50 protein-coding genes and 3 pseudogenes (2 of these 53 cut by a window edge) are annotated in these 56627 nt (G+C 71.7%); 22 read left to right on the plus strand and 31 right to left on the minus strand.

The genetic code is table 11. The annotated features are described in order from the left end of the window. The 3 genes in view from egtC to egtA are tightly spaced (each overlapping or abutting the next) and all read right to left on the minus strand, a layout consistent with a single transcriptional unit that may run on beyond the window. On the minus strand, positions 1 to 336 hold the beginning of the coding sequence (gene egtC, locus E6U81_RS18095) for an ergothioneine biosynthesis protein EgtC (RefSeq protein WP_136231118.1). 423 nt of this gene lie to the left of the window's left edge; the window shows 336 of its 759 coding nt (coding positions 1-336); it begins with the start codon at positions 334 to 336; its stop codon lies beyond the left edge, outside the window. Next, positions 336 to 1640 carry an ergothioneine biosynthesis protein EgtB gene (gene egtB, locus E6U81_RS18100; RefSeq protein WP_136231119.1) on the minus strand — a complete coding sequence of 435 codons (1305 nt, stop codon included), beginning with the start codon at positions 1638 to 1640 and terminating at the stop codon, positions 336 to 338. Before egtB ends, egtC begins: the two co-directional genes overlap by 1 nt. Continuing rightward, a complete protein-coding gene (gene egtA, locus E6U81_RS18105; protein ID WP_136231120.1) occupies positions 1637 to 2950 on the minus strand; it encodes an ergothioneine biosynthesis glutamate--cysteine ligase EgtA in 1314 nt (437 codons plus the stop codon). Before egtA ends, egtB begins: the two co-directional genes overlap by 4 nt. 108 nt (positions 2951 to 3058) lie before the next feature. Here egtA and E6U81_RS18110 point away from each other — a divergent pair, with 108 nt between their 5' ends. After that, complete coding sequence (locus E6U81_RS18110; RefSeq protein ID WP_136231121.1) at positions 3059 to 3916, plus strand: TIGR02452 family protein; 858 nt, start codon at positions 3059 to 3061, stop codon at positions 3914 to 3916. Positions 3917 to 3961: 45 nt separating this feature from the next. Here E6U81_RS18110 and E6U81_RS18115 read toward each other — a convergent pair whose 3' ends face one another. The 8 genes from E6U81_RS18115 to E6U81_RS18150 form a co-directional block, all read right to left on the minus strand. Then, on the minus strand, positions 3962 to 4426 hold the full coding sequence (locus E6U81_RS18115; RefSeq protein WP_136231122.1) for a type II toxin-antitoxin system PemK/MazF family toxin: 465 nt from the start codon (positions 4424 to 4426) through the stop codon (positions 3962 to 3964). 91 nt (positions 4427 to 4517) lie between these two features. Then, positions 4518 to 4958 (minus strand): hypothetical protein, encoded by a 441-nt coding sequence (locus tag E6U81_RS18120; RefSeq protein WP_136231123.1) that lies wholly within the window; start codon positions 4956 to 4958, stop codon positions 4518 to 4520. 123 nt (positions 4959 to 5081) lie between these two features. Then, positions 5082 to 6539: an amidase gene (locus tag E6U81_RS18125; protein WP_136231124.1), complete on the minus strand. Its 1458-nt coding sequence runs from the start codon at positions 6537 to 6539 to the stop codon at positions 5082 to 5084. 68 nt (positions 6540 to 6607) lie between these two features. After that, positions 6608 to 6760: a hypothetical protein gene (locus E6U81_RS18130; protein WP_206309957.1), complete on the minus strand. Its 153-nt coding sequence runs from the start codon at positions 6758 to 6760 to the stop codon at positions 6608 to 6610. Between the two features lie 103 nt (positions 6761 to 6863). After that, on the minus strand, positions 6864 to 7283 hold the full coding sequence (locus E6U81_RS18135; RefSeq protein WP_136231126.1) for a hypothetical protein: 420 nt from the start codon (positions 7281 to 7283) through the stop codon (positions 6864 to 6866). 183 nt (positions 7284 to 7466) lie between these two features. After that, the gene (locus E6U81_RS18140) at positions 7467 to 8249 is read right to left on the minus strand and encodes a DUF4190 domain-containing protein (RefSeq protein ID WP_136231127.1); all 783 of its coding nucleotides are present in this window, start codon (positions 8247 to 8249) and stop codon (positions 7467 to 7469) included. A gap of 141 nt (positions 8250 to 8390) precedes the next feature. After that, a complete protein-coding gene (locus E6U81_RS18145) occupies positions 8391 to 9104 on the minus strand; it encodes an alpha/beta hydrolase family protein (RefSeq protein ID WP_136231128.1) in 714 nt (237 codons plus the stop codon). Between the two features lie 90 nt (positions 9105 to 9194). Further along, a complete protein-coding gene (locus E6U81_RS18150) occupies positions 9195 to 10469 on the minus strand; it encodes an MFS transporter (RefSeq protein ID WP_240803884.1) in 1275 nt (424 codons plus the stop codon). A gap of 345 nt (positions 10470 to 10814) precedes the next feature. Between E6U81_RS18150 and E6U81_RS18155 the strand changes: the two genes are divergently transcribed. The 7 genes from E6U81_RS18155 to E6U81_RS18190 all read left to right on the plus strand — a co-directional run bounded on the left by E6U81_RS18155 (position 10815) and on the right by E6U81_RS18190 (position 19465). Then, a complete protein-coding gene (locus tag E6U81_RS18155) occupies positions 10815 to 11831 on the plus strand; it encodes a LacI family DNA-binding transcriptional regulator (protein ID WP_136231129.1) in 1017 nt (338 codons plus the stop codon). Positions 11832 to 12005: 174 nt separating this feature from the next. After that, positions 12006 to 13205, plus strand: coding sequence for a thiolase family protein (locus E6U81_RS18160; protein ID WP_136231130.1), 1200 nt, complete (start codon positions 12006 to 12008; stop codon positions 13203 to 13205). A gap of 155 nt (positions 13206 to 13360) precedes the next feature. Continuing rightward, entirely contained in the window at positions 13361 to 14800 is a 1440-nt protein-coding gene (locus tag E6U81_RS18165; RefSeq protein WP_136231131.1) for an aldehyde dehydrogenase family protein, read from the plus strand. A gap of 135 nt (positions 14801 to 14935) precedes the next feature. Continuing rightward, positions 14936 to 15343: a thioredoxin family protein gene (locus tag E6U81_RS18170; RefSeq protein ID WP_136231132.1), complete on the plus strand. Its 408-nt coding sequence runs from the start codon at positions 14936 to 14938 to the stop codon at positions 15341 to 15343. A gap of 41 nt (positions 15344 to 15384) precedes the next feature. After that, positions 15385 to 16812 carry an NAD(P)/FAD-dependent oxidoreductase gene (locus E6U81_RS18175; protein WP_136231133.1) on the plus strand — a complete coding sequence of 476 codons (1428 nt, stop codon included), beginning with the start codon at positions 15385 to 15387 and terminating at the stop codon, positions 16810 to 16812. 339 nt (positions 16813 to 17151) lie between these two features. After that, complete coding sequence (locus E6U81_RS39870) at positions 17152 to 17700, plus strand: hypothetical protein (protein ID WP_168714655.1); 549 nt, start codon at positions 17152 to 17154, stop codon at positions 17698 to 17700. A gap of 55 nt (positions 17701 to 17755) precedes the next feature. Then, positions 17756 to 19465 (plus strand): hypothetical protein, encoded by a 1710-nt coding sequence (locus E6U81_RS18190; protein WP_136231135.1) that lies wholly within the window; start codon positions 17756 to 17758, stop codon positions 19463 to 19465. Positions 19466 to 19472: 7 nt separating this feature from the next. Here E6U81_RS18190 and E6U81_RS18195 read toward each other — a convergent pair whose 3' ends face one another. From E6U81_RS18195 to E6U81_RS18225, 7 genes are all read right to left on the minus strand, one after another. After that, the gene (locus E6U81_RS18195; RefSeq protein ID WP_136231136.1) at positions 19473 to 19781 is read right to left on the minus strand and encodes a DUF2087 domain-containing protein; all 309 of its coding nucleotides are present in this window, start codon (positions 19779 to 19781) and stop codon (positions 19473 to 19475) included. A gap of 136 nt (positions 19782 to 19917) precedes the next feature. Then, the gene (locus E6U81_RS18200) at positions 19918 to 20568 is read right to left on the minus strand and encodes a hypothetical protein (protein WP_136231137.1); all 651 of its coding nucleotides are present in this window, start codon (positions 20566 to 20568) and stop codon (positions 19918 to 19920) included. Next, positions 20565 to 21026 carry a DUF6114 domain-containing protein gene (locus E6U81_RS18205; protein WP_240803885.1) on the minus strand — a complete coding sequence of 154 codons (462 nt, stop codon included), beginning with the start codon at positions 21024 to 21026 and terminating at the stop codon, positions 20565 to 20567. Before E6U81_RS18205 ends, E6U81_RS18200 begins: the two co-directional genes overlap by 4 nt. Next, entirely contained in the window at positions 21017 to 21646 is a 630-nt protein-coding gene (locus E6U81_RS18210; RefSeq protein WP_136231139.1) for a DUF6230 family protein, read from the minus strand. Before E6U81_RS18210 ends, E6U81_RS18205 begins: the two co-directional genes overlap by 10 nt. A gap of 107 nt (positions 21647 to 21753) precedes the next feature. After that, on the minus strand, positions 21754 to 22506 hold the full coding sequence (locus tag E6U81_RS18215) for a MerR family transcriptional regulator (RefSeq protein ID WP_240803886.1): 753 nt from the start codon (positions 22504 to 22506) through the stop codon (positions 21754 to 21756). Between the two features lie 28 nt (positions 22507 to 22534). Continuing rightward, a complete protein-coding gene (locus E6U81_RS18220) occupies positions 22535 to 23737 on the minus strand; it encodes a methyltransferase (RefSeq protein WP_168714656.1) in 1203 nt (400 codons plus the stop codon). A 71-nt stretch (positions 23738 to 23808) separates the two neighbouring features. Next, on the minus strand, positions 23809 to 24159 hold the full coding sequence (locus E6U81_RS18225; protein ID WP_136231140.1) for a tetratricopeptide repeat protein: 351 nt from the start codon (positions 24157 to 24159) through the stop codon (positions 23809 to 23811). A gap of 105 nt (positions 24160 to 24264) precedes the next feature. On the opposite strand from E6U81_RS18225, the gene E6U81_RS18230 reads away from it, so the two are divergent. From E6U81_RS18230 to E6U81_RS18245, 4 genes and pseudogenes are all read left to right on the plus strand, one after another. Beyond that, positions 24265 to 25230 (plus strand): pirin family protein, encoded by a 966-nt coding sequence (locus E6U81_RS18230; protein ID WP_136231141.1) that lies wholly within the window; start codon positions 24265 to 24267, stop codon positions 25228 to 25230. Between the two features lie 946 nt (positions 25231 to 26176). Then, positions 26177 to 27793 carry a right-handed parallel beta-helix repeat-containing protein gene (locus E6U81_RS18235; RefSeq protein ID WP_168714657.1) on the plus strand — a complete coding sequence of 539 codons (1617 nt, stop codon included), beginning with the start codon at positions 26177 to 26179 and terminating at the stop codon, positions 27791 to 27793. A gap of 140 nt (positions 27794 to 27933) precedes the next feature. Then, positions 27934 to 28569, plus strand: coding sequence for a TetR family transcriptional regulator (locus E6U81_RS18240; protein ID WP_136231143.1), 636 nt, complete (start codon positions 27934 to 27936; stop codon positions 28567 to 28569). Between the two features lie 91 nt (positions 28570 to 28660). Next, a pseudogene (locus tag E6U81_RS18245) lies at positions 28661 to 29706 on the plus strand (MFS transporter). 84 nt (positions 29707 to 29790) lie between these two features. Here the strand turns inward: E6U81_RS18245 and E6U81_RS18250 are convergent. From E6U81_RS18250 to E6U81_RS18260, 3 genes are all read right to left on the minus strand, one after another. Continuing rightward, the gene (locus E6U81_RS18250) at positions 29791 to 31020 is read right to left on the minus strand and encodes an HTTM domain-containing protein (RefSeq protein ID WP_136231144.1); all 1230 of its coding nucleotides are present in this window, start codon (positions 31018 to 31020) and stop codon (positions 29791 to 29793) included. After that, positions 31010 to 31750, minus strand: a complete 741-nt coding sequence (locus E6U81_RS18255; RefSeq protein WP_136231145.1) for a DUF5819 family protein — start codon at positions 31748 to 31750, stop codon at positions 31010 to 31012. The genes E6U81_RS18250 and E6U81_RS18255 overlap by 11 nt, the downstream gene beginning before the upstream one ends. Positions 31751 to 31859: 109 nt before the next feature. Then, entirely contained in the window at positions 31860 to 33119 is a 1260-nt protein-coding gene (locus tag E6U81_RS18260; protein WP_136231146.1) for an ice-binding family protein, read from the minus strand. 751 nt (positions 33120 to 33870) lie between these two features. Here E6U81_RS18260 and E6U81_RS18265 point away from each other — a divergent pair. Further along, a complete protein-coding gene (locus E6U81_RS18265; RefSeq protein ID WP_136231147.1) occupies positions 33871 to 34749 on the plus strand; it encodes a helix-turn-helix transcriptional regulator in 879 nt (292 codons plus the stop codon). Between the two features lie 164 nt (positions 34750 to 34913). On the opposite strand, the gene E6U81_RS18270 is transcribed toward E6U81_RS18265, so the two are convergent. The 8 genes and pseudogenes from E6U81_RS18270 to E6U81_RS18300 form a co-directional block, all read right to left on the minus strand. Next, positions 34914 to 35102, minus strand: coding sequence for a DUF4236 domain-containing protein (locus E6U81_RS18270; protein WP_030821624.1), 189 nt, complete (start codon positions 35100 to 35102; stop codon positions 34914 to 34916). A gap of 286 nt (positions 35103 to 35388) precedes the next feature. Further along, positions 35389 to 36171, minus strand: coding sequence for a calcium-binding protein (locus E6U81_RS41735; RefSeq protein WP_276615812.1), 783 nt, complete (start codon positions 36169 to 36171; stop codon positions 35389 to 35391). Between the two features lie 95 nt (positions 36172 to 36266). Next, the gene (locus tag E6U81_RS18280; RefSeq protein WP_136231148.1) at positions 36267 to 37049 is read right to left on the minus strand and encodes a calcium-binding protein; all 783 of its coding nucleotides are present in this window, start codon (positions 37047 to 37049) and stop codon (positions 36267 to 36269) included. Positions 37050 to 37259: 210 nt separating this feature from the next. After that, positions 37260 to 38207, minus strand: a complete 948-nt coding sequence (locus E6U81_RS18285; RefSeq protein WP_136231149.1) for a DUF916 domain-containing protein — start codon at positions 38205 to 38207, stop codon at positions 37260 to 37262. 59 nt (positions 38208 to 38266) lie between these two features. After that, a pseudogene (locus tag E6U81_RS41935) lies at positions 38267 to 38713 on the minus strand (beta-xylosidase); the annotation flags it as partial. 45 nt (positions 38714 to 38758) lie between these two features. After that, positions 38759 to 40213: pseudogene (locus tag E6U81_RS18290) on the minus strand (RICIN domain-containing protein); the annotation flags it as partial. A gap of 214 nt (positions 40214 to 40427) precedes the next feature. Beyond that, on the minus strand, positions 40428 to 41444 hold the full coding sequence (locus E6U81_RS18295; protein ID WP_136231151.1) for a DUF4073 domain-containing protein: 1017 nt from the start codon (positions 41442 to 41444) through the stop codon (positions 40428 to 40430). A gap of 165 nt (positions 41445 to 41609) precedes the next feature. Continuing rightward, a complete protein-coding gene (locus E6U81_RS18300; RefSeq protein WP_240803887.1) occupies positions 41610 to 43628 on the minus strand; it encodes a glycoside hydrolase in 2019 nt (672 codons plus the stop codon). Between the two features lie 312 nt (positions 43629 to 43940). Here E6U81_RS18300 and E6U81_RS18305 point away from each other — a divergent pair, with 312 nt between their 5' ends. After that, entirely contained in the window at positions 43941 to 44924 is a 984-nt protein-coding gene (locus E6U81_RS18305; RefSeq protein ID WP_136231153.1) for a LacI family DNA-binding transcriptional regulator, read from the plus strand. Positions 44925 to 44934: 10 nt separating this feature from the next. On the opposite strand, the gene E6U81_RS18310 is transcribed toward E6U81_RS18305, so the two are convergent. Next, positions 44935 to 46185 (minus strand): ROK family transcriptional regulator, encoded by a 1251-nt coding sequence (locus tag E6U81_RS18310; RefSeq protein WP_136231154.1) that lies wholly within the window; start codon positions 46183 to 46185, stop codon positions 44935 to 44937. A gap of 129 nt (positions 46186 to 46314) precedes the next feature. Between E6U81_RS18310 and E6U81_RS18315 the strand changes: the two genes are divergently transcribed. From E6U81_RS18315 to dgoD, 5 genes are read left to right on the plus strand one after another with little or no spacing between them, the layout of a single operon-like run. Next, entirely contained in the window at positions 46315 to 47277 is a 963-nt protein-coding gene (locus E6U81_RS18315; protein WP_136231155.1) for an SMP-30/gluconolactonase/LRE family protein, read from the plus strand. After that, positions 47274 to 47903 (plus strand): bifunctional 4-hydroxy-2-oxoglutarate aldolase/2-dehydro-3-deoxy-phosphogluconate aldolase, encoded by a 630-nt coding sequence (locus E6U81_RS18320; protein WP_136231156.1) that lies wholly within the window; start codon positions 47274 to 47276, stop codon positions 47901 to 47903. Before E6U81_RS18315 ends, E6U81_RS18320 begins: the two co-directional genes overlap by 4 nt. After that, positions 47900 to 48841: a sugar kinase gene (locus tag E6U81_RS18325; protein ID WP_136231157.1), complete on the plus strand. Its 942-nt coding sequence runs from the start codon at positions 47900 to 47902 to the stop codon at positions 48839 to 48841. Before E6U81_RS18320 ends, E6U81_RS18325 begins: the two co-directional genes overlap by 4 nt. A gap of 53 nt (positions 48842 to 48894) precedes the next feature. Further along, entirely contained in the window at positions 48895 to 49647 is a 753-nt protein-coding gene (locus E6U81_RS18330) for an SDR family oxidoreductase (protein ID WP_136231158.1), read from the plus strand. Further along, a complete protein-coding gene (dgoD, locus tag E6U81_RS18335; RefSeq protein WP_136231159.1) occupies positions 49644 to 50789 on the plus strand; it encodes a galactonate dehydratase in 1146 nt (381 codons plus the stop codon). Before E6U81_RS18330 ends, dgoD begins: the two co-directional genes overlap by 4 nt. 45 nt (positions 50790 to 50834) lie before the next feature. Here dgoD and E6U81_RS18340 read toward each other — a convergent pair whose 3' ends face one another. Next, positions 50835 to 51572 (minus strand): peptidoglycan-binding domain-containing protein, encoded by a 738-nt coding sequence (locus E6U81_RS18340; protein ID WP_136231160.1) that lies wholly within the window; start codon positions 51570 to 51572, stop codon positions 50835 to 50837. An 879-nt stretch (positions 51573 to 52451) separates the two neighbouring features. Here E6U81_RS18340 and E6U81_RS18345 point away from each other — a divergent pair. From E6U81_RS18345 to E6U81_RS18355, 3 genes are all read left to right on the plus strand, one after another. Beyond that, positions 52452 to 54011, plus strand: coding sequence for a ricin-type beta-trefoil lectin domain protein (locus E6U81_RS18345; RefSeq protein WP_136231161.1), 1560 nt, complete (start codon positions 52452 to 52454; stop codon positions 54009 to 54011). A 452-nt stretch (positions 54012 to 54463) separates the two neighbouring features. Beyond that, the gene (locus E6U81_RS18350) at positions 54464 to 55513 is read left to right on the plus strand and encodes a substrate-binding domain-containing protein (RefSeq protein WP_136231162.1); all 1050 of its coding nucleotides are present in this window, start codon (positions 54464 to 54466) and stop codon (positions 55511 to 55513) included. 132 nt (positions 55514 to 55645) lie between these two features. Beyond that, on the plus strand, positions 55646 to 56627 hold the 5' portion of the coding sequence (locus E6U81_RS18355) for a sugar ABC transporter ATP-binding protein (protein WP_136231163.1). It continues 608 nt past the right edge of the window; only the first 982 of its 1590 coding nucleotides appear in the window; the start codon lies at positions 55646 to 55648; its stop codon lies off the right edge, out of view.

Here is a 56627-nt window from a genome sequence, read left to right on the forward strand (position 1 = left end):
GAACAGCCACGGCCCGTCCGTGAACGGCGCGGCCGCGGCCTCCCCGTCGGCCCCCGGCGCAGTGGCGTCCCGTACGGCGGCCAGTACGGCCCCGCTGTGCACCACCCGGGCGAGGTCCGTGAAGGTCAGGTCGCCCCAGATCGGCCCGGCGCGGCGGTAGCGGGCCGGGACGGGGTCGCCCTCCGCGTACCAGCCGACCCCGAAGCCGTCGGCGTTGACCGTGCCGTTCTTCTGGCGGCGCGGCTCCCAGGACTGGCGCACCAGGGAGTGCTCGGGCTCGCTCAGCAGCCTCCCGAGCGCGGTCACCGGTCCCACGTAGGCGATATGGCGGCACATCAGACGTCCCTCGCGGTGCGGAAACCGGAGAAGATCTGCCGTCGCACCGGGAGGTCCCAGTTGCGGAAGGTGCCCCTGCAGGCCACCGGGTCCACGGCGAAGGAACCGCCCCGCAGCACCTTGTGCTCCGGGCCGAAGAACACCTCCGAGTACTCCCGGTAGGGGAAGGCGCGGAAGCCCGGGTACGGCAGGAAATCGGACGCCGTCCACTCCCACACGTCGCCGATCAGCTGGCGCACCCCGAGCGGTGACGCCCCGGCCGGATAGCTGCCCGCGCGGGACGGGCGCAGGTGCCGCTGTCCCAGATTGGCGTGCGCGGGGGTCGGGTCCGCGTCGCCCCACGGGTAGCGGGCCGAGCGGCCGGTCGCGGGATCGAAGCGGGCGGCCTTCTCCCACTCCGTCTCCGTGGGCAGCCGCCGCCCAGCCCAGCGGGCGTAGGCGTCCGCCTCGTACCAGCTGACGTGCAGAACCGGTTCTTCATCGGGGACGGGCTCGGTCACCCCGAAGCGGCGGCGCAGCCATTCGCCGCCCTCCCGGTGCCAGAACAGCGGCGCTCCGATGGAGTGCCGGCGGATCTGGTCCCAGCCGGCCGCCGCCCACCAGCGGGGCTCGTCGTATCCGCCGTCCGCGATGAAGGCCCGGTACGCGGCGTTCGTCACCGGCAGCGTGTCCATCCAGAACGCCGCGGTCTCCCGCTCGTGCGCCGGCCGTTCGTTGTCCAGCGACCACGGCTCGGCGGAGGTGCCCATCGTGAACGGGCCGGCCGGTATGAGGACTTCGGCCGCGCCCGGCGGGTCGTAGGGGGCGTCCGGATCCGGGGCGGTCAGCACGGGGGCGCCCTGCCGGAGCTGATGGGTGATCAGCATGGTCTCGTCGTGCTGCTGTTCGTGCTGGGCGATCATCCCGAAGGCGAAGCCGTCGTCGAGGAGCACGCTGCCCTCCAGCGGGGTGCTCTCCAGCAGGTCGAAGACCCGGCCCCGGACCTCGGCCGCGTACCGGCGGGCTTCCGCGGGCCCCAGAAGCGGCAGCTTCGGACGCTCGGCGCGCGGATGCTCGAAGGCGTCGTAGAGGGGGTCGATCTCCGGGTGCATCGAATCGCGTCCGGCGACCCGGCGGAGCAGCCAGAGCTCCTCCTGGTTCCCGATGTGCGCCAGGTCCCAGACCAGCGGCGACATCAGGGGGGAATGCTGGGCGGTGAGGTCGGCGTCGGTCACCGGGTCGGTGAGCGCCGCAGTCCGGGCCCGCGCGGCCGTCAGCGAGGCGGCCGCCCGTTCCCGCAGCCCGGGGTGGGATTCGGTGGTCATCGCAGGGCCTCCTTCCCTTCGGGCCGCAGCTGTGGCGGTTCGTCACCCGGACATCGGCCACGCAGCACGAAGCGCTCGTTGAACGCGCCGACGGTGTCCCGGACACGGGTGTTGGCACCCAGCCGGGGCAGCGCCTCCGCGGCCGCGCGGAAGCAGGTCTTGGCGGCCGCCCGCAGCTCGGGATCGGTCAGACCGTGGCGGGCGGCGGACCGCCAGAGCGGATTGCGGGGGGCGGGCTGCGAACCGTAGGAGTCGGCCAGGGCCTTGGTCACCCGGTAGGCGGTCTCGGCGGCCTCCGGGTCGTCGAACAGCGCGTGCACGACGGCCACCGGGACCAGCCAGCCGTCGTCGCCGGGCTGCGCGTCGATCATGCGCAACTCCATGTGGCCGCGCGGCCGCACGGGCGGGAACAGCGTGGTGAGGTGGTAGTCCAGGTCCTCGGCGGTGGGCGCCCGCAGGGCCTGCCCCTCGTCGCCCGCGCGCAGCCAGTCGCGGAAGGTCGTGCCGCGCGGGACGTCCCACGCCTCGCCCTCGTACGACCGTACGCACATCACCTCGGTGTCCAGCGCCTGGCGCACCCAGCCGTCCCGCGGTCCCGCCTCCAGGGGCGGTGCGAGGGTGCGCCGGGAGTCCAGGTCGTTCCAGATCCCCTGGCGGGAGCAGCGCCAGCCCGCATACGGGCCCTCGTCGGCGGGGGAGTTGGCGAAGGCGGCCACCAGGACCGCGCCCAGCAGGTGAGCGAGCCGCCAGCGCCGGCCGTGGCCGAGCACGCCCGGCTCCTCGTACCCGGCGTCCACACAGACCTGCACGGAGGCGGAGGCGCACATCATGGCGCGCCCGGCCGGGCCGGTGCGGTCGAAGTAGGCCTCCATCGCGTCGTAGCGCGGGCTGTTCAGCAGCCGGTGGTACGGCAGGCGCGGATCGCGGCCGAGGCCGTGCAGGACGAGTCCCTGCTCCCGCAGGGCGGCGCGGACGGCGGTGAGGTCGTCCTGCAGCCGGTCCACGCAGCCCATGAGCGAGGTGGCGGGGTCCGAACTGAGCTCGAGCTGGCCGCCCGGCTCGACGGTCACCCGGGAGTTCAGCGGCAGTGCGCGGGCCGCGGCGTGCGCCGCCCGGAGCCGCTCGGGGGTCACGCGCAGGGCGGGCCGCTCGGCGTCCAGGACCAGCCACTCGAGTTCGGCACCGATCAGGCGGGGCGGGCCGGTCTTGAAGCAGATCCCGTGGATCAGGTGCTCCGCCTGCGTCTCGCTGATCGCGGGTGGCGGGGGAATGTCCGGCGTGGGTGGGGGAACGGGTGGGTCGAAGGGCATGACCGGGTCCTCTTCTCCTGTCGGCGGCCTTGGCATCACCCGTGCCTACCCCTCCGTCGGGAACAAAATCCTTTGCCGCCGGGTAAAGGGGGTGCGCAGGATGGCGGCGTGAGCAGCAGATTGCGCGAGATCGCGCGGGAGAACGCGGAAATCCTTGCGGCCGGCGGGTACCGGACGCGGTCGGGGCGGCAGGTTCCGCTCGCCGCCGCCCTGGCGGACGCCAAGGCAGGAACCAGGATATATGGACCAAACCAGGTCATTCCAGGCGAACAACTCGTCGGCGGGGGGCGGGCGACGGCCGTGGAGGTCACGGGGGAGAGCAGCACGGTCGCTGCCCGTAGGCTCGCCGAGGGCGCTCCGGCGGGCCCGGGGGACGGACCGGCGGGGGCGTCGGTGGCGGTCCTGAACTTCGCCTCGGCCCGTAATCCCGGGGGCGGCTACGTCCGCGGGGCCAAGGCGCAGGAGGAGGCGCTGTGCCGCGCGTCCGCGCTGTACGAGACGCTGCTGGAGGCGCCGGAGTACTACGAGGTGCACCGCGCGGAAGCCAGCACCTTCTACACCGACCGGGTGATTCACTCGCCGGGGGTGCCGGTCTTCCGTGACGACCGGGGCGACCTGATGGAGTCGCCGTTCCTGGCCGGATTCCTGACCTCTCCCGCACCCAACGCGGGCACCATCCTGCGGCAGGAGCCGGACCGGGCCGCAGAGATCCCCGGGGCGCTGGTCCGGCGGGCGCAGCTCGTCCTGGAGGTGGCGGCGTCGCACGGGTACCGGCGGCTGGTGCTGGGTGCCTGGGGCTGCGGGGTGTTCCGCAACAACCCGGCGGACGTGGCCGAGGCCTTCCGGGGACTGCTGGCGGGGCGGTTCGCGGGGACCTTCGAGCGGGTGGTGTTCGCCGTACTGGACCGCAAGCCGGACACCCGGGAGGCCTTCGAGCGGGCGTTCGCGGACTTCACGGCGGCCTGAGCCCCGGGCGGCCCGCCGCCGCCGGGCCTCGGGCCGCTGCTGCCGCTACCGCCAGCCGTAGCGCTCGCGCAGCCGGTCGACCACCAGCCCGAAGCGTCCCCGGTCCAGCGCGCAGGCCTCCCGCCGCATCCCCGACTCGTGCACCCGCAGCACCCGGTCGACGTCCACCCACGACTCCCGGCCCGCACTGTCCCAGGGGCCCGTTCCGATCGGCACCCACTCGCGGTCGTGGTCGTGCCGCTTGCTGGACAGCTGCACGGCGAGCAGCGTCGGGCCGCCGGGCTCGCGGGCCACGACCAGCACGGGACGGTCCTTGCCGCGCCCGTCGTTCTCCTCGAAGGGGACCCAGGTCCACACGATCTCGCCGGGGTCGGGGTCGCCGTCGGGATCCGGGGCGTACTCGGTGCGCACCGGCCCGATGGTGTGCGGATCGGCCTCGGTGGTGGCCGTGGAACCGTCGCGGCCCGGCTGGTCGGCGCGGCCGCTGCTGTGGTGTGAAAGTGCCGTCATCCGGGCGAGGGTAGTGCCTGCCCGCCCCGGATCCGGTCCGGGACGGGCGGCAACGTGCCGGCTCTGGTCAGGCGCGACCCCGGTCGGTAGGTCAGGTCGGGTCCGCCTCGTGGTGAGCGCCCGTGCACAGCGCCCAGACGACCAGGATGTTGACGGCGATGAGCACCAGGGCCCACAACGGGTAGTACGGCAGCCACAGGAAGTTGGCGAACGCGCCCAGGCCGGCGACCGTGATCCCGAAGTAGCGGGCCCACAGGGCGCCGCTGAACAGGACGGCGCAGCCGGCCGCGATGAGGGCGGCGCCCAGGATGAGGTGGACCCATCCCCAGCCGGTCAGGCTGAACTCGAACAGGTAGTGGCGGGTCACGACGAACAGGTCGTCGCTGGCGACGGCGGCGATCCCCTCGAAGAACGCCATCGCGCCACCGAAGATCATCAGGACCGCCGCCAGGACGGTCCTGCCCGACGTGGCTGCGTTCCACGGACCCGGATGCGTGCGGGCCGCCTGCTGCCTGCCGGCGTCAGTGGCCATTTCGTACTCCTCGGGTGGCAGGGCCGACCGGACGGGGCCGGGCCGGCGAGATCCCCCCTTCAGCGTGTCACGGGGGCTCACCCCCGGCATTCCGGCCCGCCCGCCACCCCGGCACGCGGCCCCTCAGCCCGGTCGCCGCGCCGCCCAGTTCTCCGCCGCCTCCACCTGCGCCGCCAGCCCCAGCAGCAGCGGCTCCGAGTCCGCGGGGCCGAGCAACTGGGCACCCACCGGCAGCCCGTCCTCCGTCAGCCCGGCCGGGATGTTCACCCCGGGCCAGCCCAGGACGTTCCACGTCCAGGCGTACGGGCAGGCCGCGATCATCGCCCGGTCCGTGGCCATGGCCCCCATCCCGGCCAGCGCTCCGACCCGCAGCGGGGGAGTGGCCGTCGTCGGGGTCAGGACCACGTCGAAGCGCCCGAAGATCTCGCCGACCCGCCGGCGCAGCAGGGTCTCGGCCCGGCGGGAGACCCGCAGCGGCAGGCCGCCCAGCAGCCGGCCCGTCCGTACGGCCTCGTGCGTACGCGGGTCCAGCAGCGCCGGATCCGGCGTCCGCGCCGCCCAGTCCCGTACGCCGCTGGTCGCGCGGGGTACGAAGGTCAGGCCGATCGGGCCGTAGCGGGGGTCCTCCGGGACCACCTCGTGGCCCAGCGACTCCAGCCGCGCGGCCAGCCGCTCCACCGCTGAGCGCACCTCCGGATCCAGCGACTTGGGCGTGGCCGTGAAGGCCATCCCGAAGGACAGGGCGATCCGCAGCCGGCGCGGGGTGCGCCGGGCCGCCTCGACCGCGCAGATGCGTGCCGGGCGGTGCAGGTCCTCGGGGTGCGGTCCGCTCGCGGCGTCCAGCAGCAGTGCCGCGTCCGCGACCGTACGGGCCAGCACCCCGTTGACCGTGAGCCCGTTGAAGGCCTCCCGCTCCGGCCAGGTGGAGATGCGCCCGCGCTGCGGTTTCACTCCGACCAGGTGGGTCCAGGCGGCGGGGATCCGCACCGACCCGGCCCCGTCCGAACCGAGCGCGGCCGGGACCAGACCCGCCGCCACGGCAGCCGCCGAGCCACCCGAGGAACCACCGGGCGTGTACGACCGGTTCCACGGATTGCGGGTCGCCCCGAAGGCCCCGCCCTCGGTGAAGGGCCACTGGCCCAGCTCCGGCGTCTGGGTCTTGCCGACGATGACCGCACCCGCAGCCCGCAGCCGGCGAACCGCCTCGCTGTCGGCGGCCTTCGGGGCGAAGGAGCCGGCGCAGCCGAAGGCCGTCGGCTCGCCGGCCACGTCCATGTCGTCCTTCACCGCGAGCGGCACGCCCAGCAGCGGCAGCCGCTCACCCGCGGCGAGCCTGCGGTCCGCCGCGTCCGCCTCGGCGAGCGCCGCTTCGGCGCGCACGGTCCGGAAGGCGTTGAGCTCGGGCTGCGCCGCCGCGATCCGCTGCAGTGCCCGCGCGGTCAACTCCCGTGCGGAAACGCTGCCTTCGGCGAGCGCTGCGGCCATCCAGACCAGCCCGCGATCCGCCGCGGGCTCCGCCGCGGACCGTACCGCCGACCGTGTCGAGGCCGCTGCCGTGGCAGGACCCGAGGACTCCGACATCGTGAACCACTCCCCCCATTACCGATCGGTAGGAAGACGGTAACGGGGAGGCGCGGCCGCGTCATCCGTCAGAGCAGGTGCGATACCTCCTCGCCCCAGGACGAGAGCGTGTCGACGGCGCGGAGGCGGTGGGGGCCGTCGCCGAGGGCCGTCGCGCGGACGAGGTCGCGGTGGCCGGGTATCCGGTCGGCGAGGGCGGGCAGCCGGAGTACGGCCAGCACGACTCCCAGGGCCGCCTCGCGGACCGCGGGCGACCCGGCGGCAGAGGGATCCAGCAAGGGCCGCGCGGCCGCGTGGAACTCCGGGGCGAGGTCGAGGAACGCCTCAAGGCTCTGCCTCGCCGTAGGGCCGCTCCCGCTGGGCGAGAGCCTCCACGACCGAGTCGCCCAGCCAGGCCAGCAGTCCGGCCCGCAGCGGGAACGGGGTCTGCGGACCGAGGCCGACCTCCTCCTGCGCGCAGCGGTCGGTGACCGGCCTCAGCGTCCGGGGATCCCCCAGGACGGCCGCCACGAACCGGGCCGCGGGGGCCGTGGCGGTGTAGAAGACCTGCTGGCGGGTGTGGGCCTCGACCAAGGCCCGGAAGGCCCAGCCCTGGACGCCGGGATCGTCGTCCAGCAGCTCCAGCAGCAGCACGGGCGTCGCCGGCGCCACGTCGGGGCAGCAGTGCTCCACCGCGTTCCAGTCGGTGCGCAGGAGGAGGTCCCGCGGGTCCACGTGACCGTCGTACTCGCTGTTGTCGCTCATCGGGCCAGTGTCACAGCCGCCTCTGACACACACCGGGCCGACGAGCCGCGGCCGGCCCGGCGCAGTGCGGGCCGCGTGGTACTGCACGCTCCCCGCGCGGTGAGGCGTTCGCAAAGGGCGCGGGGCCGCCACCGGAATCGGTGGCGGCCCCGCGGACGTGCGGTTCTGAGAGGCGACGGCGGCTCAGGAGCCGGCGGTGCGGGCCGATCCGGTGCTCGCCCCGCTGGTGTCGCCCAGGAAGCAGGTGACCTCGCGGTCGCCGAGGGCCCAAGTGGCGGCCTGCGGGAAGTAGTAGTAGACCTCCAGCTTCTCCGCGAGCTTGGGGTCCTTGCCCACGTAGTCGGTCAGCAGCGTGCCGGCGCACTTCTCCTCGGCGAGCGCGGTGACCTTCTCCGTACCCGGGTACGTCCCGTTGTCCAGGTTGAAGACGGCGTACGCCTCGCCCTCGTGCGGCTGGTCGCAGGGCACCACGCGCACCGAGAAGGAGGCCTCGCCGCCGTCCTCGTCCTGGTACTCCGCCAGATCGCCGTTGGTGTTGAAGCAGTCCCCCTTGCGGATGTCACTCACCTTGACGGAGCCCGAGCCGGTGACCTGGCCGCCGGTGTCGCGCTTCGGCGAGGCGCCGTCGTCCAGCGCTCCGGAGAGGCCGAGGACCAGCAGGATCCCGTAGAAGGCGATGGTCACGCCGTGGATGACGATCGCCGCCACGGCGAAGCCCTTGCCCTTCTCGCCGCGCTTGCGGATCTGGGACAGGGCCACGATGCCGAGGATCAGGGGGACCAGCGGGATGGCGCACACGAGCGACATGACGAACGCGACGATGGCCAGCGCGTTGTTCTTCTGCGGTGCCTGCGGCGCATACCAGCCCTGCGGGCCGCCGTACGGCGCGGGCTGCCCCGGCTGCCCGTACGGTCCCTGCTGCGGGTACGGCTCGGGGTACGGCGGGGGACCCGGGGGTATGGACATGCGCGTGGAGCTCCTTGCTCAGAGGGTGGGACGCAGCCGACGGTGGGGCGGCGACGGTCGGCCGCCCGGTGAGGGCAGGCTCGATGGTCGCACGCGCCTCGGACATCCCGAGCCCCGGTGTCCCCGTCGGCCGGCAGCTCCTCAGTGCGCCGGCGCGTCCTGGACCCATCCCTCCAGGGATGCCATGAACCCGTCGAAGTCGTCGCGGTGGATGGTGTGGCCGGCGCCGGACACCGAACGGACCTCGAATCCGCGGGAGGTGAGCGTCCGCGCCCGCTCCGGTGTGATCAGGGTGCTCGGGTCGGCCGGCTGTACCAGGGAGGGGACCACCGGTGCGGCCGGCATCAGGTCGGCCCCGAGCAGCGGGGCGAGACTCAGCGCCGTCCCCGCGTCCCACAACGCCAGGGTCTCCAGCTCGATGGCGACGTCGACCTCCTCCCAGCGCGGGTTCATCGCCCGGATCTCCGCCCCGGTCGCCGTCTTGAACTGCGCCAGCAGCTCCGGGCCGAAGCCCTCGGCGGGGGCCGCCAGGTGCCAGGCCGGGTCGGAGAACACCGCCCGCCGCGGCTTCAGCCGGTCCACCGCCAGCGACAGCGCCAGGCCGCCGAGGGAGTGGCCGATGGCGAGCTCGGCGCCGGCGGGCAGTGTTTCGACCACGTCGTCCGCGTAGTGCCGAGGGCTGTACTCCCCGCGCCCGCTCGCCCCGTGGCCGCGCAGGTCCACGGCGATGACGTGGTAGCCGCGGTCGGCGAGGGCGGGCCCGACCCGGCGCCAGGTCCGGTGGTCGGCCATGATGCCGTGGATCAGGAGGGCGAAGCGGTCGCCCTCGCCCCAGGTCTGCGTGTGCAGCTGCACGGTGGTGCCCTTCTCGGCGGCGTTCGGTGAACGGTGAATTCAGGTCGAAGGAGCGGACTGATGCGCGGAGGCTGGCGGCGGGAGCCGGGCTCAGCGCACGCCGCGGATCGGCTTGACGGCCAGCGCTCCGGCCACCGCCAGGACGGCCGCGACGACGAACAGCGCGGTGTAGCCGCCGCTGACCGAGACGACCAGCGAGGCGACGAAGGGCGCGATGATCTGCGGGCCCGCGTTGGCGATGTTGAGCACGCCCATGTCGCGGGCCGCGTCCTCGGCGTTGGGGAGCACCATCGTCACGAGCGCGGTGTCCACCGCCATGTAGCAGCCGAACGCCAGCCCGTTGACCGCGGCGAAGACCAGCATCGCGGCCCAGCTCGTGGAGACCGCCGGGATGACGAGGGCGACGGCCGACAGGAGGGCGGAGGCGCCGACGAACAGCTTGCGGCGGTCGAAACGGTCCGAGAGGTATCCGCCGAGGACGGTGGAGACCACCATCGCCACGCTGGTCAGCGGCATCAGTACCGCCGCCGCCGCCTCGGGCTTCATGCCCCCGGGGAGCGCGGTGTGGTCCTGCAGGATGTAGAGCTGGCAGCCGCTCACCGCGAAGTAGCCGAGGACGAGCAGGGCCCGGCCGATGAAGGCCCACCGGAAGTCGTGGTCCCGCAGCGCGCTCGCGAAGGCGGCGAGCTGCTCCCTGACGGGCAGCGGGGCGCGGGCCGGCAGCCGTTCCTCGCGGCCGCAGGCGGTGAACAGGACGGCGGCGCCCGCCACGAGCGCGCCGAAGACGAGGTAACCGGTGCGGTAGTCCTCCGAGAAGGCCGCCCCGATCAGTGCGCCGAGGGTCGAGCCGAAGGGCAGGCCGAGGCCGACCGCCGCCGACGCCTTGCCGCGGGCGCTCACGGGCACCCGGTCGGGCACCACGGAGGTGATGGCCGCCTGGTACACGTTCATGACGGCCTGTCCGAGGCACCAGGCGATGGTGATCAGCAGGATCGTGTCGGCGAAGCCGAGCAGGAACATCGCCGGTACGGCGGCCAGCCCGCCGCCGAGGATCCAGGGGTTGCGCCGCCCGCTGCGGTCGGACAGGGCGCCGGCGAGGGGGTTGAAGACCGTGGCGAAGATCGCCGAGACGCCCGCTATCAGGCCGAAGTTCGCCACCTTGTCCGCCGGGTCGACATCCTCGACCTGAAGCGCGAGCAGGACCCCGGCCACGCCGATGTACAGCGCGTACATGGCGCTGTTGCCGACGAGAAGCAGGGCGAGGAGGCCCCGCGGCGCGGGACCGGCGGGACCGGCGGACGCGGGGGTGTCGGTGGTGCGGCCGGTTGCGGCGTCGGAGCCGGTGCCGGAGGAGGAAAGGGCCACGGTGCCCTCCTGGGCAGGTGCGAACGGACAGGGGGACGCGAGGAGTTGAGAGGGGCAAGCGGAGCGGGAGGTGGCGCTGCGACGCAAGGGTGTTGTGGCGGGAAGCGGCGCAGGCGGGGTGAGGGGTGCGCGCCGCCCTGTCGCGACGGCGGGGGTGCGACGGAGCGCGACAGGGCGGCGGCACGACGGGGCATGCGCCTCGTGCGGTGACGCATGGGTCGGGGTGCGAGGAGGATGCAACGCGATGGTTACACGTGTCAATGACTCGTGTAATCGCCGTGCTCCACTTGTTTCCGGCCATCCGGCGGACCCGGGGTCCATCCGTTCTGGAAAGATGCCACGGCAATGTCTCAGTCATCGAAGTCGCCGGAGCCGCCGGCCCCCGTTCCCACCAGCGCCGACGTGGCCCGACGCGCGGGCGTGTCGCGCGCGACGGTCTCGTACGTGCTGAACAACGCCCAGGCCGTCCGGATCAGCGAGCCCACCCGGCGCAGGGTCCGCGAGGCGGCCGAGGAGCTCGGGTACGTCCCGCACGCCGCCGCCCGCAGCCTGCGCGCCGGGCACACCCGGATCGTGCTCCTGCCCACCCCGCACGTGCCGATCGGGCCGCTCTACAGCACCTTCCTCAACGAGCTCCAGTGGGCACTGCGCCGGCTCGACTACACCGTCGTGCAGTACGGGAGCCTCGGCCTCGGCGGGGACGAGGCCGTCCGGGCCTGGGCGGAACTGCGTCCGGTGGCGGTCATATCCCTCGGCGAGACCATGCTCTCCGCCCGCAACGTCGCCGCGCTCAAGCGGGCCGGCGCCCGCGCCGTGATCACGATGGGCCCGGTCGGCGTGCCCGGGGCGCACGCGCTGGTCATGGACCAGCAGGAGGTCGGCGCCCGGGCCGCCGCGCACCTGGTCGAGCGGGGCCGCCCGCGGATCGGCGTGATCGTCCCGCGGGAGGAGGGGCTGGAGCTGTTCTCCGCGCCCCGGCTGGCGGGGGCCCGCAGTGTGGCGGGCGCGGAGGTCGAGGCCCTGCCGATGGCGTACACGGAGGAGTCCGCCGCGGAGCTCGCCGCCCGGTGGCGCGGGCTGCGGCTGGACGCGGTGTTCGCCTACAACGACGAGTACGCGATGCTGCTGATGCGGGCCCTGCAGGACGAGGGGCTGCGCGTCCCCGAGGAGGTGGCCGTGATCGGCGCCGACGACCTGCTCATCGGACGGCTGCTGCGGCCCCGGCTGAGCACGGTGCGGATCGAGATGCCGACCGGCGACCACTCGGCGTCGCTCGTGGACCAGGCCGTGCGCGAGCCGTCGGAGGCCACGGAGCGGCACGACCTCATGGCCGCCGAGGCCGTCCACCGGGAGTCGACCTGACGCGGCCGGGCCGGCGGCGCCGGGCGGGCCCGACCGGGGGTGGCCGTTGACAGGCGGTGACCTGCGGACGGAGACTGCGGGCGCGCCCCACCGGGCGTGCCCGGCGGCGTGCCCCGGTGCCGACACCGGCACCGATGCGCCGGCGCCCGTACGGATCCGCCCAGGAGAGACCCCATGAGCATCCGCACCGTCCGCGACGTCTACGTCGTCGACGCCGTCCGCACCCCGATCGGCAAGTTCGGCGGCGCCCTCGCCGGGGTCCGCCCGGACGACCTGGCCGCGCACGTGGTGCGCGCGCTGGTGGACCGTACGCCCGATCTCGATCCGGCCCGTATCGACGACGTCGTCTTCGGCGACGCCAACGGCGCGGGCGAAGACAACCGCGACGTGGCCCGCATGGCGGTCCTGCTGGCCGGCCTGCCCGTCACCGTCCCCGGTGTCACCGTCAACCGGCTGTGCGGATCCGGCCTGGAGGCCGTGATCCAGGCCGCCCGCGCCATCGCGCTCGGCGACGCCTCCGTGGCCATCGCGGGCGGCGTCGAATCGATGAGCCGCGCCCCCTGGGTGGTCCAGAAGCCCGAACGGGCCTTCCCCGCCGGACACCAGCAGATGTGGTCCACCACGCTGGGCTGGCGGATGACGAACCCGCGGATGCCCGCCGAGTGGACCGGCTCGCTCGGCGAGGGCGCCGAGCTGATCGCCGACAAGTACGCCGTCACCCGCGAGGCGCAGGACGCCTTCGCGCTGGAGAGCCACCGCAAGGCCGCGGCCGCCTGGGCCGCCGGCCTGTACGACGGCGAGGTCGTGCCCTACGAGGGCGTGGACCTGGCGCGGGACGAGTGCATCCGCGAGGGCTCCACGCCCGAAGCGCTGGCCAAGCTCAAGCCCGCCTTCCGGACGGACGGCCGGGGCACGGTCACGGCCGGCAACGCCTCCCCGCTCAACGACGGTGCGGCCGCCCTGCTGCTGACCGACGAGGCGGGCCTGGCCGCCACCGGCCGGGAGCCCCTCGCCCGGATCAGCGTCTCCGCCGTCACCGGAATCGAGCCCCAGCTGTTCGGCCTCGGCCCGGTCGACGCCGTGCAGCGCGCCCTCGGCAAGGCAGGCCGCGGCTTCGGCGACCTCTCCGTCCTCGAACTCAACGAGGCCTTCGCGGCGCAGGCGCTGGGCTGCCTGGCCGCCTGGCCGGAGCTGGACCCGGCTGTGGTCAACCCGCGCGGGGGCGCCATCGCGATCGGCCACCCGCTGGGCGCCTCGGGTGCCCGGCTGGCCGGCTCGGTCGCGCACCAGCTGGCCGCGGTGGGCTCCGGCACGGGCATGGCGGCGCTGTGCATCGGCGTCGGCCAGGGCATCGCGCTCGTCCTGGAGCGCTGACCCCCACCACCAGGGCGTCGATCGTTTCCGGTCAGCTCTCGTTCTCAACTGCCCAATAACTGAACAGAAGTGGCGCCTCCGGTCTGGCACGATGGCGCGTGCTGCCGCCCCCCTCGTCCGGCATCCCGCCCATCCCCACCCGGAGGCCCCGCGCCATGCCGCTCCTCGACCCGACGCTCTGGCAGGACGGACCCACACTCACGGGCGGTGGCGCCCCGGTCGTCGAACCCGCGACCGGACGCACCCTCGCCACCCTCGACCTCGCCGCACCCGCCGACGTGGCGGAGGCCGCCGTACGCGCCCGGGCGGCGCAGCGCGACTGGGCGCACACCACCCACCCGCAGCGGGCGGCCGTGCTGCGCCGCGCCGGGGACCTCTTCACCGCCCACGCCGACGAGCTGCGGCAGTGGCTGGTGCGCGAGTCCGGGTCGATCCCCGGCAAGGCCGACTTCGAGCTCCACGTCGCCGCGCAGGAGTGCTACGAGGCCGCGGCACTGGCCTCGCGCCCGACCGGCCAGGTGCTGCCCAGCGAGGCCCCCCGGCTGTCCTTCACCCGCCGGGTCCCGGCCGGCGTGGTCGGGGTCGTGGCCCCCTTCAACGCCCCGCTGATCCTGGCTATCCGCTCGGTTGCGCCGGCGCTGGCCCTCGGCAACGCGGTGCTCCTCAAGCCGGACCGGCGCACGGCCGTCTGCGGCGGGCTCGCGCTCGCCGCGGTCCTTGCCGCCGCGGGACTCCCGGACGGGCTGCTGCACGTCCTGCCCGGCGGCGCCGGGACGGGCGCCGCGGTGGTCGCCGACCCGCGGGTGCGGGTGGTGTCCTTCACCGGTTCCACCGCTGTCGGCCGGACCGTCGGCGAGCTGGCGGGGCGTCATCTCAAGCGCACGCACCTTGAGTTGGGCGGAAACTCCGCTCTCGTCGTGCTCCGCGACGCCGATGTCGAGGCCGCCGTCGCCCAGGCCACCTGGGGGTCCTTCTTCCACCAGGGCCAGATCTGCATGACGGCCGGCCGCCACCTCGTGCACGCCTCGCTGTACGACGAGTACGTCGAGCGGCTCGCCGCGCGCGCCGAGGAACTGGCCGTGGGGGACCCGTACCGCGAGCCGGTCCACCTGGGCCCGCTGATCGACCGCGCCCAGCTGGAGCGTGTGCACGCCCTGGTCGAGGCCAGCGCCGCGGCGGGGGCCAAGCTCGTCGCGGGCGGCACGTACCGGGGCCTCTTCTACCGCCCGACCGTCCTGGCGGGCGTGGCCGACGACACCCCCGCCTACGCCGAGGAGGTCTTCGGGCCGGTCGCGCCCGTACGGTCCTTCGCGACGGAGGACGAGGCGGTGGAACTGGCCTCCGCCGGACCGTACGGGCTGTCCCTCGGGATCGTGACCCGCGACGCGGGGCGCGGCCTCGACCTGGCCGAGCGGATCCCGACCGGGATCGCGCACGTCAACGACCAGACGGTGGGCGACGAGGCCGTCGCGCCGTTCGGCGGTGTCGGCGCCTCCGGCACCGGCGCCCGCTTCGGCGGCGAGGCGAACCTGGACGCCTTCACGGAACTGCGCTGGACCACGGCCCGCACCACCCCCGCGGGCCACCCCTTCTAGGCCGTCTCTTTCGGGAACGCCCGCGGCGGGGGTCGGGCCGGTCCGCGGTTTCGGCACGTTCGGCCGATGCGAGGAATGCCGGAGGCGGGTCGTTCGTTCAACCTGCAGACGGCTCTATCAGGAGGTCTGGGCACCGTGGCTACAGTCGAGCTCACCAAGGAAAACTTCGACCAGACGGTCAGCGAGAACCCGTTCGTGCTGATCGACTTCTGGGCGGGCTGGTGCCGGCCGTGCCTGCAGTTCGCACCGGTCTACGAGAGGGCCTCGGAGGCCCACCCCGACCTGGTCTTCGCCAAGGTGGACACCGAGGCACAGCAGGAGCTGGCCGGGGCCTTCCAGATCACCTCGATCCCGACCCTGATGATCGTCCGGGACCAGGTGGCCATCTTCGCCCAGCCCGGCGCCCTGCCCGAGGCGGCGCTGACCGACCTCATCGGGCAGGCCCGCGCCCTCGACATGGACGAGGTGCGCGCGAAGATCGCCGCCTCCCAGCCGGGCGCGCAGGACTCCGGCGCCGAGGGGTCCGCCGCGCCGGAGGCATGAGTGCGTGACGCGGCCACCGATCAGCGGTGAGACTGGCCCGCATGACTGAAGCCGTGGAGTACGACGTCGTGGTGCTCGGCGGGGGCCCGGTCGGCGAGAACATCGTCGACCGGACCCGCGCCGCCGGGCTGAGCACTGCCCTCGTGGAGAGCGAACTGGTCGGCGGGGAGTGCTCGTACTGGGCCTGCGTCCCGAGCAAGGCGCTGCTGCGCCCGGTACTGGCGCGGGCCGACGCCCGTCGGGTACCGGGCTTGGCGGGGGCCGTCGAGGGCCCCCTGGACACCGCGGCGGTCTACGCGCACCGCGACTACTGGACCGGCGACTGGAAGGACCAGGGCCAGATCGACTGGCTCGAATCGATCGGCGCCGACGTCCACCGCGGCCACGGCCGCCTCGTCGGGGTCCGCAAGGTGTCCGTCACCGGCCCGGACGGCGAGCAGCACGTGCTGTCGGCCCGGCACGCGGTGGTCGTCGCGACCGGGACCCGGGCACTGGTCCCCGACCTCCCGGGAATCGCCGGAGCCCGCCCCTGGACCAGCCGGGAGGCGACGTCCGCGCGGCAGGCCCCCGGCCGGCTGGTCATCGTGGGCGGCTCCGTGGTGGCGTCCGAGATGGCCACCGCCTGGCAGGGGCTCGGATCGCAGGTGACGGTCCTCGTACGCGGCTCCCGCCTGCTGCCCCGGATGGAGCCCTTCGCGGGGGAGCTCGTCGCCGACGCCCTGCGCGAGGCCGGGGCGGTGGTCCGCACGGACGTGGCCGTCGAGGCGGTCGAACGGGACGGCTCCACCGGGCCCGTCCGCGTGGTGCTGGAGGGCGGGGAGGTCGTCGAGGGCGACGAACTGCTGATGGCGACGGGCCGTGCGCCGCGGACCGAGGACATCGGGCTCGACACCGTCGGGCTGGCGCCAGGCGGCTGGATCGGGGTCGACGAGACCTGTCGGGTGCCCGGCTTCGACTGGCTGTACGCCGTCGGGGACGTCAACCACCGGGCCCTCCTCACCCATCAGGGCAAGTACCAGGCGCGCATCGCGGGCGCCGCGATCGTCGCCCGCGCGGCGGGCACCCCGCTGGACACCGCCGCCTGGGGCGCCCACACGGCCACCGCCGACACCCGCGCCCTCCCGCAGGCCGTCTTCACCGACCCGGAGGCCGCCTCGGTGGGCCTGACCCTGGCCGAGGCCGAACAGGCGGGCCACCGGGTGCGCGCCGTCGACTACGACCTGGGCAGGGTCTCCGGTGCCGGGCTGTACGCCGACGGCTACCGAGGCCGGGCCCGGATGATCGTCGACCTGGACCGGGAGGTCCTGCTGGGGGCCACCTTCGTCGGACCGGGCGCCGCCGAGCTGGTGCACGCGGCGACCATCGCGGTGGCCGGGGAGGTCCCGATCGCCCGCCTGTGGCACGCGGTACCGGCCTTTCCGACGGTCAGCGAGATCTGGCTGCGCCTGCTGGAGACCTATCGCGGCTAGTGCCGTGCCGTGCCGGGCGCCGCGACACGGTGAACCTTTCCGGTCACAGCACGAGGTCGGCCTCGTCCCGGCGATGTCCGCGTACCGCGCCCCGGAGTGTCCGGGGCGCGGTTTTCGGTCTGGCGAGCCGGTCCGTGCCCGGGCCCTGTTCGCCGGGCTCCGGTGGTGCCGGCAGCGCACCGCCCGCAGCAGGGCGCCATCGGGACGGCCCTTCGGGCCTGCACGTGACCCGTTCCGACGGGCCGTCACGTGGCGTGAACCAGCCGTACACGCTTGATCGAGATTAGGTTAGCCTTACCTCAATTCCGCTGATTCCCGCACCCGAAAGGTGTTTCCGCGATGCGTGCTGCCTCCGCCGACTCCCTGCCCCGAATCGCCGCCCGCGCGGCCGTCGCCGCCTCCGCCGCCGTCGCGCTCGCCGTCGGCGCGGCCGGTTCCGCCTCGGCCGCCACCTCGACGCGCACGGTCACCGACGGCTCGGCCACCTACAACCTCAGCGTCACGGCGCCCTCTTCCGCCGCCGCGACCGGGCAGAACGTCACGGTCACCGGCAGCGGATTCAACACCGGCAAGGGCATATACGTAGGACTCTGCGCGGTGGACGGAGCCCAGGGCGCGACCAAGCCCACCCCCTGTCTGGGCGGTTCGGACCAGTCCGGCACCACCGGTGCCTCGCACTGGATCAACAACGTCTTGGGCGGCACGCTCGCCAACACCTCCAAGTACGGACCGGGCGGCAGCTTCAGCGTCACCATCCACGTCAAGGCCGACCTGGGCGGCGGCCAGATCTGCGGCGAGACGGTCGAGTGCGCCGTCGTCACGCGCGCCGACCACTTCAACTCCTCGAACCGCAAGTACGACGTCCACGTCCCGGTGACCTTCAACTAACGGGATCCAGCAACCCGTTCCGCCGTACCCCGGTCCGCCCGTCGACGAGGAAGCCATGACACCCCGACACCCCCTCACCCCCGGCCGCGCCGGCACCGCCTCCGCGGCGCTCGCGCTCGTGCTCGCCTCGGCCGCCGCCGGCAGCCCCGTCTCGGCGGCCGGGGGCGAGGGAGGCGACGTGCCGCAGGGCACCGTCGTGTACCGGACGACCGCGCAGTTCACCACCGCTGGCAGGGCCCGCGACCTGCTCCTGCACCCCGACTCGAAGAAGCTGTACGTCGGTTCGGACGATCTGCCCGAGACCACGGAGGCCAACGAGAGCGGTCTGCACGTCCTGGAACCCGCCGACGGCAAGGTCCGCAGCACCGTCAGCCAGGCTCCGGGACCCACGGGCACGCTCGGCCGGCGGGCCGTGCGGCAGCTCGTCGCGCCCCTGCCCGGCGACGGGGCCGTCTTCGTCTACCCGCTGCGGGGCATCGGCACGGCCAAGGACGGGGACGCCGCCGCGGCCGGGGCATGGGTGCCGGGCGGGCCCGTCACCGACGCCGCCCCGGGGCCCAGCGCCTCGACGGTGCTGGTGGCGCAGGGCTCCGTACTGTCGGAGGTCGACATCGCCACCGCGGCCGTCAGGCGCTCCCTCACCCTGGAGGGCGGTGAGCGGTTCGCCCACGACCGGACGCGCGGCGCGGTGTGGTTCACGGACTTCGGCAACCGCCGGATGCACCGCGTGGACCTCGCCTCCTTCACCGTCGCCGCGACCGTCGAACTCCCGGCGGGGGAAAGCCTCGCAGGCTTCACCGAGGTCGATCCCGAGACCGGCGCCGTGTGGGTCGGACTGGACACCTCCGTCGTCGTCCACGACGCGGCCGGCAGGCCGATCGGCACCGTCAGGGGCGGCGCCGGGTCGGACATGCCCCGCGCGGCCGGGTTCGACGCCGCCACGCACGAGGCCTTCGTGGTGTGGCAGGACACGGGGGACACCTCACAGCCGGGGAGCGACGGCGACGGGGCGCTCACCGTCCACCGCACCCGGGACCTCAAGGAGGCCGCAGGGCCCGTCGTACTCCCGGGGAACCACGCCCAGTTGGGCGGCGCGGCCGTCGCCGTCCAGCCCGGCGGCGCCGCCGTCTTCGTGTCGGACCCCGCCGCCGGCCGGATCACCCGGCTGGAGCGCTCCACGTCACCCGGGATCACCCGCAGCCCCGAGGACCGGACCGTCGCTGCGGGGGCCGAGGTCGCCCTGACCGCGCAGGCCGAGGGGACCCCGGCGCCCACCGTCGCCTGGCAGTTCAGCACGGACGCGGGCCGGACCTGGCAGGCCGTACCGGGTGCGGCCTCCGCCACGTACTCCTTCACGGCCGCGGCGGCCGACAACGGCCGCCGCTACCGGGCCGAGTTCGCCAACGCCGCGGGCGTGAGCCGTACCTCCCCGGCCACGCTCACCGTCACCGCCGCGGACCCCGCGACGGGTGGTGGCGGTACCCCGCCCACGACCGGCGGCGCGACCGGGGGCACGGCGGGCGGCTCCGGCGGCTCGGCGGTTTCGGCCGGCACGGACGGTTCCGCGGCCACCGCCGGCGGCGCGGGCGGTTCGGTCGGAGGGGCATCCGGCACCACGGTCGGCGGTACGGGCACCACCCCCGCCGGGGGTGCGCTCGCCTCCACCGGGACGGCCGTGGCCTCCCTCGCCGGCGGCGCGCTCGGGCTCACGGCGGCCGGCTGGCTGCTGGTGCGCCGCACCCGCCCGCGCCGCACCACCGGCTGACGTTCCCCTACAGGGCGGTCGCGGACCGCCGGTAGCTGCGGCCGTCGCGGGTCCGCGTGAGCAGGCCCGAGGTGATCAGGTAGCGCCGCAGCGCAGAGCAGTCCTCGTGCACGGTGCGCAGCGCCTCGTTCACCTCGGGCTCCGTGTAGGTCCGTTCCGCCGAGAAGAGGGTCTCGGTCAGGTGGACGAGCAGCTGATCCCGGCGGGCCGCCTTGCGCGGGATCGCGGTCAGGCGGCCGCCCGAGAAGAGGTCGGAGACGTCCCGGCGGGCCGGGCGCGCGGCGGACTGCTGCGGGGGTTCGGTGCTCTGTGGCATGACGTCGACCCTCTCGCGGCCCGCACGGTCCGGCAACGCAATTTTCCCGCCCGGGATGCGCCGGGCGGCAGTCGGACCCGTCCCGCCCCCGGACGTCGCGGGGCCGGACGGGCCTGGCTTCGTACGGCCGGCCGGATCAGGGGCCGACGGTGATGTCCTGCGCGGGGTCGGTGAGGTCGGAGACCTTGTAGACCGCGTTGAAGACGGACGCTGTCGCGCTCGTCGGGCAGCCGAACCCGCCGGTGACCTTGACCGGTACGGAAGCGTTGGTGAAGGTCAGGCTCGACGGACTGCCGTTGGCCCAGGTGCCGGGGACGTTCGCCGGAGCCGTGGGCGCCGTGGTGACCGTACAGGAGGCGAGGCCGGTCGTCTTGAGGACCAGCCCGCCGGTCGGAACGGTCATGGTGGCGGTGATCGGCGAGCCGTCCTGCATGGAGACCGCCCACGCTCCGCTGGTGGTGACCGTCGGGGTCACCCCCGGCATGCTGGAGGTGCAGGAGCTGTACGTCGGCGGCGAGATCGGCGAGGACACGGCCCCGGCCGGGTTGGTGTTGCCGGGGGCGGCCGGCACCGTTCCGGTGGAGACGGAGACCGTGCAGGTCACCGTCACCGAACCGGCCTTGAGGGTGGCCTTTCCGCTCAGGACTGCCTTGAAGTCGTGGCCGGCCGGGGTGACGGTGGTCGATCCGGCCACGGGCGCGGGAGCGGCGGAGGCGGTGACCGAGGCGAGCGCTATGGCTCCGGCGGCGGCCGTCCCGAGGGCGAGCGCGGTGCGCGTGCGGCTCATGGCTGTGCTCCTTGGGGATCGGAGTGCGGGGTGGGGGGAGGGGGCGTGGCCCGGGGCGGGTCCGGGTCCGGTTCCGCGGCCGGCGCCGCGCCCCCGGCGTGTCGGGCGGCGTACGGCTGCCAGGCGAACATCAGGCCGCCGCCGAGGATGCCGAGGAGGGTGCCGATCAGGAACCCGCCCAGGTTCGACAGGACCAGCGCGGCGGTGGCGATCAGGGTGGTGAGGACACCCGCGAGAGCGCGCTGGGGCGGTGAGAACCAGGCGGTGAGGCCGAGCACGACCATCACGATGCCCATCAGGACGGACGGGATCCCCGCCACGCCCTGCTGGAGCATCACCTTCAGCGGCGCCAGCGGGAGGACGCAGATCCACGCCCCGGCCAGGATCGCGAACAGCCCGCCCCAGAAGGGCCTGCTGCGCCGCCACCGGCGCCACCGCTGACGGCGGCTCAGAAGCATTCCTTCTTGCCCTTGCTGACGTTCATGCTGAGGCCGGAGAGCTTGAAGGTGCCGGCGTTCGTCGCCCACGCCGTCTGTTGGAGATTGCTGATGCGGACCGTGTCGGCCTGCTGGGCGAAGAGGTCCTGCATGCCCTGCGCGTCGGCCGGCCCCTTGTCGAGGGTGGAGGCGTCACGCCCGATCTCGATGTTGCTGAAGACGGCGTCGCCGGAGAGCTGGGTCGCGTCGACGAAGAGGTTGCTCGCCTCCACCGGGGTCTTCTTGCCCGCGGTGAGGTTGAGCGAGATGTCCCCGATCACCGGGAGCGTGGTGACCACGGATTGGCAGAGGTTGTGGAGCCTGGCCTCCCGGATGGCGGTGACGGCCACCGGGATGAGCTCCTCGCGGGCGTTGACGTCGACGCCGCCGTACTGGGCGAATCCCTCGCCCTCCAGGCTGCTCGCCGACACCTTGAACTGCTGTCCCGACACGGCGAACGAGGCGGCCAGCGCGCCTTGGGCGAGGGCGATGCCGAGGCCCGCGGTCACCGCGACGGCGGGGACGGTCAGGACGGCGAACCGACGCCAGCGGACGCGGCCGGATTCGCTGTGATCGTCGGGTAAATGGGGGGAACCGGTCATGGAAGCGTCCCTTATTTCGGCTGTGCACCGTTGTTACCGACGAGTTGAATGTAAGAGTGCCAATGGTGGTTGGCAAGGTTGTGCGAGCGCACCCTTTGAGCCGACTCCTACTGCTCCGTACGCAGCAGTTCGGCGACTTCCGCGTCCACCCGCCGGGCCATCGCCCGAGCGAACTCCGTGGCCACGACCTCACCGGCCACCGGCCGCAGGGCCGTCACCGCCGCCGTGATGTGCTGCAGCTGGGTGGCCGAAAGCAGCTCCAGCCCCTCCGCGCCGATCACATGCCGCCGGAACAGTCCGACGAACCGGTCCGCGAGCGCGGCCGCCTGCGCCTGTACGAACTCCCCGGCGTCCAGGATCTCCGTCAGCGGCACCCCCTGCCGCACCAGAGCCAGCGTCGCCTCCAGCAGCCGCCGGCTCGGGTAGGTGACCAGGTCCCCGTCGACCGTGACGTAGCCGAGCTCCGCGGCCCGCCGGGTGTCCTCGGCGGTGGCCGTCGGGCCGAACAGCTCGCGCAGCTCGGCCCGGGTCATCGTCACCGGCTCCTCCTGCACCCAGTCGCGGGTCATCTCCCGCTCCAGGCCCAGCAGTTGCGACAGCCCGCCGCCCTCTTCCCACGCGTTCAGCAGCTCCGCGATGCCGTTGACCGTGTAGCCGCGCCCCAGCAGGTCGCTGATCAGGCGCAGCCGGGTCAGGTGGTCGTCGGAGTACCAGGCGATGCGGCCCTCCCGGCGCGGCGGTGGCAGCAGCCCGCGCTCCTGGTAGTAGCGCAGGTTGCGCACCTTGACGCCGGCCGCCCGGGCCACGTCCTCCCGCCGGTAGCGCCCGCCACCGCTTACGTCCTCCACCTGGCTGCTCACGCGCCAGAGTGTAGGACGTACCGGCAGGTCACATAGGGCGCGTGCTGCGCGGACGATCCTGCTTGACCGCCCGCAGGACCACGAACTTCGGCTCGCTCGCGACGACTTCGCTGTTGCCGAAGAGCCGGCGCAGGTGGGTGTGGTAGCCCATGTGCCGGTTGGCGACGACCCACAGCTCGCCGTGCGGCCGCAGCGCCTTGCGCGACTGGGCGAACATGCGCAGCGCCGTCGCGTCCGTCGTCGCCTGGTGGGAGTGGAAGGGCGGGTTGCACAGGATCAGGTCGACTGAGCCCGGATCCAGCATGGCGACGCCGTCGCCCACGAGGAAGTCGGCCCGCTCGCGCTCACGGTGCACGTTGGCGCGGAACGTGGCCTTCGCCGAGGCGACGGCCTGGTACGACTCGTCGGTGAACACGATCTCGGCGCGCGGGTCCGCGACGGCGACGGCGGTGCCGACGATGCCGTTGCCGCAGCCGAGGTCCACGACCCGGGCGCCGTTGGTGTTGGTCGGGATGCTCTGCAGGAAGAAGCGCGTGCCGACGTCGAGCCGGTCCGCGCAGAAGATGCCTGCGTGGTTGACGGCCGTCAGCCCGGCGCCCGAGCCCGCCTCCTGGTCCAGCTTGTACGTCACCGGCCACGGGTCGTCGCCCCGCGTCGCGGTGGCGCCGGGCGTGCAGAAGATCAGCCGGGCCTTCTTCTCGGCGAGCGAGGTCCTGGTCGGGCCGAGGATCTTCTCGAAGAGGTTCAGCGTGGAGGTGTGGATCTCCTTGACCATGCCCGTGCCCACGACGACGGTGCCCGCGTGCACGTGCGGCGCCAGCCGGTACAGCTGGTCCTCCAGCAGCGCCAGGCTCTTGGGCACCCGTACGAGGAGTACGTCGATCCGCTCGGGCGGCGGGTCCTGCGTGGTCAGGAGCCGCACCGTGGACTTGGCGGTGCCGATCCCGGCCCGGTCCAGGTTCGCCGCGGTGCTCGCCCGGGAGAGGTAGGAATCGGTGATCTGTGTCGGGTGGAACGCGGCCAGTGCCGTTGTCAGCGCTCCCCAGCGGTCACCGAGGACGGTGATCTGCCCGGCGCCGGCCAGGTCCACCGGACCGCGTTCCCCCGTACCGGAGTCGAGGTGGCGCAGCAGGTACTCGTCGGCGGCATCCCAGGCGCGGAGCCGGTCGCGCGGGTCCTCGGGGAAGCGGGTGAGCTCGTAGGAGCCGAAAGGCGTGGTCAGACGGTTCATCGTGTCCCCAGGCTAACCGAGGCGGCCGCCCGGCCCCGCACGCACGGGGCCGGGGCCGTCCGTGTGCCCCGCTACTCGGGGAACTCACCGGCCATCGCGGCGGCCATCCGCAGGTACGGGCGGGCCTCCTCCGGCCTGCCCAGGCGCTCCAGGGTGCGACCGAGCATGAGCTGGGCGTAGTCCTCCACGGGCCAGCGCTCCAGCACGGCGCGCAGCTCGCGCTCGGCGCGGGAGAGCTGGGCGGAGTGGTAGTAGGCGCGGGCCAGCAGCAGCCGCGGCGCCAGCTGCTCGGCCGCCTCGCCCGCCAGCGGCTCCAGGATGCGGGCGGCCGTCGCGTACTCCCGCGCCTCGAAGAAGAGCTGGGCGCGCGCCCAGCGCTCGGCTGCCGTCCCGTGCTCGTAGTACTCCGTCGGCGCGTTCATCGCGTCCCTTCCGCCGTTCAGGTGGTTCGTCCGCTGCCTCCAACACGCTTGGCAGCCGGAACATTCCACTCAACACGGCCGCCCCCACGGGGCTAGGTTGTGCCCATGAGCAATCTCGATCGCCAGCCCGCTCTCTCCGCCTGCGGCGGCCGCGGCTTCGTCGTGGCCGAACCGGTGCGCGAGCTCCTCAGCCCGCGCACGGTCAAGCTCGGGGAGTCCACCGAGGTCCGCCGACTCCTGCCGAACCTGGGCCGCCGCATGGTGGGCGCCTGGTGCTTCGTGGACCACTACGGTCCGGACGACATCGCCGACGAGCCCGGCATGCAGGTCGCGCCGCATCCGCACTCCGGACTCCAGACGGTCAGCTGGCTCCACGAGGGCGAGGTGCTGCACCGCGACAGCGTCGGCAGCCTGGAGACGATCCGCCCGCGCGAGCTGGGCCTGATGACCTCGGGCCGCGGCATCAGCCACTCCGAGGAGAGCCCGCGCCCGCACGCGCGCTTCCTGCACGGCGCGCAGCTGTGGGTGGCCCTGCCGGACGCCCACCGCAACGTCGAACCGCACTTCCAGCACCATGCGGACCTGCCGACGGTCACGGCCCCGGGCCTGACGGCGACGGTCATCCTCGGCACCCTGGACACGTCGACCTCGCCCGGCACCGCGTACACACCGATCGTGGGCGCGGACCTGGCCCTGGCGGCGGGCACCGAGACCCGGCTCCCGCTCGACCCGGACTTCGAGTACGCGGTCCTGTCGATGTCCGGCGAAGCCCACGTCGACGGCGTCCCGGTCCTCCCGGGCTCGATGCTCTACCTCGGCTGCGGCCGCACGGAACTCCCCCTGCGCGCGGCCTCGGACGCGGGCCTGATGCTCCTGGGCGGCGAACCGTTCGAGGAGGAGATCGTGATGTTCTGGAACTGGATCGGACGCTCCAACGAGGAGATCGTACAGGCCCGCAAGGACTGGATGGAGGGCACCCGCTACGGCGAAGTGAAGGGCTACGACGGCCCCCCGATCCCCGCGCCGCAGCTCCCGCCGGTGCCCCTGAAAGCACGCGGCCGGGTGCGCTGACCTGCACTTTCCTGAAGCAGGCCGCCCGGCCGAGATCAGCCCAGGAGAGGCCGCATCCCACGCGGAGATCATCCCGACGAGGCGAGCGGCGGGAGGCTCCGCGCGACCCTCTCCGGGCCCTCGACGTCTCCCAGGTGTGACCAGCTGGGGTCAGCTTTGCCAGGACCAAATGCTGACCCAATGCTGACTTTGGTGACAGTTCGTCAGCTCTGTTGGCGTCCTGCTGCTGGGTCGCAGTGGCAATCGAGACCTGAGGCTGCTCGGTGTAACGCTCTGTAGCAAGGAGTGGACCTGGCCGCGCCGCAGAAATCAGCCAGCGACGCTCGCAACAGGCGGGCGCCTGCGCCATCCGAACGAAGAATCGACGCGCGGCAGTCCGTCGTAGGCGCGAGTACGACGCCCCCGAACCCGCGAGCGAGTACTGGCCAGCATGGGTACAGGGCGCGGATGTCGAGGTTGTAAGACGGGCGGGGATCCCGTCAAGACGGCCTCTCGGCGGACGGATGGCCGTAGCAGGAACACGCTCGCCGGTGGGATCGGCCGTCGCTGCAGTGTGCGCATCAACTTCTGCCCCATCAATGAGCGTTGACGGCCTCCAGCCCATCCCGAATTCCGAGCCGCCCTTGCTGTGACCCGTGGGCAGGCCGGTCACCCTGCGGTCCTCCGCAGCGTCAGTTGGGCGCGGCGCTGGAATGACGTACCGTCAGAACGTTTACATCTAGTCCGGGGTTGCGTTCAATTTTCCAGTCTGGAACTGTCACTCGAGTAACTCACCCCCCTCACAGCGGACTTCGGAGCGCAACGCCCCCGGGCTTCACTGCCCGGCGCCTTGCCTCGGCGCGGCGATATGGACGAAGTGCCTCCCTTTGCGTGCTCTCTGCTCGCGGCTACGGCCCACGGAGGGCGCCAGCCGCTTCATCAGGACAAACTGGGAGACCAGGCAACAGTGAAACGCACGAGCACCCTCGCCCTGACCGCAGCACTGCTCGCTTCATCCGCCCCGCTCGGCCTCGCCACCATGGGAGCCGGTACGGCGCACGCCGCATCCCGCACGTACTTCGTCAGTCCCAGCGGCAACGACAGCAACTCGGGCACGTCCACCCAAGCTCCCTTCCGGACCCTCCAGAAGGCCGCGGACAGCGTCGAGCCGGGTGACACCGTCTCGATCATGAACGGCACGTACTCCGAGCGTTCTGCGGGGTCGAGCGTGCTGACCATCAAGCGCTCCGGCCTTCCCGGAGCCCCCATTACCTTCACCGCTCATCCCGGCCACCATCCGGTGATCCACCCGGTGAAGGCGTGGAACGGCATCGGCGTCTCCGGCGCCTCCTACATCTCCATCAAAAACCTAGAGGTCAAGGGCAACAACGGGGCCCTCACTCTGGCCGGAGCTGAACGGGAATCGAAGAAGGGCGACCCCACCTACAACACCAACTGCATCTCCCTGGAACGGGACCGGTCCACGGGTGCGCTGTCGCACCACGTCGAGGTGACCGGCAACGAGGTGCACGGTTGCGCCGGCGGCGGCATATCGGCCATCGACTCCGACCACGTGACCATCTCCGGCAACCACGTGCATGGGAACTCCTGGTACGCGGTGTACGGAACAAGCGGCATCTCCGTCCTCACCCCGCGCGACGTGGGGGGCGGCGACGCCGGTACGTACAAGATCCGCATCACCGGCAACCGCGTCCACGACAACGAGACCAAGATCAAATGGGAGAAGTGCGGCTGCTACTCCGACGGCAACGGCATCATCATCGACACCCTCAAGGGCGACGCCGATCACCCCGCCTACAACGGACGCGTACTGGTCGCCAACAACCTCTCCTACGACAACGGCGGCTCCGGCATCCACTCCTACAAGAGCCAGCACGTCGACATCGTCCACAACACGGCCTACGGGAACGGGCGCAGCACCCGCATGGAGAGCTACGCCAACATTTTCGCGCATGACAGTGCCGATGTGCGGCTGCTCAACAACATCGCGTACGGCCGGCCGGGGCAAGCGACGAACAGCAAGTCCCGCAATGTGGACGTCACCTACGACTACAACGTCTACTTCGGCGGTAAGGCCCCCGAGGTCCAGGGCCCGAACGACGTCATCGCCGATCCGAAGTTCGCCAAGGCGGGCACCGGGACGGACGCGGACTTCCGGCTGAGCGAGGGCTCCCCGGCCGCCGGCTCTGGTACACCGTTCGCCGCCGTCACCACCGACTTCACCGGAGCCCGCCGAGCCGTTGGCACGCCCGACCGGGGCGCCTACGGTTTCGGCGCCAAGAGCGGCGACGTCCCGGGAAGTGCCTCCGACGCCTCCTCCCCCGGTCGGCAAGAGGACACCCCCGCCGGGAGCGGCCAGTCCGCCGGAAGTGACGCCGCCACCTCACCGGGCGGGCAAGCCGGCGACGGCACCGATGGCGTCTCTGGGCTGGAGCCGCACAGCGGAAGCGGTCCGCTCGCAGAGACAGGCGGCTCCAACCCGGCGCTGCCGCTCGGCATCGCGGCGGTGGTACTCGCCCTCGGCGGCGGGCTCCTCTCTGTGGCGCGGCGCAAGCGCTCCTGATTCCTGCGGATCACTTGGGGCGCCAGGACGTGGTGCCGGCCCCGCCGCCTCTCCAAGGGTCGGCTCCACCGCGCCCGCCGGACCCGCACTCACGAGCCGGGTTCGCCGAACGGGCTTCGGCCCCTGGCAGACTGGCCACTATGGCGGCGGCAAGGCACCGGATCGAACTGGCGGCACTCACAGGTAATCCTGTACCCGACCCCCCGCGCGTTGCCTGGCGCAAACAGATGAGGCAGCGCGTATTGGACGCCGCTCGCGACCTCACGTGCGAAGCCGGCTGGGACCAGGTCAGCCTCTTGGCCGTCGCTGCCCGCGCCGAAGTGTCGCGCCCGTCGGTGTACAAGGAGTTCGGCAACCGTGCCGGGCTGGGCCGTGCGCTGGTAGTCCGTGAAACCCAGCAGTTTCTGGCGGGTGTGGCCGATGCCCTCTATCCCGGCGTGCCCGATTCCCATGCCTGCCTCCAGGCGGCCATCCTGTATGTACTTCAGGAGGCCGACAACCAGCCCCTCATAAGGGCCGTCATCACAGCCGCCCGAAAGGGCTCCGACAGCCTCCTGCCTTACCTCACCGCCCGAGCGGACCCGATCTTCGATGCCGGTCAAACCCTCGTCCAGGGCTGGCTGGCCACGCGATACCCACATCAGCACACAGAGTCCGTGCAGATGGCCGCGGACGTCATCGTCCGCATGACCATCAGCCATCTCATCCTGCCGACCGACGAACAACACCTCACCGCACAAAGACTGGCGACTGCAGCCCTGAAGCTGCTGCAGTAAGCAGAGGAGACCGGTGGCGGGTGCTGCGCGGCTCCGGCCACCCTCACCATCGGCGTCGCTCCCACTCCCGCTTCCTCCGGCGGCTGTTGAGGTGAGCGACCTTCAAAGCGGCGTGGCCGCGACCGGGGCGGGAGCCCGGTCGCGGCCACGTGCCGTCCTGCCCGCCCTCTGCCTCACCCAGATCACCAGCTGGGGCATCGTCTATTACGCCTTCATCGTCCTCAACCCGGCCATCACCGCCGACACCGGTTGGAGCGCGGGCGCAACCACCGCGGCGTTCTCCGCCGCCCTCGTCGTCTCCGCCGCAGCCGGGGTCTACCTCGGCCGCGTCCTGGACCAACGTGGCCGCCGCACCGTCATGACCGCCGCTCCGCCCTGGGGTCGCTGAGCCTGCTGGTGATAGCCGCGGCCCCCACCTGGCCGTCTTCTTCGCCGGACGGCTGCTCGCCGGAGCGGCGATGGCCGCCGTCCTACCAGCCCGCCTTCGCCGCCCTCACCCGCTGGTGGGCCCCCGACCACATCCGCGCGCTCACGATCGTCACCCTTGCCGGCGGACTCGCCTCCACCGTCTTCGCCCCCCTGACCGCGATCCTCGCCGACCACATGTCCTGGCGCGCCACCTACGCAGTGCTCGCCGGCGTCCTCGCCTCCCTGACCGTCCCGGCCCACGCGATCGCACGGAGAGCCCCGCGGCCGCCGGCCCCGCCGAGCCCGCCGCACGTCACCTGCGGACACGAACAGGTTGTGCGCAGCCGGGCGTTCTGAATGCTGGCCGTCACCTTCACCCTCTCCGCGTTCGCCATGTACGCCGTCGTCATCGGCCTCGTCCCCCTCCTCCTCGAACGTGGCCACACCACCACGCAGGCCGCATGGGCCCTCGGTCTCGGCGGCGCCGGCCAGACGCTCGGCCGTACCCTGTACGCGGTGCGCGCTCGTCACCTCGGCGGCACCGCCCGCACCATCACCCGGATCGCACTCGGCGCCCTCACCACCGCCGCCCGCGCCCCCTTCGCCGGCGCAGTCCTGGCCGGCCCCATCGGCGGATAGCCCGCCCTGTTCGCACTGCTCGCCGTCCTCTCGGCCGCAGCCGCTGTCACAGCCTTCGGGACTCGACCGGGCAACCGCCCGGGCGGATGACCTGCAGCGTTGCTCGGCGCTGGGCACCGCGGCAGGCGCGACACCCGCCGAGGTGCTGCTCGCACGGCCACGGTCAAGGGCTGATCAGGGTGTTGCGGGGCCGGACGCGAGCCCGCCGGCGGGCGCGGTGTCCCGCTGCCCTCCCGGAGCGGCTCGATCCGTGGAGCCGGCTTCGCCGGGCCGGCCCTGCGGAGGTACGGATGCGGATCCCGCCGCGCGGCCGGGTTCCGGCCGCCACACCCCGGTGCGCCGTGTTGCGCGCCGCCACAGGCGGGGCAGGAAGGCGTAGAAGCGATCGGGAAGGAACACGGCGTCCGCGACGATCATCGCGCCGGAGAAGAGGGGCAGTCCCAGGAGCACGGCGATGCCGATGTGCATGCCCAGCAGCACGGTCAGAACGGGGTACTTGAGCTTGCCGAAGAGTACGAACGGGAAGGCGACCTGCAAGAGCACCGTCACGTAGCCGGCGATCGCGATCACCATCGGGTACGCGTCCACGAGGTGGGAGAGCGCCGGCCAGGGCTGGAACAGTTCGAGGTTCAGCGCGTAGTGGAGAGCGGTGCCGCCGCCCCAGGTCGGTCCCTGGATCTTGTACAGGCCGGCCGATCCGTAGAGGAAGCAGACCTGCGCCGCGATGACGAGGATGCCGCAGTTGTGGACCACCGTGGTCAAGGTGGCACGGGCATCGAGGAGTTGTTGTACGGCGAGGCCTCTCACCGGCTCCGGCGCGTCGCCCGCGCGGGTTGCCCTGAGCCGGTTCCGGCGTGCGTCCAGGGACCAGCGCCGACCGCACGCGGTGAGGACGAGGTAGAGGGCCATCAGCAGGATCAGGTTGTCGCCCCCGTCCGTCATGAAGATAGATCTGGCATGGAAGGAGGTCACCACGACGGCGAAGAGGACGGACATGACCCGGGTCCGCCAGCCCAGCATGAACAGTGTGGAAGTGACGAGGGCCAGCACGTAGCAGAGTTCGAAGTAGGCACGACTGTCGGACAGGAGCAGGACGCTGTTCCAGCCCGTCTGGTCGAAGAGCTGCTGTGACAGCGCCGGTGTCCAGGGGGAGCCGGGGCCCCAGATGTCGTCGCGGTGCGGGAACTCGCGCAGCAGGAAGACCAGGTAGAGCAGCCCGTATCCGATGCGCAGAACCGATGCGGCGTACAGGGAGAACGGCCGGTCGGTGAGAAGCGACCACAGAGCACCGATCCGGTCGAGGAGCCACTGATGGGCCGTACCGGCGACCGAAGCCTCCTGGGCCGCGGGCCGGTGTTGCGTGGCTGCCGCGGAGGGGGGCCGGGAGATCTGTTCACTTCCCATTCGAGGTCACCTTCCACCAGGGCAGGAGCCGGTCCTCGGTGGGCGCCGGCGAGCGGTTCCCGGCCGGTGTGCCGGGCGCAGCGACGGGCAGTGTGACGACCCGGAGCTGAATGAAGTCGAAGGTGCGGCCGTCGTTGTGGGCGGCGACGCGGTCCGCAGCGATGTTGCGCAGGTACGTCTGCAGCATCACGGCCCGTTCCGAGCGTGCCGTGTCGCTTCCTCCGTGTGTCTCGACATAAGAGGTCCAGGCGCGGCGCAGAAGGTTCTGGGACGTGTGACTCGGAAATGCGTTGTGGTCGACCGCGGAATGGTCCACGGCAGCCAGGTCGAACCAGGGGGTCACCTGCACCGATCCTTTGGAGTCGGTGTGTGCGGTTCGCGCCAGGATTTTCCTGTTGAAGGAATCGGGGTCCGGGGCGAAGAGCCGCCAATTCTGCTCGAAGAGGGGGTACACCCAGCCGTTGACCTGCGAGCTGTAGCGCTTCGACACAGGGTTGGAGGGGGCAACGTGAAGGAACACCAGGACGACGTGGACCAGAGTCGTCACCAGGCAGAGGGCTACGGCGGTGCCCAGTCCCGCCTTCACTGCGCGGATTCTCATGGGCGGCTTGCCCGGCATGGCCGCTTCATCATGACGCTGTTGGGGGACCGGACCGGAATCGGACTGATGAAGTTCCTTCACGCCCGCAGATTCAATTCTGCTCGACACCGCCCACCCGGTCTTTCTCATGTCTGCTGTTCGCCTGAGGTCTTTGGGACTCACCGACGGCGCGCGGCGGATCGATGAGGATTCCGCCGCGCGCCGTCATCCGATGAGCGGGCTTCGTGCAGCCTGCCGTCTAGCCCTCGTGGCCTTCGTGACCCTCGTGGCCCGCGGGCTTGTTGCCGTAGCCGTAGTGGTCGCCGGGCTTCCCGTCGTGGCCGTGGCCGTGATCCGGCTTACCGGGTCCCTCTTCGTGCTCATGGCCCGGCCCGCCGTGCTCCGGACCGTGGTGCTCCACCCCGTGGTGGTCCGGTCCGCCCGGTCCGCCCGGTCCGCCGTGGTCCGGGCCGCCGGGCAGACCGCCGTGCCCGCCGGTGACGTTGCCCCCGGTGATGGTTCCGCCGGTCGTGTTGCCGCCGGTGGTGTTGCCGCCGGTGCTGTTCCCGGCGGTGTTGCCCGAAGTGTTCCCGGAGGTGTTGCCGGCGACGTTCCCCGAGGTGCCGCCTGACACGAGGTCGACGATGGGTCCGCCCAGGAGGCCGCCACCGATCAGACCCACAGTCGTACCGGTCGTCGATCCGGCGGTCGGCGTTCCGGTGGTACCGGTCGTCGTGCCGGTGGTCGTACCGGTGGTCGTGCCGGTGGTCGTACCGCCGGTGGCGCACCCGCCGAGGAAGATCCGGTTGGTGTCGAGCGTCACGGCACCGTTACGTGCCAATGCTCGGCCTTCGATGTTCGTCCCCGTGGTCACGCTGATCGAGGTCAGAGCCATGATGGTGCCGACAAAGGTGGAGTTCGTGCCGAGGGTCGCCGAACTCCCGATCTGCCAGTACACGTTGCACGCGGAAGCACCGTTGGTGAGGAGCACACGGCTGTTGGAGGCAGTCGTCAGGGCTTCTGGGATCTGGAACACCCAGACGGCGTTGGGGTTTCCCCCCGCGTCCAGGATCAGGTCGCCGGTGAGTCCGACACCGGCGGTAGCCGTGTGAACGCCCGGAAGCAGCGTCTGGCCGGCGCCGATTCCCGCCGCGAGCGCGAAGTCCGTGGCCTGTCCCGCAGCGTTGTTGTAAGCCTGGACCAGGTCGGACTTGGCTTGGAGCGCCACGGCGTCCGCAGCGTGCACGGCGCCGAGCACCAGGCCGGGGGGGAATCCCGAGATGGCAGGGTTCGGGTGCGTCCCGAGGTCGTGACTGATCACGGAGGGGCCGGTGTTGGTGACGCCCTGACCTGCCAGAACGGAAAAGCTGGCGGCCGTGGCCAGTGGTACGGGTGTCGCGATGGCCAGGGCCTGCGTGGGCAATGCGGCGACCATCACAGCGGCAACCGTTCCGGCGACGGCCGAGGCCAGCCAGCCGGACATGGTGCGGCGCTGAGCCGCTTGGAATTTCAGCTTCATCGAGGGGGGCCACTTCCTATGGGGGCCGTGGCATACCGGGCTCCTAACCGATCGCCCGGGAAGCCTTGTCGTGTCGCCGCATATTACGCAGCAACATTCACGTGACAAAAGCAGGCAAGGGTAAGGAGGGGGAATTACAAACATATTCCGCATCGCGAGGCGCGATGAAAATATCAAAACTCACCGCGCGTATCATGTGATATCACCCCTGCCGGATGGGGTCGGATTGACTCGTACGGGGCGGAACCGCTCATATGGACATGCGTTAAAACCGGCCGGACGGGAGAAGTGCCGCCAGGAGGGTGATTTCACCAGGCGCGTGGAGGGCGGGCGCGCCGATCGAGTTTTCCGTAAATCCATATGGCGTTGAGCGGGAGAATTCGAGCCCACTTTCTTGCGGGAGCTCGAACACCGGCCTTGTCGAATTGGTGAGCGATGTCCGCCCTGTCGAATCGAGTGGCAGTGCATCCGCCGGTGGCTTCCGGCCGCTTCCGCACAGGACCGCATCCGGAGTGCGACGTCCGTTGTGCGATGCGAAGACCGTCTTTGTCGATAAGCGGTCGGTTCCGGCGGATAGGTGGAAGGCTGTGGCATTCAGGTGAATTCTGCTCGGGCAGTGCACGCGGCTGCGCTCGCGGCCCGTGACACTCGGCAACGGGCCCGAGATCATCATTTCCCGCCGCATGACCCCGGCCCTGGCGCGGCAATTTCTGTGGCTGGTAGACAGTCCCGAGCCGGAGGTAGACCGCCCGTGGCGGTGAACGGAAACCCGACCGTCAGGCGACGCCGGCTGGGCGCGGAGCTGCGCCGGCTCCGTCTGGCCCGCGGCCTGACCAGTACGCAGGTGGCCGAACACCTGTTGATCTCCCAGCCCAAGGTCAGCCATCTGGAGACCGGCCGTCGCGGGATCAGCCCGCGCGATGTGCGGGACCTGTGCTGCCTCTACGGAGTCACGGACCGGCAGGTCGTCGACTCGTTGATGGAGATGGCCAGGGAATCGAACCGGCAGGGCTGGTGGGTCGCCTGCGGCGAAGTCCCTTACGCGGTCTACATCGGCCTGGAGACGGCAGCCGCGGCTGTCCGTTCCTATGAACCCCTGGTGGTCGCCGGCCTGCTGCAGACACCCGCCTACGCGGCAGCCGTCATTGAGGAAACGATCCCTTTGGCCACGGAGGAACAGATCGCCGTGCGACTTCAGGTGCGGCTACGCCGTCAGTCCCGCGCCCACCACCCGGCCCGCCCCTTCCGTTTAGCGGTTGTGCTGGACGAATCCGCCCTGCGCCGGGTGGTCGGCAGTCCCGAGATCATGCGCGAACAACTGGAATACCTGATCCGCCTCGGCGAGCAGCCGCACATCACCCTCCAGGTCCTCCCGCACAGGGCGGGAGCCCACCCGGGACTCTCTGGACAGTTCTCCATCCTCGACTTCCCGGACACCGCCACGGGCACGGTGTATCTGGAGCGGTTCACCAGCGACCTCTACCTGGAGAAACGATCCGACGTGCGGCACTACAGAGCCATGTTCGACCACCTCCGGAGCCAGGCCCTGACCCCGGAGCACACCCGCCGCTTCATCACCCGCGCCGCCCAGGAGCTGTCGCCCGCCGCATCGCCGGCCGGCGGACTCTGAGAACGGCGAGCCCGCACCCCCGGCCGGGGGTGCGGGCTCGCTCGGATTCGGGCCGCCGGGATCACGCGGGGCGGCCGGGCGCCTCCCACGGGCGGTGCACATCAAGCGGTGAGCCCCCGGCCGTGCGACCGGGGGCTCGTGGATGCGCCGCGCACCCTCGCGGGTCAGCCCCGGCTCTTGCGCCAGCCGAACGGGCCGGGGAGGTCCACCGATGTGGTCCGGCGTCCGGTGCTGCTGTGGGTACGGCGGGGGCCGTACTTGCCGCCGCCGGTGGTGATCGACCACGACTTGCGATTGATGTTGAGCCGGACACCGGGCAGGATCCTGAAGCTCTTGCGGAATGTCAGCGGCATGACGTCTCACTTCCCAGGTGTGCGTGGTCACGGACGGCCCGACTGTGCCTGCACTCAGGCCCGTTGGCATGCGTGTGTCCCGCGGCGCCCGTTCCATGCGCCTGCGGTCCGAGCCGGTCCTCGGGCAGGGCCGTAGAACTCGATTCTTCTGCCGGACCGTTCGGGACCTTGACGTTCGCCGCCAGGGACGATCTGGCCGCCCCGACGTACTTCGTGATCGGCGACACGGCTCTCCAGGTCCATCCCTGAGTGATGCGAGGGCGGGGCCCGCACACAGGCCCTTGCATCAGGGGCAGTTGACCATCGCGTCGCCGGTGTCGCGGGTGCAGGAGTCGAACGCCGGCCCGCCGTCGAGGCTGTCGTTGGCGTTGACGCCGTCGACGGCGGCAAGGGTGTCGCTGCCCTCGCCGCCGCTGAGGGTGTCGTTTCCGCCCTCCCCGGTCAGGGTGTCGTTTCCGGCGTCGCCGTTGAGGGTGTCGTTGCCCTCGTTCCCGTTGAGGGTGTCGTTTCCGGGCCCGCCGTTGATGGTGTCGTTTCCGCCGAGGCCGAAGATGGTGTCGTTGCCCGGGCCGCCGTTGATGGTGTCGTTGCCGGGGGTCGCTGCGGTGAGACCGGTGGCTCCGGCCGGTTCGTCGCCGACGATCCGGTCGGCGTGAGGGCCGCCGTTGAGCCGGTCCTTTCCGCTGCCTCCGTACAGGGTTGCCGGGGCGTCGAGGTTCGGGGAGAGCGAGATGGTGTCGTCACCGTCCTGCCCGCGGGCCTGCACGTCCGTCGGGAGCGGGCACGCCACGGTGTCGTGTGCGCGGGGCTTGCAGGGCGCCGAGGCGCGTACCTCGGCGGCGGTGTCCGACACGAGGACGATGTCGCCCTGGCGGCGGACGGTGATGTCGTTGTCCACCCCCTGACCGGCGGTGACGAGCAGGGTGCCTGCCGACATCTCGACCACCGTGGCGCCCGCGTGGTCGCGAGACTCGGAGGTGAGGGGTGCCGCCGAGGCGGCGGTGCCGGCCGACGCGGCGCACAGGAGTGCTGCCGCGGCGAGTGACGCGGATATGTGTCGCACTGCCATGTTCGTGTGTCTCCCTCGTCGTCAGTAGGCGTGCATCGTCGGCATGTACATCGGGGGCAGGCTTTCGTGCGGTCGCCCCGGCTCCCTCGCGCCCGTCACGGGCATTCGGTGACGCTGTCGCCGAGGTCGGCGCGGCAGGCGTCGTTCTGGTCGCCCCCACGCACGTAGTCGTTGCCGCCGACCTCGTCGACGGCGTCGAGGTCGTCTCGGCCCGGACCGCCGTCGACGAAGTCGTTGCCGCTTCCCGCGATCACGCGGTCATTGCCGTTGCCTCCGCTCACCACGTCGTTCCCCCCGCCCGCGTTGATGAGGTCGGAGCCACTGCGGCCCTCGATCGAGTCGTTGCCGGGCCCGCCGAAGAGCCGGTCGGCGCCGCTGGAACCGGTGAGCGTGTCGTTGCCCCCTCCTCCGGAGAGGAAGTCGGCGCCTTCGTCTCCCTCCAGGGTGTCGTTGGCGCTGCCGCCGTGGAGGCTGTCGTCCCCCGAGCCGCCGACCAGGGTCACCCCCAGGCTCTCCAGGAACGACGTCACATCGTCCGCCTGGTCACCGGCATGGACGACGAGCTCGGTGAGGGTGCCCGCCCCCGGGCACACGGCCTCATGGGTGCTGACCGCAGTGCAGCCGCCCAGGGCGGCCACGGTGTCGCCGGTGTCCCTCACCCGGATGGTGTCGCCGGCCTGCCAAACGGAGATGGTGTTGCTCAGTCCCACGGCGGCGGTGACCGTGATGGACGTGCCGGTCCTGCTCACCAGCGTGCCGTCCGCCGTCGCGGCGGGCGTAGGCATGCCAGGAGCCGCTGCCGAGGGGCCGGCGAGGGTCAGCGTGAGGCCGAGTGCGGCCGTCACGTATGCGATGGTGCGGGACAACACCTTGTCCATGATCTTCCTCCCCAAAATCAACCACGTTTCAACGCATCGGAACAAAATCAAACGTTGGATCGGGATGAGACTGGGGGGCCGGGAGGCCGGTGTCAAGCGGGGTCCGTTCCGCCCCCGCCGCCGCGCGCGCCTCTGACCTGTGCAGATCTGCAGTGAATGGAACGCGCACGGAACGGGCTTCGGCCAAATGTCGGCTCGATCGCGCGGGCGTCAGTCGCGGGCGGCAGCCCGCGCCGCGCGGGCGGCCCTGCGCCGCCGGAGGAGCCACCAGGCGGCCGCCGGCAGCGCCAGGCATGCCGCGATGAGCCATGGGATCCGCAGGAAGCCGTCGGTTCCCGAACCGCGGACGTCGGCCGCGCTCGCCGTGACGGTGATCTGCCCCCAGCCGGCGAAGGGGGCTCCCGCCCAGGTCTCGGTGAGTCGGACCTTCTGCCCAGGGAGCAGCTCGGCCGGTACGTTGGCGAGCCGCCGTTCGCCGGGCCCTCCCAGAACCGCGCCGCCGACGCGGAGGGAGACCCCGGGCGCGAGTTTCGTGTTTCCCGTGTTGTGCAGGGTGTAGGCGACGGTCGACTCGCTGGTGCCGGTCCACGGTATCTGCGGGCTCCGTGCCGTGAACCGCACGTCCTCGACGATCAGGGCGGGTTGCTGCGGTCCGTCGACGCGCAGATAGATCCTGGCGCCGACACCGCGCTGTACGCCCAGATGGGAGCCGTCGGCAGGCCGGACGCGGGTGTCGACCGCGACGAGGGCGCCCACGTGGTCGCCGGGCGAGGCGTCGTGGGGAACGGTGAGGGAGATTCCGACCGTAACCGCTGAGCGGGCCGGCACGGTGATGGTGTCCTGCTCCGGCTTTCCCCAGGCTCCCACGTCCCGCTGGGTTTCCTCGATGCCGCGTACGCCCAGGCCGCCGTCGCGTTCGGTGTTGTGGGCGTCGGCGACGTAGAGGCGGAACGTCAGGGGTGCGGCGGTGGTGTTGGTGACGACCGCGCGGTCGGTGAGCGTCGTGCCGGGCTGGGCCGGCAGTTCGAAGGCTGCGCGCGGCGTGATCGCGGAGTCCGCGGGGCGGACCGACCATTCGCCGTTGTCCGCTGCCCCGGCCGGTGCGGGGGAAAGAGTCGTCAGGGCAAGGAGGAGCAGGGCAACGAAAGCGGTGCGCATGGCTGGTCGGCTTTCCGGGCGCCGCGTGCCGGACGCAGGAGTCCGGCACGCGGGCGCTGTCAGAGGAGGGTGAGGGTGAGTACGCCGGCGTAGCTGCCGACGGGGGTGTACTTCGGGATGTCGAGGGACACGGTGGCGTCGGCTGCGAACTCGCCGCCCGTCAGATCACCGGCGACGGCGGAGGCCAGGGTTGCGCCGTCCTTGCCGACGACACCGGGGCTGCCCGCCGCGCACGTGCTGGGACTGTCGCTCCGGGTGGAGCACACAGGGGTCCAGGTGAGCCGGTTGGCGTCGATCTTCCCGCGCGGGCCGCCGAAGTCGGTGACCTTGCCGGTGAGCGACCAGCCCGCTGTGCCGCCGCGGAAGTCCTTCACGGTGACGCTGCCCAGCTGCCCGTTCGCCGTTCCGCCGGTACCGAAGTCGACCGGGGGCAGCCGGACGGGGTCCGCCGTGGTGGCCATGGTCAGTACGCCGGCTCCGACCGTCGCGGTGAGCTGCCGCTCGGCCGTACCGGGGGCCGGCGGGTCGGTGGGGTCGGTCGGGTCAGCAGGGCCGGCGGCGGAGACCTTCCAGGCCTGACCGGGAGAATCGCCGCATGCGGACTGGACGATCCCGGCGCCGGCCGCAGTGGATCCGCCGCGAACGGCGAGGCACTTGCTGCTGTGCTTGGCGACGATGCGTACGTACCCGTCGGCGAGCGTCTCGAAGCGCCAGCGCTGGTTGTCCCCCCAGCCGCAGTCGTACTGCTTGACCTCGGCGCCGTCAGCGGTGGACTTGTCCGCCACGTCCAGACACTTCCCGCTGTGCTGGGCGAGGACGCGCACGTAGCCGTTGCTGTTGTCGGTGAACCGCCACTGGCTGTTCAGTGCATCAGCCGCGCAGGTCTCCTGAGTCACCGCCACCTGGTTGTCGGAGGAACTGCCCGGCACGGTCACGCAGGCGCTGGTCCCCTTGCCCGTGATCGTCTGGGGGTCGCCCCCGGAGCCGGACACCCGGCCCGTCGCGGTGTCGATGGAGACCTGGGGGTACCAGGGAAGGATCATGGTCGTGGCCGTGGGGAACGCCAGCGGCAGCCATACGTACGTGGAGTCGTTGACGTGCTTGGGGTCGGACCAGGCGCCGGCCCACCGGTCTCCCATGTAGAGGAAGGAGGTGGTGTCACTGCCTTCCACGGGCAGCACGAACGCCGTCTGGGAGTGGTGGCCGTTGTGGCTTCCGACGTCCTTCATGGATGACCAGGGTCCTGCCAGGCTGGTGGCGGTGGCGTACTTCTGCTGGTTGGGGTCCCAGTAGCTGGTCCCGGAGGTGAGCATGAAGTAGACGTCGCCCCGCTTGAACAGGGCCGGCGATTCCCGGTGCTGGCCCGGCCAGGGGTTCGCCACGAGGTCTTTCACCTGGGTGTAGTCGTCGCTGAGTTCATAGATGTGCAGGTCCGCGTTGTTGTTGGCCGCGGAGATCATGTAGGCCTTGCCCGCCGCCTTGTCCTCGTACACGGTGATGTCGCGGGACATGTGCTCCGCGCCGGAGGCGTCCTTCGGACGGAAGGACCCCTTCCAGGTGTAGGGGCCGTCCACGGTGGAGGAGACGGCTACGGCGGCCCGGGCCTCGGCGTAGGAGTCGTCGGCCTCCTTGTGCATCCACATGACGAACTGTCCGGTCTTCTCGTTGTAGAGGACCTTGGGCCGTTCGATCACGGCGGAGCGGATCTCGGGGTCGGCCTCCTGCGTCAGGGCGTGGCCGCGGGGCTCCCAGTTCTTCAGGTCTTTGGAGCGGTAGGTCGATATGTAGCGGAACTTGTTGTCGTCGCCGCGATTCTCCCCGAACCAGTAGTAGTAGTCGTCGACCTTGATCACGCCGCCGCCGTGTGCCTGCACCCCTTGCCCCCCGGTGTCGGGGAACTGGGTGCCGGGCTCGGTGGTGACGGGCGCCGCCAGCGCCGTCGGCGCTCCACCCAGCACGGGGAGGAGCAGGCTCAGGCCGACGAGGACGGATCTCATTCTTCGCATGCAGATCCTTGATGTCACCGCGCGCGCCGGTCCCCGCACACAGGGGAGTCCCGCTCCCCATGTGCACAGGAACCAACATTTCTGCGCGTGAACCAACAATTTAGAGCAGAGGCTGGTGCATCCGCCCCCCTGTGTCAACGGTTCGTAAACAAATTCGACATTCCGTGCATCACTCTCGACCGCAGCGTCACCTTCGGGGGCATTCCTGCAGGCGTCAGATCGCGGTCGCCAGCGGAACCGAGATCTGCTTCAGCCATGAACCGGCCGCGAAATCCCGTGCTTTGATGACCACGCGGTCGCGGTGCACCTCGACCTGGAGGCCCTGGTTGAAGACGCCCGGTACCGTGCTCTCGCCCCCCTGGCCGTTGTCGGCGAAGCCGGTCTGCACGGCCCCCGTGTTGATCACCGAAAACCCGTCCAGGTTCGCCGTGCCGGGTACGACGCGCCGCACGTACCAGTCGGACAGGGCCAGGTCCCAGTGCGTGTGACCGCTGAAGAGGAACACGTCGCGGTAGCGCCCCAACAGTCCGAGGAGCGCGTCCGCCTGGAGGTAGTCACTCAGGTAGAGCTTGTTCCGGGTGCCGGAGACCGTGTTCGGCAGCGGGTGGTGAGTGATCACCATGACCGGCCTGCGGCGCTTGGACCAGTGGCGCAGGCGCTGTTCCAGCCACCGCAACTGACCTTCGCTCAACCACACTTCGTCCCAGAGCTGCGGATCGTGGTAGTGCACGTACCGTTCCGTGCCGATGGTGAGGACGGGTATGCCGCCGAAGGTGGTCTCGGCGTACACCGTGCCCCGCCCGGCGAACCGGTGGAAGCTGCGGAACAGGGAGTCCTCCGTGGCGCCGTTGGGCCACGTGGCCAGAGAGAGCGTCTGCGGATCGGCGTACTTGGGGACGTAGAACTCGTGGTTCCCGATGGCCCACGCGACTTCACGCGGACGCGGGCCGCGCTCCAGTACCTGCCGGACCGCCGCGTACTCGAAATCGTAGCCGCGCGGAGTGATGTCACCGGCGACCGCGAGCCCCGCGCCGTGCGGGGCGGTGGCCCGGATGTCCCGGAGGGCGACGGCGAAGTCGTGCAGGTCGCCCTGGATGTCGCTGATGACGTTGAACGTGCACAGCGGTGCGGTGGGGGAGTGGCCGGAGGGCTGCGCCGAGGCCGGCGACGAGGTCACGGTGCCGAGGGCTGCGGCGCCGGCTGCCGCGCTGAACAGAGACCTGCGTTTCACGTGGGTTGTCCTTCCGATGGTGTGGCCGCTCGGGGCGGCGGAACACCGCATGTTTACGCAACCAAGGCGGCCGACGCGTTAATGCCGGGCAACGCTTCCCTCCGGACGGGCACGCTGCTGGCGGCGCGGGACCCGCTGCCGGAGCGAGCGTCTCGGCCATCGGTGCTACCTGCCCGACGGGTTCCCGCGGAAGGTCCAGGACTGGTTCCGCCCGGTGTTGGGCCGGTAGGCGCCGACCGGGGCGCCGGTCGCGGTGGAGGCGCCGGTGACGTCGAGGAGAGTGCCGGTCGCGCTGTTGACCAGGGTGTGGTGTCCGTCTCCGGAGGTGGACAGCATCCACTGCTGCTGAGCGGACGGCCCCGGGGGGCTCAGGGTGAGTACGCCGTCGGCGACGGCCAGGGCCCGCCCACTGCCCGCGTTCGTCACGCGGTAGGAGGCCGTGCTGCTCCAGTCGCCGGGCACCGACCTGGTGAGGGTCCACTGCTGTGCGGGCTCGAACGGGTCCGGGCGGTTCTGGACGAGCGCACTGCCGGCTCCCGGCGGGGCGGCGGTGAGGGCAAGGCCGCTGTGATCGTTGACGAGGAGCCGGGGACCGGCGGCGGGTGTCGTCCTCTCGGGGTCGACGCCGGAGGCACCCGGTATGACGAGGGTTGTGACCGAGCGGGGGTCGAGGGTCACGGTCAGGTGTTTGCCGGTGATGGAGACATCGGCCTCCCTGCGGACGTTGCGGGTCGCGTCCGTGGTGTAGCGCTGCACCGGTGCGGAAGAGACATCACGGAAGCCGGTGAGGTCCAGCGCGATCGTCCGGGCCGAACCCGTGGGGTTGGTGTGGACCACGACCGCCCCCTGCCCCCCGGGGCGCAACGCAGCCAGGGTGTGGCTGCTGTCCGTGCCGATGAGGCGGGCGCCGGGCCGGATGAACCGGCTGTACTGGGCCATCGCCCAGTACTTCTTGTTCTTGCGCAGTGGCTCCTCGGCGGCGTTGGCCGGAGTGAAGTCGGTCTGGATGAGACCCCAGTTGGAGTTCTCGTGGGCCGGGGTCATGTTCTCGTAGTCCTCCACGGCCTGCCACAGCACCCAGGCCCGCGGTTCGAGCCGGGTGAGGTCGTCGGAGATGCGTTCGGCGAGGTCGAGGGCCGGGCTCATGTCGGTGAAGTTCTGCGGGACCCTGCCCCCGAGGTCCACCTCCGACATCCACAGCGGTGTGTGCGAACCCTTGGCGATGTCCCGTGCCCCGCTGCGCCCACTCGTGCCGTAGGTGTGGGTGTTGAGCCGGCCGATGGCGGAGCGGACCGTGCTGCCGTAACTGTCCCAGTTGGCGCGGAACATGTCCGGGTCGGTCTCGTCCATCGCTGCGACAGCGGTGCGCAGACCGCTGCGGTCCAGCTCGGCGCGCAGCGCCGTGATCACGCGGGCCTGGGAGTCGGGGGCCCAGTGCGAGCCTTCCTGGAGTCCGCCTGCGCGCCAGTAGGCGGTGCCCGGCTCGTTGACGGGCGAGACGGACGCGAAGGTGACGCCCGTGCTGTTCTGTACGCGCTGCAGGGCTCCGGCCAGATAGGCGGCGAAGCGCTCGTACTGGTCGGGGCGGAGATTGTCCTGCCAGGGGTCGACCGCACCTGAGACGAGTCCGCTGCGGGTCATGAAGTACGGCGGGGAGTTCGAGAAGGCCTCGAAGGTGTCGGCCCCCCGGGTCCTGGCCGCCTTGAGCCACCAGCGCTGGTTGCCGTCGGCGTAGGGGTCCCAGTGATCGGGGTTGTCGGGGTCCCAGCCGTCGGGTGTGTCGGGGTCGGGCTGTTTCCAGTGGCCGGGTACGGCCGCGCCGGCGCGCATGTAGGGCTCGGTGGTCGGACTGTCGCCACCGCCGATGTTGTAGCGGGCGATGGTGAGGCCGAGTCCGTCGGCGCCGAAGAGGGCGTCGGCGAGCCGGTTGCGCTGGGCGTCGGGCCAGCCGCCCGTGACGTTGGCGAACCAGGCGAGTGCGGTGCCCCATCCCTCGAACGGCGCCTGCTGGTAACCGGGATCGAGCCGGACGGGGACTGCGGCGGCCCGGACGGGGCCGGCTGAGGCCGACGGTGACGCCGCACCACCGACCAGGAGCGCGGCGACGGCCGCGAGCGAGAGCGCTGGGGCGGTGCGCATGTGGCGGCGGGCCAAGTCCCGGGGCCTGGTTCTGGGTTCGAGCACAGCTGGTCTCCTGTCGGGAGCGGTACGCGGGGAAGGACGCCCGGCTGAGCCGCAGGGGCAGCTTGGCTGCGAGGCATCCCGGCGAATGTTTGCGTTAACATCGTGTTGCGGGGAGTGTCGAAGCGGTGGGTGGAGGTGTCAAGAGAACCGGCGAGTAGCGTGAGGGAGCCGCCCAGTGCGTGCGCAGCGGTAGCATCCGTACGGAGTGCACCGCGCGCTCATACGGAGCAGGGGGCAGGAGGCCGGGTTCACATGTCGCGAGAGGTCGGCTCCAGGACGCCGCGGTCGCGTCCGCGCCGCCAGTCGCCTTCGATGGCCGATGTCGCTGCGATGGCGGGGGTCTCGGCGCAGACGGTCTCCCGCGTGGCCAACAACCGGGACAATGTCGATGCGTCCACCCGGGAGCGGGTGCTGGCGGCGATGAAGATGCTCGGGTACCGGCCCAACACGGCGGCCCGGGCGCTGGTCACCGGTCGGTTCGGCACGCTGGGGGTCATCAGTTTCGACATCAGCGCCTACGGCAATGCCAGCACCTTCGCGGCCATCTCCGACGCCGCCCGCGAGGCGGACCTCTCCGTGAACTTCATGGGGGCCCGGGCCCAGACCGGAGCCGCCGTACGTCAGGCGTTCCAGCAGCTGATGGTCCAGTCCGTGGACGGCATCATCCTCATCGAGTCGCAGATACTGGACACCCCCGAGCTCCGGCTGCCGTCCGGTGTCCCCGTGGTCTTCGCCGACGGAGACACGGGCCACCGCTACGCCAACGTCGACATCGACCAGGCCGAAGGCACCCGCAGCGTCGTGGCGCACCTGCTGGGCCTCGGCCACCGTACGGTCTGGCACGTCGCGGGGCCCCGCGACTCCTACGCGGCGCGCCGCCGGGCCGAGGCGTGGCACCGTTCGCTCAAGGATGCGGGCGCTGCCGTACCGCCGCTGCTCTACGGTGACTGGACCGCGGCCTCCGGGTATCGCGCGGGGCGTGAACTGGCCGGCCGCCCGGAAGTGACCGCGATCTTCGCCGCCAACGACCAGATGGCCCTCGGCGTCATGCGCGCCCTGCAGGAGGTGGGGCGGAGCGTGCCGCAGGACGTGAGCGTGACCGGATTCGACGACGTTCCCGAGGCCCCGTTCTTCCCCGCCCCCCTCACCACCGTCCGGCAGGACTTCGACGCGGTGGGCCGCCACTGCGTCACTCTGCTCCTGGAGCAGATCGCCGGTGGGACGGACCGCCCGCGCCAGGCATCGGTGGCACCCGTTCTGGTGGTGCGCGAGAGCACGGCGCCGCCGGCCGGTTGACGGGCCGCTCTCAGGACGTCCGGGCTCTCGCCGCCTTGGCGGCACGGCGCCCCGCGGCCACGGTGCCGAAGGTCTCGCGGTCGTCGAGAAAGCCCTCGAGGGCGAAGGTGGCGGCTCCGAGCGTCACCGGGTTGTCCGGCACGGTGCTGCGCTGGAAGGTGAGCGTCTGGAGCGTCGCCTGCAGCGCGTGCGCCGCGATGACGTCGCGGGTCTGCCGCAGGAGCGGATCGCCGAGCCGATCGGCCACCCAGCCGCCCAGTACCAGGGTCTGGGGATTGAACAGGTTGAGCAGATCGGCCGCTGCCTCGCCCAGATGGCGGGCGGTTCGTGCAACCGTCTCAGCCGCCACTGCGTCGCCCTCCGCCATGGCGTTGGCGACCTTGGTGACCACGGCGTCCTCGTCGGCGTCCAGGAACGGGCTGTCCGCGTCCAGTTCCCGCACGGTGTCGGCGATGCCCCGGGTGCTGACGTAGGCCTCGACGCAGCCCTGCCTGCCGCACCTGCATTCCCGGCCGCCGCGGACCAGGCACGTGTGTCCCCATTCGCCGGCGCTGTTGGTGGCGCCCCGGTAGAGCGCCCCGTCGACCGCGATGCCTGCCCCGACGCCGGCCCGGAGGGTCAGTACGACGAGGTCGTCGACCTCGCGTCCGGCGCCGAACCACATCTCGGCGACGGTGGCGGCCTTGAGCGGGTTGTCCAGGTAGAGGGGCATCGCCAGGCGCTCGGCGAGAAGGGAGCGCAGGGGTACATCCCGCCAGGACCAGTAGGGCGAGAAGACGGACACGCCGCCCTCGCGTTCCACGAAGCCGGGAATGCTGATCCCCGCGCCGAGGATGCGCGGGGGTGCGTCCGCTGCGCCCAGGAGCCCCTCCACCCCGGCCACGATGGTGTCGATGACGTGGTCCGGCCGGACATCCGCCTGCGGCAACGGCAGCCGCACGCTGCTCAGCACGGTCAGCGCCAGATCGAACAGTTCGACCTCGACGGACGTTTCCGCCACGTCGATCCCGATCAGAGCTCCTCGGTCCGGGTTGACCGCCAGGCGGGCCCGCGGGCGTCCTCCCTGGGAGTCCTCGCGGCCGGCCTCGCGGAGAACCCCCGCCTCCAGCAGCTCGGCCACCAGATTGGCGGCGGTCGCGAAGGACAGTCCCGTCGCCGCGGCGATCTCCTGTCGGCTCACCGGGCCCGGGGCGGCGAAGACGCAGCGCAAGGCGTCGAACCGGTTGCGTCTGCGGATGTCCTGCGCGGTGCGTTTCGCCATGAAGCGCGCTTCCTTCCCGTCATGCCAAGGCCCTGTCTCCCCGCCGAGCTTATTCCATGCATTGGAAGATGAGTATTTACATGGGTTAGAAGAACTCTTAGAGTTTCGTCGCCGAGAGAGGAGCGACACATGCACCTGACCGCACTGCCCTGCGCGCCCGGGCCGGGACGGCTGACCGAAGGACCCGTCTGGCACGCCGCCCACGGCGACCTGCTGTGGGTGGACATCACCGCGGGACTTGTCCACCGGGGCGACCTGGTGGACCGCGACGACGACAGCGGCCTCCCGGATCTGCGTCTGACGACCACCGTGGGTCTCGACCGACCCGTGGGAGCCGTCGCGCCCTGCGCATCCGGCGGGCTCATCGCGGCCGCAGGAACCACCTTCCTGCGGATCGACGAGGCCGGAGCGGTGTCGGAGTTCGTGGCCCCCGCCGTGCCTGACGACGGGACGCCGAGGCGGATGAACGACGCCAAATGCGATCCCCGGGGCCGGTTGCTGGCCGGGACCATGGCGTACGACACGACCGCCGAGGCGGGCGCCCTGTACCGCCTCGACCCCGACGGCACGGTGACGACTCTGCTGGGGCAGGTCTCGATATCCAACGGCCTCGGCTGGAGCCCCGACGGCCGGCAGTTGTACTACGCGGACAGCCCGACGCGCCGCGTCGACGTCTTCGACTACGACGCCGCGACCGGGGCCCTTTCCAACCGCCGTCCCTTCGCCGACACCGGACCCGCGGGCCTGCCCGACGGCCTGGCGGTCGACGCCGAAGGGCGGGTCTGGGTCGCGGTGTGGGGGGCCGGGCAGGTCAGGGCCTACACCGCGGACGGCGAACTGCACGCCGTCGTGACCGTGCCCGCCTCCCAGGTGTCCAGCTGCGCCTTCGCCGGCCCCGGCCTCGACCTGCTCATGATCACCACTGCCGCCGATGGGCTGACGGCCCGACAGCTCGCGGCCGAGCCCGACGCCGGCCGGATCTTCGTCTGCCGACCCGGCACCCGGGGCATGCCGGTCCCGCCGTTCGCCGACGACCCGGCGCGCGCCTCCTCGTACCCCACCAGCCCTCACGAACACCGAGGTTCCGTATGACGACCGACCTGACGCACGCACTCGCCGTGGCCCCCGTGATAGCCATCCTGCGCTCAGGATCGCCCCGCCACTTCGCCGCCACCGCCGATGCCCTCCACGAAACGGGCATCCGGGCCATGGAGTTCACCCTGACCACACCCGGCGTCCTGCACGCGCTGCGCGAATACGCCGAGTCCAAGCCGGCCGGTACCGCCCTCGGAGCGGGAACCGTCTTGACACCGGCCGACGCCATGCGCGCCGTGGAGGCCGGTGCCACCTACCTCATCACCCCGGCCACCTGCCTGGACGTCATCCGAGAGGCCCGCCGCCTGGGCGTTCCGGTGATCCCCGGGGCGCTGACACCGAGCGAGATCGTGGCGACGTGGCATGCGGGAGCCACCATGGTCAAGCTCTTCCCCGCCTCGGCCGGCGGCCCTGACTACCTGCGGGCCGTCCGGGCACCCCTGCCGCACGTCCCCCTCGTTCCCACCGGAGGAATCGGCCTCGACCAGGCCCCCGCCTACCTCGCCGCCGGGGCGACCGCCCTCGGCATGGGCTCTCCGCTGATCGGGGACGCCTGTGAGGGCGGAGACCTGGACGCCCTCCGGGAACGCGGCACCACCCTGCTGGACGGCATCCGCTCATGAGCGCCCTCGTCACCCTCGGGGAAGTCATGGCCGTCCTGGCCACCGACCGGCCCGGCCCGCTCGCCACCGGGACCTCGCTCCGCCTGGGATTCGCGGGTGCGGAGGCCACGGTCGCGATCGGCGTCAGCCGACTGGGCCACCGGGCTTCCTGGACCGGACGGGTCGGGGCCGACAGCGCGGGAAGGATGATCCTCGACGGGCTGCGCGGTGAGGGCGTGGACGTCACCCGCGCGCGCGTCGACGACACCGCGCCGACCGGACTCATGCTGCGCGAACGCCGCACCCCTGACCACACACGCGTGGCCTACTACCGTCACGGTCTCGCAGGCTCGCGCCTCGCACCGCAGGACATCGACCCCGAACGCGTCGGCGCCGCCCGCATCCTGCACATCACCGGGATCACCCCCGCCCTCGGCGCCGGACCCCGGGCCGCCGTTCGGCACGCCGTGGACATCGCGCACGCCGCGGGCGTCACCGTCAGCCTGGATCTCAACTACCGCGCGCGGCTGTGGACCCGGCAGGAGGCCGCCGCCGAACTGGCCGATCTCGTGGCCCGCGCGGACATCGTCTTCGCCGGCCCCGACGAGGCCACCCTGATCGTCCCCGAGGCGGAGCCCATCGCCATGGCCCGCGCCCTGATCACCCGCGGGCCGCGCGAAGCCGTCGTGAAACTCGGCGCCCGCGGAGCCCTCGCGGCCACCCACGACGGCGAGGCGGTCCAGGACATCGTGCCGGTCACCCCGGTGGACCCGATCGGGGCCGGCGACGCCTTCGTCGCCGGATACCTCGCCGGACACCTCGACGGCGCGCCGCTCCCCGGGCGGCTCCGGCTCGCCGCGACCTGCGGGGCCTTCGCGGTGGCCGCGCCCGGCGACTGGGAGGGACTTCCCCGTCGCGCCGAACTGGACCTCCTCCACGGCGAAGACATCGTCCGCTGACCCGCGCGGCCTCCCCGCCGCTCCGTCCCGCCACACCACACGAAAGACCACCCATGAACCGATTCACAGGGCGCACCGCCGTCGTCACCGGCGCATCGTCCGGCATCGGCGCGGCAAGCGCCGTACGCCTGGCCGCCGAAGGCGCCTCAGTCGTCCTCGCCGACATAGACGAGCGGGCGGGTACCGCACTCGCCCGGAAGATCCGCGAGGACGGCGGACGCGCCGAGTTCGTACCCTGCGACGTTTCCTCCGAACAGGACTGGCGGACCCTGAAAGTCCGCACCCATCTGCTGTTCGGCCCGGCCTCCGTCGTGCACAGCAACGCCTTCACCCACACCCATGCCGCCGCCCACGAGCTCGTCGGCAGCGACTGGGACCGCGACATGGCCGTCAACCTCAAGGCGCCCTACCTGGCCGTACGGACCTTCCTCGACGATCTGCGCGCCGCCCGCGGGTCCTTCGTCGCCACGTCCAGCGTGCACGCGCTGTGCAGCCTGCCCGGCTATCCGGCCTACGCCGCGGCGAAGGGGGGCATGTGCGCACTCGTCCGCCAGCTCGCGGTCGAGTACGGACCCGACGTCCGGTTCAACTCCGTACTGCCCGGCCCCATCCTCACCGAGAACTGGCAGGACGTGGACGAAGAGGACCGCCTCCTGTCGGCCCGTGCCACCGCCTTCGGCCGGCTGGGCAACCCCGAGGAGGTGGCGGCCGCCGTCGCCTTCCTCGCGTCCGACGACGCCTCGTACATCACCGGCACCAACCTGACCGTGGACGGCGGCTGGACCGTCAAGAAGGAGTCCAAGTGAAGATCACCTCCCTGCGGACCTACCTGGTCGCCCCCCGCTGGTGTTTCCTGCGGGTGGACACGGACGAGGGCATCACGGGCTGGGGCGAACCGGTCGTGGAGGGCCGCGCGCACACCGTCGCCGCGGCCGTCGAGGAACTCTCCGACTACCTCGTGGGGCAGGACCCCCTGCGCATCGAGGACCACTGGCAGGTCCTCACCAAGGGCGGCTTCTACCGAGGAGGCCCCGTCCTCTCCAGCGCCGTCGCGGGCATCGACCAGGCCCTGTGGGACATCGCCGGCAAGGCGCTGGGCGTGCCGGTGTGGCAATTGCTCGGCGGCAACGTCCGGGACCGGGCACGGGTCTACAGCTGGATCGGCGGAGACCGCCCGGCCGACGTCGCGCAACAGGCCGCCGCCCGCAAGGCCGAGGGCTTCACAGCCATCAAGATGAATGCCTCGCCCCAGCTGGAACTGATCGACACACCACAGGCCGTCCGCGACATCGTCGAACGGGTGGAGAGCGTCCGTTCAGAGGTCGGCGACGGCTTCGACATCGCCGTGGACTTCCACGGCCGCCTCACCCTCCCCATGGCGAGGCGGGTGCTTCCCCTCCTGGAGCCGTACCTGCCGCTCTTCATCGAGGAACCGGTGGTTCCCGAGATGAGCGCCCACATCGGCGAGGTCGTGCGCTCCACCAGCATCCCCATCGCCACCGGAGAACGGCTCTACTCCCGTTGGGACTTCAAGCCGGTGCTCCAGCAGGGAATCGCCGTGGCCCAGCCCGACCTCTCGCACGCCGGCGGGATCTCGGAGGTGCGGCGCATCGCGGCGATGGCGGAGGCCCACGACGTCTCGCTGGCACCGCACTGCCCGCTCGGCCCCATCGCGCTGGCCGCCTGCCTCCAGGTCGGCTTCGCCACCCCCAACCTGCTGATCCAGGAGCAGAGCCTCGGAATCCACTACAACGCGGGGTCGGACCTGTTGGACTACCTCACCGACCGGTCCGTCTTCCGCTACGAGGAAGGCCACGTCGCCCTGCTCACCGCGCCCGGACTGGGCATCGACGTCGACGAGAAGGCCGTCGAACGCGCCGCCGAGACCGGCCATCGCTGGCGCAACCCGGTGTGGCGGCGGGGCGACGGCTCCCTGGCCGAATGGTGAGCCATTGAACCCCCGCACGGTCCGGGCACGCCAGTCGCCCGGGCATCAGGAGGTCAAGGACTCCAGCCGCCGTCGCGTGGCCGGGCCGTAGACCCCCGCCGGGTCGCCGCGGACGCCGTACTTCGCCTGGAACCGCTGCACCGCGTCGTCGAGGTGCTGGTCGTAACGTCCTCGCAGGGGGAGGGACCACAACCCCAGCTGCGTGAGACGCCGTTGCAGATCGACGACCTGAGGCCCGGAGTCGTGGCGGCGCAGCGTCGGCTTCTCGGAAGGGGCCGCCGACGACGGGGGAGAAGACGGCAGAGTGCTCGGGCTGCCCGATTGCTGTCCGACGGCCGGCGCAGCGTCCGTACCCGCGGGTGTGCCCGCGGAGTGCGCGGACGGCGCCGCCGACGGTGTACGCACCGGGCTGCTCCCGGCCGTCGGCGTGGTGCGCCGAGGTGGGCTCGGGGGCGGGGCGGGAGTCCGGGACACCTCGGGCGGCACGCTCGGCTCGTCCTCCACATCGAGTACGTCGAGCCGGCTCGCGGGCGCCTGCGCCGCCGCCTCCCCGGATTCCTGGCTCCGGGCGAAGGCGTACGTACCCGCGATGGCCGCGGAGCCGATCAGGGTGGCGAGGGCCGCGGTGACGCGCAACGGACGGCGCTGCTTCGCGGGCCGGTGCGCCCGGTGGTCCGTCGGTCTGCTCATGACAACGGGCTGGCCGAAGGCGTGACCGCCGGGCGGTGGGCCGCTCTCGTGCACGACCTGCGTCACGACCCACGACACGGTGGCGGTGCTCATGGTGGTCGGTTCGTCCGCCGGCGCGGGTTCGTGCGGGGCGATGTACGGCCTGACCCAGTCGCGGTCGAACTGCGCCGGGGCGGTGGCCCGCCCTGCGCGCGCGTCGTGGTGCGCGGGGCCGCAATCACAGCGGAGGGGGTCACCGCAGCGAGGACAGAAGGGGGTGCTCACCAAACTCCAGTCGGCTGTTCCGGGAAAAGCAGAATGAGCCCTCGGTGCTTCACGCCATACGGCTCTTGAATTGCCGGGGCCCACGCGTAGAGGGTGCTCCCGAAGGTCGTCCGCTGTGGACGGCCTTGTGGTGAAGGAGGGGGTGATCGGTGAATCTACTGTGTGCGAAGGTCTTGAATCCAGCCCCGTGGACGCCTGATTGATAACGATCGGCTAAACGTGCGACCCGGGTTGCGTCGAGCTCTCCTCCTGAGCCGCAACAGGCACCCGTGTCTTGAACTGTTCGACCTTCTGTCAATAAGGCGGATCGTCACTACCCAAGCGAGCCTTGGGGTACCGGCGGGTTCCGTGATCAATCACGCAAGATCGTCAGTGTTGACTTCCTTGCGCGAATGTCTGATTCTGTTCGGTGCAAGGGTGGGCGCTGCCGTCATGCTCGAGGCGCGCCGACCGGTGCGGTCAATGTTGTGCTGCCCCTATTTCCAGGTCGGCGGCAGGTGAAATGAAAACCGGAGCTCTCGTTATGGAGAACTCCGGTGGCTCGCCCTGCCCGGAAATGCGACGGATGTATTTTCCGAGGACGCTTTCCCGAATTCGCGCCGATAAGAACTATCGAGAGGCGTGTCGTGTCCTGAACAATAGGGCGACTCTCCCTCCCCACCGAGGATGTCCTACGTGTCGACAGACCACCCCTCCGTTGTGAGTCGCATGACCGACCAGCAACTGTGTGACACCATCCGCGCCGCGGGCCCGGCCGCCCCGACGGCCGAGACCGAGCTGCGCCGACGCCATGGCCCGAGGGTCTCCGCCTTCGCCCGCATCGCCGCGGACGGCGACCCGCTGCCGGCCCAACGCGCCGCGGACCGAGCGATCGTGCGGTTCATCGACGTGCTGGCCACCACGACCGACGCCGTGGACCGTCCCCCTCGCCTGTCGTTGCTGGCACTGGTGTCCAGTGAGTCGACCGACGCCGCCGATGTCCCGCGGGACCCGGGCCTCCAGTCATTCGTCCGCAAGGGGTTCGCGACCCTGTCGCCCCGCACGCAGGCGGTCCTGTGGCATTCCGTGGTCGAACGGGAGCCGGACGAGGACGTCGCGACGATCACGGGTGACCGGCCCGACGCCGTGCCGGACCTGGCTCACCGGGCACTGGCCGCCTGCCGGGACGCCTTCCTGCGTGTTCACCTGCAGGCTCGGCCCGCCCCGCACTGTCCCGAGTACGCGCGCATGCTCGATGCCGCCGCGGTGCGCGCCGACGTCCGGGAGAACCCGGACCTGACGCTGCACGTCGAGGACTGCCCCGGGTGCGCTGCCGCGCTGCGCGGCCTGGTCGCCCTCTGCGACACCCCGGGCCCGTTGCTGGCCGGCTCCCTGCTTGGTCCTGCCGGCGCGCTCCACGCCTCCGCCGCATCCCGCTACGGCACGGGCCCGGACGCCGAGGACACGGTGCCCCTCCCCGTTGCGGCTGCGACCGCAGGCCGGCCGAAGCCGCCCGCTCGCGACCGGAAGCTGTCCGGCCTCATGCGGAAGCCGGACGCGCGGGTACTCCTCGTCGCGGCGGCCTTGATCACGACGGCGGCGCTCGCCTTCGTCGTCCCCGCAGCCTGGGGGCCCGCGCCGCCGCCCACCGCGACTCGAGGGCAGCCATCGGGGGCGGACATCGAGGCGGGCGGCGCGGGGTCGCCGGTCCCGTCGGCGAGCAGGGCGCGCCCTTCCGCATCCGCCTCGCCCCATCGTTCCGCCAGCGCGTCTCCCTCCGCGACGGTCCCATCGCCCAGTGACGGGCCCGCACTCAGCCCCACCCCGACGACGGACTCCGCGACGACCGATCCCGTACAGCCCTTCCGGGCGTCGGCGTACGTTCCGGCCGTCAACTCCGCCACCGGCCTGTGCCTGGACGTCCGCGGCGGCACCTTCGCCAACGGCGTCGACGTGATCACCGCGCGCTGCCGCGCCGGGGCGCAGGTGCAGCAGTGGCGTCTGGATGAGAAGGGGCTCCTGCGCAATGCCGCCAACCCGGCCTTCTGCCTGGACGCACGCGGATCCGCAGGGGACGGCGTAGGGATCTGGACATGCTCGGCGTTCGGCCGGGCCGAGGGCGACAACCTGGTGTTCTCCACCGATGCGACCGGGCGCATCAAGCCCCGGATAGCACCGGGCTACGCCGTGACGTCCGGGAGCGGCGAGCCCGGAGCGCCCGTCACCTTCGGCCGCACAGGCCCGTCGGCGGAACAGCGCTGGAACGAGCCCACGGTGCAGACGCCTTGACCCAGTAGTCAAACAATTTCAGACATGTTCCGATAGAAACCAACGCAGGCGGAAGGCGTCGACGCGTGCCCGTGGCGGCGCCGCGCCGCGCGGCCTTCCGGCCTGCGCCTAGGGCCGTTTGCCCCGGCAGATGCTGCCCGCGGCGACCTGGTCACCCTCTGGGTCGCTGGAGGTCACAGGGGTGCATCAATCCGAAACCCACGGTTCACACTGTTGACTTATGGCGGAAACGGCGCTTTTCTCTGTTGCATCAAGTTTGAAAACGCCTGACTGTGGCGGATTCCCCCGTGGGGATCGTCTGCGGGGACTCGTCCGCCGAGGCCGGACACCCCTCCCTCGGAGCCTCCAGGGACCCTCAGCACCGGCGGCGCTCACAGGGCGGCCGGACCGAACCCACCCCATCGCACGTGCCCCACTGGTCGCTTGCGACCCGTTCAAGCAAAGGGATCGACATGCTCACTCACCACCACCGCCGCCCGGTAGCGGCCGCGGCCCTGGGCCTGGCCACCATGCTCGTCCTCTCCTCGTGTTCCAGTGGTCAGGAGACGACGGGCGCCGCCGCGGACGTCGGGAAGGTCGACGGGAAGATCTCCCTGACCTACCTGCAGAAGCAGGGCGACCAGGAGTACTTCATCGGCGAGGCCGCCGGCGCGAAGGCGAAGGCGAGTGAACTCGGGATCGACCTGAAGGTGGTGAACCTGGGCAACGATGCGAACAAGACCGTGAGTGAGGCCCAGGCTGCCATCTCGCAGAAGACCAACGGGCTGATCGTGGTCGTGCCCGACCCGGCCGTGGGCCCGCAGGTCGTGCAGCTGGCGAAGACCGGCAAGGTGGCCCTCCTGACGTCGGACGACCAGATCTGCAGCACCGGCCCGGACCCGTCCGCCTGCGGCGCCGACGACCTGGTGCCCCGCATCGGGTTCAGCGGGGAGCAGATGGGCGGCGAGGTCGGCAAGCGAGCCGCCGAGGAGTTCAAGAAGGCCGGCTGGAACCCGGCGGAGACGCGCACGATATCGGCCTGGAAGCAGGACGTCACCGTCTGCACCGACCGTGTCAACGCCTCGAAGAAGGCGTTCGCGGAAGGCGCGGGCACGCCCGTGCAGAACATCGACGTGCCGACCGACAACTCCCCGACGGGCGCACAGGACAAGATCGCCGCGACCATCACCGCCAACGCCTCCGTGAAGCACTGGGTGGTCTGGGGCTGCAACGACGAGAACGTCCAGGGCGGGGTCACCGCTCTGGAGAACGCCGGCTTCACGGCCGACAACGTGATCGGCGTCGGCCTCGGCGCCTACCTCGCCTGCAAGAACTGGAGCTCCGGCAAGCCGTCCGGGATGAAGGCCGCACTCTTCATCAACGGCCGGGACGTCGGCGCCCTGGCGGTGCAGACGATCTACGACAAGCTCAAGAACGGCAAGGACTTCCCCAAGGAAGCCTTCGCCCCCACCAAGATGGTCGACGCCTCCAACTGGAAGGAAGCGGGCGTCACCTGCAGCTGAGCCCGCGCCCGCGACCGGGACGGGTACGGCCCGCCGCACCGGCGGGCCGTACCCGCCACCCGTCCGCACCACCGCCGACCAGCAGCGTCGCTGGAACGGATGCCCCACGTAACCCCAGCTTGCGAGGCCCCCATGACCACAGCAGGTACAGAGCCACCCGCCCCCGCCCCGGATCCCGGCGGAGAGGTCTCCGTCGAGAACATCACCAAACGGTTCGGCGCGGTACAGGCGCTCAGCGGCGTCACGCTCACCTTCCCCCGGGGCCGGGTGACCGCCCTCATGGGAGAGAACGGAGCGGGCAAGTCGACCCTGCTGAAGATCCTCACCGGTGACCACCAGCCCACCGAGGGCAGCATCCTCTGGGACGGGCGCCCGCGGACCCTGTCGTCTCCCCACGACGCCCACAAGGCCGGGATCCGCATCATCCCCCAGGAGCCCGAGATCATCCCGCACGTCTCGGTCGCCGAGAACGTGTACGCGGGGGCCCTGCCGCGCACCGCCCTGCGCCGCCTCGACCGGGCGGAGCTGCGCCGCCGCATCACCGCGGACCTGGCCAGGCTCGGATTCGAGAAGGTCATCCACCCCGATCAGCTCGGTTCGGAACTCACCCCCGCACAGCGCCAGTTGGTGGAAATCCTGCGGGCGCTGACCGGTGAGGCCAAAGTCATCGCCTTCGACGAGCCCACCTCCTCCCTCTCCGAGAACGAGGTCGAAGCCCTCTTCGCTCTGATCGACCGGCTCAGGGACCAGGGCATCGCCGTCATCTACGTCTCCCACCGTATGAAGGAGATCTTCCGCCTCGCCGACCGCATCGCCGTCCTGCGCGACGGCACCGTCGCCGGCGTGCTGGAGGCCCGCAACACCAGCGAGGGGGAGGTCGTCCGCCTGATGGTGGGCCGTGACCTGTCCTCCCTGTTCGTCCGCCAGGACGTCGCCCGCGACGAGGTGGTCCTCCAGTTGGAAGGCGTCACCACGGACGACGTCAGCGAGATCGACCTCCAGGTCCGCGCCGGAGAGGTCGTCGCCCTGGCCGGGCTCATGGGAGCCGGGCGGTCCGAGCTGGCCCTCGCCCTCGCCGGCGACCGGCCCATCCGATCGGGCCGCGTCTGCGTGA

Source organism: Streptomyces sp. A0592, assembly GCF_004795115.1.
Taxonomy (GTDB): Bacteria; Actinomycetota; Actinomycetes; order Streptomycetales; family Streptomycetaceae; genus Streptomyces; species Streptomyces erythrochromogenes.

Bases quoted from the DNA above. Each gene is read 5' to 3' on its own strand.
- E6U81_RS18210 (WP_136231139.1), bottom strand. From the start codon at position 21,646: ATGACCGGTTCCCCCCATTTACCCGACGATCACAGCGAATCCGGCCGC.
- E6U81_RS18250 (WP_136231144.1), bottom strand. From the start codon at position 31,020: ATGGGAAGTGAACAGATCTCCCGGCCCCCCTCCGCGGCAGCCACGCAA.
- egtA (WP_136231120.1), bottom strand. From the start codon at position 2,950: ATGCCCTTCGACCCACCCGTTCCCCCACCCACGCCGGACATTCCCCCG.
- E6U81_RS18285 (WP_136231149.1), bottom strand. From the start codon at position 38,207: ATGCGCACCGCTTTCGTTGCCCTGCTCCTCCTTGCCCTGACGACTCTT.
- E6U81_RS18175 (WP_136231133.1), top strand. From the start codon at position 15,385: ATGACTGAAGCCGTGGAGTACGACGTCGTGGTGCTCGGCGGGGGCCCG.
- E6U81_RS18125 (WP_136231124.1), bottom strand. From the start codon at position 6,539: ATGTCGGAGTCCTCGGGTCCTGCCACGGCAGCGGCCTCGACACGGTCG.
- E6U81_RS18270 (WP_030821624.1), bottom strand. From the start codon at position 35,102: ATGCCGCTGACATTCCGCAAGAGCTTCAGGATCCTGCCCGGTGTCCGG.
- E6U81_RS18140 (WP_136231127.1), bottom strand. From the start codon at position 8,249: ATGTCCATACCCCCGGGTCCCCCGCCGTACCCCGAGCCGTACCCGCAG.
- E6U81_RS18305 (WP_136231153.1), top strand. From the start codon at position 43,941: ATGGCCGATGTCGCTGCGATGGCGGGGGTCTCGGCGCAGACGGTCTCC.
- E6U81_RS18230 (WP_136231141.1), top strand. From the start codon at position 24,265: ATGAGCAATCTCGATCGCCAGCCCGCTCTCTCCGCCTGCGGCGGCCGC.
- E6U81_RS18315 (WP_136231155.1), top strand. From the start codon at position 46,315: ATGCACCTGACCGCACTGCCCTGCGCGCCCGGGCCGGGACGGCTGACC.
- E6U81_RS18135 (WP_136231126.1), bottom strand. From the start codon at position 7,283: ATGAGCGACAACAGCGAGTACGACGGTCACGTGGACCCGCGGGACCTC.
- E6U81_RS39870 (WP_168714655.1), top strand. From the start codon at position 17,152: ATGCGTGCTGCCTCCGCCGACTCCCTGCCCCGAATCGCCGCCCGCGCG.
- E6U81_RS18160 (WP_136231130.1), top strand. From the start codon at position 12,006: ATGAGCATCCGCACCGTCCGCGACGTCTACGTCGTCGACGCCGTCCGC.
- E6U81_RS18115 (WP_136231122.1), bottom strand. From the start codon at position 4,426: ATGACGGCACTTTCACACCACAGCAGCGGCCGCGCCGACCAGCCGGGC.
- E6U81_RS18345 (WP_136231161.1), top strand. From the start codon at position 52,452: ATGACCGACCAGCAACTGTGTGACACCATCCGCGCCGCGGGCCCGGCC.
- E6U81_RS18255 (WP_136231145.1), bottom strand. From the start codon at position 31,750: ATGAGAAAGACCGGGTGGGCGGTGTCGAGCAGAATTGAATCTGCGGGC.
- E6U81_RS18350 (WP_136231162.1), top strand. From the start codon at position 54,464: ATGCTCACTCACCACCACCGCCGCCCGGTAGCGGCCGCGGCCCTGGGC.
- E6U81_RS18205 (WP_240803885.1), bottom strand. From the start codon at position 21,026: ATGCTTCTGAGCCGCCGTCAGCGGTGGCGCCGGTGGCGGCGCAGCAGG.
- E6U81_RS18340 (WP_136231160.1), bottom strand. From the start codon at position 51,572: ATGAGCACCGCCACCGTGTCGTGGGTCGTGACGCAGGTCGTGCACGAG.
- E6U81_RS18240 (WP_136231143.1), top strand. From the start codon at position 27,934: ATGGCGGCGGCAAGGCACCGGATCGAACTGGCGGCACTCACAGGTAAT.
- E6U81_RS41735 (WP_276615812.1), bottom strand. From the start codon at position 36,171: ATGGCAGTGCGACACATATCCGCGTCACTCGCCGCGGCAGCACTCCTG.
- egtB (WP_136231119.1), bottom strand. From the start codon at position 1,640: ATGACCACCGAATCCCACCCCGGGCTGCGGGAACGGGCGGCCGCCTCG.
- E6U81_RS18325 (WP_136231157.1), top strand. From the start codon at position 47,900: ATGAGCGCCCTCGTCACCCTCGGGGAAGTCATGGCCGTCCTGGCCACC.
- E6U81_RS18195 (WP_136231136.1), bottom strand. From the start codon at position 19,781: ATGCCACAGAGCACCGAACCCCCGCAGCAGTCCGCCGCGCGCCCGGCC.
- E6U81_RS18120 (WP_136231123.1), bottom strand. From the start codon at position 4,958: ATGGCCACTGACGCCGGCAGGCAGCAGGCGGCCCGCACGCATCCGGGT.
- E6U81_RS18320 (WP_136231156.1), top strand. From the start codon at position 47,274: ATGACGACCGACCTGACGCACGCACTCGCCGTGGCCCCCGTGATAGCC.
- E6U81_RS18280 (WP_136231148.1), bottom strand. From the start codon at position 37,049: ATGGACAAGGTGTTGTCCCGCACCATCGCATACGTGACGGCCGCACTC.
- E6U81_RS18260 (WP_136231146.1), bottom strand. From the start codon at position 33,119: ATGAAGCTGAAATTCCAAGCGGCTCAGCGCCGCACCATGTCCGGCTGG.
- E6U81_RS18220 (WP_168714656.1), bottom strand. From the start codon at position 23,737: ATGAACCGTCTGACCACGCCTTTCGGCTCCTACGAGCTCACCCGCTTC.
- E6U81_RS18200 (WP_136231137.1), bottom strand. From the start codon at position 20,568: ATGAGCCGCACGCGCACCGCGCTCGCCCTCGGGACGGCCGCCGCCGGA.
- E6U81_RS18330 (WP_136231158.1), top strand. From the start codon at position 48,895: ATGAACCGATTCACAGGGCGCACCGCCGTCGTCACCGGCGCATCGTCC.
- E6U81_RS18155 (WP_136231129.1), top strand. From the start codon at position 10,815: ATGTCTCAGTCATCGAAGTCGCCGGAGCCGCCGGCCCCCGTTCCCACC.
- E6U81_RS18190 (WP_136231135.1), top strand. From the start codon at position 17,756: ATGACACCCCGACACCCCCTCACCCCCGGCCGCGCCGGCACCGCCTCC.
- E6U81_RS18225 (WP_136231140.1), bottom strand. From the start codon at position 24,159: ATGAACGCGCCGACGGAGTACTACGAGCACGGGACGGCAGCCGAGCGC.
- E6U81_RS18310 (WP_136231154.1), bottom strand. From the start codon at position 46,185: ATGGCGAAACGCACCGCGCAGGACATCCGCAGACGCAACCGGTTCGAC.
- E6U81_RS18165 (WP_136231131.1), top strand. From the start codon at position 13,361: ATGCCGCTCCTCGACCCGACGCTCTGGCAGGACGGACCCACACTCACG.